Here is a 50958-nt window from a genome sequence, read left to right as displayed (position 1 = left end):
CATTTTAAAAGGTGGGAACTATGGTTGGCCAAATGTAGCGGGTTATAAAGATGATAGTGGTTATGCTTATGCTAACTATTCGGCTGCAACCAATAAATCACAAGTTAAGGATTTTGGACAAAACGGAATAAAAGTAGCTGAAGGGGTTCCGGTGACTAAAGAATCTGAATGGACTGGTAAAAACTTTGTAGCCCCTTTGAAAACGTTGTATACCGTTCAAGATACCTATAACTACAATGATCCAACTTGTGGTGATATGACTTATGTTTGTTGGCCAACAGTTGCGCCGGCATCGGCATATGTATATACGGGAGGCAAAAAAGCAATTTCAGGATGGGAAAATACATTATTGGTACCATCTTTAAAACGTGGGGTAATTTTCCGTATTAAGCTAGACCCGACGTATAGTGTGACTTTAGATGATGCTATCCCGATGTTTAAAAGCAATAACCGTTATCGTGATGTGATTGCAAGTCCGGAGGGTAATGTTCTATATGTACTGACAGATACGGCTGGTAATGTGCAAAAAGATGATGGTTCCGTAACAAATAATTTAGAGAATCCAGGTTCTCTCATTAAATTTACGTATAACGGAAAGTAATCTACGCAAAAAACCCAGCGCTATCGCTGGGTTTTTACACAACTTTAGATGTATTTATTCAGTTACGACCAACACTGGTACATGGATTTCTCCTAAGAGTGCTTGCGTTACACTTCCTAAGAAAAACTTTTTAAAACCTTTTCGCCCATGAGAACCAATTACTAATAAATCAGCTTTTAGTTCAGTTGCTGCTTTAATAATTTCTGTGTGAATTGTTTGACCCTCAACAATCTTTGTTTCAACAGAAATTCCGTGTTGATTAAATTGTTCTTTAGCTTGATCTAAGATGCCCTGAATCGAAGCTCTCGCTTTATTAAAGTAATCTTGCGCAATTTCTGTACTATCGATGATTTCAACTGAAATAAAAGGATCAATAGTAAGCGCATATACTAAAGTGACTTTACTGTTAAACGCTTTAGCAAGGCTTGCAGCATGGTTAACCGCAATAAGTGAAGTAGGAGAACCATCGACTGGAACTAAAATATGGTGATAACTCATATATTGCTCCTTATTGTCTTATGACAATATTTATTGTTGAAGAACCTAAGCTTGTTATCGTTATGGTTATATTATCGCCAATTTTATGATTTCTATTGTGTGTTTTTAGTGTGCAAAGTGAGCGACCTTTTTAAAGGTAGAGATTAACTCATTGAATAATGGCTTTCTAAATAAGCCTGACCTTGTTTGAGAATAGATACAACCTGATTGGCATCGATAGCTTGTTCGAATAAAAAGCCTTGTCCAATGTTATAGCCAAATTGAAGAAGTAATTCTTCTTGTTCTGGTGTTTCAATACCTTCTGCAATTAGACCAAGTGAGAGATTTGGAGCAAGTAAGCCAATGGCTTGAACAATTGCATAAATTGATGGATCATTTTGCATCTTTTGTATAAAACTACAGTCGACTTTTAGACAGTCAATTGGGTAATCTCTTATATGCGTTAGAGAAGAGAATCCTGTTCCGAAATCATCTAAAGCAATGCGTACTCCATGTTGTTTTAGTTTATTGAGTGCGCGAATAACATATTCCGAACCACGGTCCCCAAGCATATGCTCAGTAACTTCTACTTCAATTAAATGTGTAGGAATTGCTAGATGATTAATTTTTTTTAATAGCCGTTCTGCATAATTATCTCTTAAAAACTCAACTGGTGCAGCATTTAGAGATACTGGAAGGGGCTGAAAACCTAATTTTATCCATTTAGCCATATCATGCAAAACTTGATGCTGCATGATTTCACCAATTTTACTTGCTAAATCATAATCTTTGAAAGCTTCAGCAATCTGAGAAGGTAAACCTGTCTGAGCCGAGGTCGTATGCCAACGGAGTAATGCTTCAAAGCCCACGACAGTATGTGTTTTTAAATCAACTTTAGGTTGATAATAAGGTTGGATGGTATGGTGACGAATAAGCTGCCGGGCAATGTTAAGTTGAGACGCGATTGCCTCGGTTAATTGCATCATACTCGGGTTATACATACGTATACCGCCACGACCTCGAGCTTTTAAGTCATGCAGTGCCATGTCTGCACAGCTTAATAAACTTGATTGATCAACAGCATCTTGAGGATAAATGGCACAGCCAATGCTCATCCCGCCGTTGAGTACATTACCGGCATACGTAATAGGTTGATTAAGTTGCTGAAGCAATACTTCAGCAAGCTCGCGCACATCATTTTCATTTTTTAGATGGCTGACAATAACTGCAAATTCATCGCCACCTAATCTAGCCACAGAACATTGTTCATGGTCTACACATTGATTAAAACGTTTGGATAGTATTTTTAATAAGTGATCACCAGCACTATGACCTATGGTGTCATTAATGTGTTTGAAATGATCTAAATCAATTAAAAGTAGCCCTACACTTGTTTGCGTTTCCCTTGAGTAGGCTAGAGTACGTTTTAGTTGAAGCTTAAATGAGCGTCTATTAAATAATCCTGTGAGTTCATCTCTCTCGCTAATATCCCTTAGACGGTTTTCGGTAAGATACTGTTGAGTGACATTTCGCGAAACACACAATATTTGAATAATTTCGCCGTTTGTATGTTGAATTGGGGTAAGCATATTATCCCAATACTCAGGCTCTTGATTTGGTAAACAACTCATGCCGGCGAATCGGGCTACTTTACCTTGTAGGGCTTTTTTTAAAGCAACTCTTCCACGTTTACGAATATGAGAGGGTAAAAGATCTAACCATCTCATGCCAAATTTTTTTTCATCTACAGGTATACCTAATGCAAGGCATCCTGATTTATTCATATGAGATACAGTGCCATCTGTATTTAAAACTTTAATACAATCGACACTGATATCGAGCATTTGATTTTGTATATCGATATCTTTTCGTAAGCTTTGCTGCTCTTGTATATCTTGGTCAATATCTAGAAAACTAACAAACCATTCGTTTTCCTGAGAAGATTCATGGTATTTCGACAATTGAATAGAAAGCTTACACCATCGATAGTGGTGACTCTTATGCAAAAGACGGCATTTAAACTCAACTCTTGATTGGAGCCCTATAGCATCTAACCATTTATTTTTAACTTCTTCTAAATCGGCAGGGTACACGAAATCTAACCATTGCTGAAACAATGGAGGAGAAGTATCGCGCCAGTACTTTGTACACTCCGTATTGCAGTATAAAATTAAGCCCTTTTCATCACTGACCCAAGTCGGTAGAGGAAACTGCTCAACAATAAAGTGCTTTTGGGTAGTGTTCGACATTGAAGTCATAACATGCCTAAAACTGCTGAAGAGTTAAACTATTTATAAACTGTATTGTAATAGTTGTGTCGTCCCCACAAAAGCTATAAAAACTGAATATTTGATGTTTTTTTAGACTTGAATAAATGTTTTTCTAAACTCGAACTGTTATTACTCATGTATGCATATGTTATTTATTAACTTTTAATTTTACGAAAATTATAAAAAATAGAGTTTTAACTTTAAAAAATTATGCTTATTTTTGTAAAAAACTTGTTAAAACAGGTGTTTATATAGCTGTAATAGAAGGCTTAACTGAGAAATTTATATCAAATAAAATATTTAAATAAGAAAAAAATGAATTACTTTGAATATTTTCTTTTAAAAAATTTATATAAAGAATCAGTTTAAGTTATTAAGCATTAATACAATAAGCACTATTAACTTTACAAAAGTAATATAAAATAAGGTCTTATGATATCGTAGAATTCTTTTTGTCAAAAAGGATATATAATTCCTTTTTGTGCATTTTATAGCCTACATTTTCCCCAAGATGTAGGTTTTTTTTATGCCAAAATTTTATTATCTCACTCGTTATTAACTTGTTAAATTATAAATAAAAAAAAGCCATAATGGCTTTTTTATTTATACGGCTTCTGGTTTTTTCAACTGTTGTTGAATATAGAGATTCATATAGTATTGCTCTATATAATCATCAGCATAATTATTAGCTAATGTTTTTGTAGCTACTTGTTCATGCTTAGCATAGCAGTTAGTTTCCAAGTCCTTTTCAAGTACCCACCATTGGCGATTAATACGACGTACCTGAAACTTATCACTTTTATATTTTCTTTTAGCCATTTTTCCTATCATTACAATGTAGAGAATAAAAAAGAGTTTCTACTGGAGTTGAAAGAACAAGTCAACAAGTAGAATGTTTAATTGATTACTTTATGAAATCCATGTTCTTTATCATAATTATCATGTATAAAAAAAGCCCTCATGAGAGAGCTTTAAATCTAATAAATTTTGCAAATTATGAAAAAATAACTAACGCGATAGATTTTTTAAAAGCATTTTTAAGCTTTCCATCATTTTTTCTAACTGTAGGGGGGTAATACCTTCAAATGATTGTTCAAGTACCACACTCGTAAGGTCATTAATTTTACTGATCATTTCAATACCACGTTCAGTAAGATATACACGTGTAATTCGACCATCTGTTTGGCAAGAATATGTTTCAACTAAACCTTCATCTTTTAAGCGATAAACAATTTTAGTTGTCGTGGACATCTTTGAAATAATCATGTCAGATAGCTCAGATACGCTAGCATGAGGTTTGCTACTGAGTGCAAGCATAATACGTCTACGAGAATTATCGAGGCCATATTTTTTAAGCGCATTATCAATATTTTGAACATATTGAGCATGGACCTGAGTAATCCAATAATATGGAAAATCTTCAAGAGTGAAAGATTCTGTTGTAGGTAAAAAACGCGCATACTTCTTTGTCATTGACTTTTCCCCATACCTTGGTGGATCGCATTTTTATGAAACTAATCTTAATAGTTGAAAAATATAGTTTCACTAAGCAAGTTATATCAGGACTTTAAGTCTTGAGCAAAATTTATATTGTTTGAATTAACAAGGACAAACTATAAATTTTCCTATTCTGATAAAACTTTTTTCTTACCGTTTATTTGAACTTGGCTGCTCGCTTGTTCGTAAAATGAACGATACTTGTTTGCATGAGAATCCTAGAAAAAAAAACTTGTTTTGAACGTGACATTTCTATAAAAATTTTTTGTCTATAAAGTCATAACGATAAAAAATCAATCCATTTAATAAAGAAATGTTTAATTTAATCAATAGTTTGATTTGGTTTGAAGTGCTAAAAATTTACCATACATTTAACATGATTGATGAATAATCTATAAATTTTATTAAATATTTGTTTTTATGTTATTGATTTTTAAATATTTACCTTAAATAGAATGATTCTTTTAAATTATAACTTAAATATGTAAATAGAGTTCTCGAAGCTCAAAACTTAAAAGATGAGACTAACCAAAAACCAACTCTTGCAGTGTTATTAGCCCAAGATCTTCCTGAACAAGTTATGGCGCGTGCAGTTCAAATTAATCAATAAAATTATTTAGTAAAAAAAGGGAGAATCAGCATTCTCCCTTTTTTTAAGATTATGTATTTGTTATTAGCTTTTCTTCTTGATTCTTTTTAAGGATGGCATAGCTTACTCCCGTTACGATGCTTCCTGCTGCAATTGCTGCTAGGTATAGCCACGCATGATTGATTGCATTTGGAATCAGGAGTACAAATACGCCGCCGTGTGGAGTAACAAGTTCGCAGTGAAATAAGGCAACTAATGCACCAGTTACTGCACCACCTAGAATACAGGTTGGAATAACACGCATTGGATCTTTTGCCGCGAATGGAATTGCACCTTCTGAAATAAAACATAAACCAAGCACGAAAGCAGCTTTACCAGCATCTTTCTCACCTGTACTAAATTTATTTCTAGCTAGGAAGGTCGCAATTGCCATGCCTATAGCAGGTACCATTCCACCTGCCATCGTTGCAGCCATTGGCATATAGGTATTGGTTGTAAGTAAACCAACTGTAAAAGCATAAGCTGCTTTGTTGATTGGTCCCCCTAAATCAATACACATCATACTTGCCAGAATAATTCCCATTAATACGGCATTTGTCGTGCCCATGTTGTTGAGGAAATCTTTCATTAACTCAAAAATATGCGCTACAGGTTGACCAACCACATAGAACATAATGAGTCCAACAAATAACGTTCCTAATAATGGAATAATTAAAATAGGTTTAAGAGACTCTAAGCTAGTTGGAAGCTTAACTTTTTTAGCAATAAATAACGCGATATAACCTGCAAGGAAACCAGAAACAATACCGCCTAAAAAGCCCGCTTGTAGTTGTGCTGCTAATAAACCCCCGATTAAACCGGGCGCCAGTCCAGGGCGGTCTGCAATGGAATATGCGATATAACCCGATAGCATGGGTACCATCAGTGTAAATGCTGCTGCACCAATCTGTTTTAATATGGCTGGTAGGCTGCCAGCTTGTTCAGCTGCATTCAGGCCAAAACATAAAGAAAGAGCAATTAATAAACCACCTGCAACAACCATAGGCAGCATATAAGAAACACCAGTTAATAGGTGTTTATACACACCAACTTTTTCAGTTTTATCTTTATTTTCCGTTGTAGCTTGTTGTTTACCTTGTTCTAAAACTTGTGCATTCGCAATTGCTTCGGCAAAGGCCTTATCAGTTTGTTTTAAGGCAAAGCCAGTACTGCATCGATAAACACGTTTACCTACAAAACGGTCTGTGTTGACTTCAATGTCAGTGGCAAGAATAACAATATCGGCGTCTGCAATCGATTCAGCAGATAAAATATTCTTTGCACCCACAGAACCCTGAGTTTCTACATCAATTTGGTATCCAAGTCTCTCTGCGCCTTGCTGTAAAGCTTCAGCTGCCATAAATGTATGGGCAACACCAGTTGGGCAAGCAGTAATCGCAACAAAATGAGTTGCTGTATTTGAAGCTTGCTTAGGTTTTTGATCCCACCCATTGGCTGGTTTTGAGTGTTCAAGTGCCGTTAAAAGCGCTTTGTCTGCATCATCTTTAATATCTTCAATAGAAACTAAAGTTAAAGCGTTTTGCCCAAAAATATTTAGATTTTTAGGTTGTTGTCCAATAATAATGACATGATCAAAATGATCGCTTGATTCAAACTCATCGAGTGAAATGACACTGTGTTTATAGCCGTGTTGAGTTGCGACTAAAGCAAGTTTACGAGCCAAGATTAAAGCATTGACTTGCTGTTGCGGACTATTAGTGACAAATAATAAATGTTTAGCAGTTTGCATCAGATTCACTCAATGAATTGATAATAGTTTGTGCTTTTAGTTGGTCTAGAATCTCAGGAGTAGGGATTCGAAAACCAATTTGTGTTACAGCATGGCTTGCAATGGCAGTCGCAGTTTTTAAGGTTTCTTCAGGAGGCAGTTGGTTAACAAGTCCATGGATCATGCCGGCTAAGAGTGAATCACCAGCGCCTACTGTACTTTTTACAATAACTTTTGGTGCTTGAGCATGTAAGGGGTGAGTGGCGTGTAACCAATTTACGCCATCTTCACCCATTGAGATAACCACATGCTCAATATTGGTTAAGCTATCAAAAAGTTCTCTTTGTTCAGCGTAGCTTGTTGCAGGGCGTTGATAACTTTCAACCAACTCATCTGTATTCGGTTTGATCATCCAAGGTTGACATTCAATTGCAGCAACCAGCGCTTTACCACTGGTATCTAGTGCAACTTTCTTATTATTTTTTTTGATCAGTTGAATAAGATGTTGTAACTCATCAATACTAAAACCTTGCGGGAGGCTACCAGCTATTGCAACGACCTCGACTTGTGGTAACAGAACCTCAATCTTATTAAATAGGCTTTGTTTGTCTGTTTCAGAAACAAAGAAACCTTTGCCGTTTAAATCGGTCATCCGCCCAGAATGCTCAGCAATTTTTATATTTTGACGTGTTTCGCCATCAATATAAATAAACTCGGGTTGAAATTGAGCTTGTGCAAAATGTGTATCGAAAATTTGTCGATTATGCTCACCTAAAAAACCACTTACGATTACATCGTGACCTAAGTCTTTCAATACTTGAGCCACATTAAGGCCTTTACCAGCAGCATGAATTTCTACCGACTCTTGTCGGTTCACTTCTCCTACTAGTAACTCATTCAGTTGGATGGTTACATCAATTGCAGGGTTTAAAGTAACTGTCAAAATTTTAGCCATTACTATTCCCAATCTTATAAGTCTTGTTCAGATAGCTGGCGCACAGCAGGGGCGCTATCGCATAGTAAAGCTTGTTGCGCAAGCTTTTGAGCATGGCTATAGCTTAGTGTACGGATTTGAGCTTTTACTAAAGGAATGCTATTTGGAGACATACTCAGTTCATCTACGCCTAATCCCATGAGAATAGGTACAGCTTTCGGGTCTGCTGCAAGCTCACCACAGATTCCTACCCATTTGCCGTGTTTGTGGGCAGCTTTAACAGTTTGATCAATCAAGTTCAGAATACTTGGGTGTAACCCATCTGCTTCAGCTGAGAGTATTGGGTGGCCTCGGTCAATCGCTAAAGTATATTGAGTTAGGTCATTTGTTCCGATACTGAAAAAGTCGACTTCTTGTGCAAGAATTGGCGCAAGTAGAGCAGCAGACGGAACTTCAATCATAATGCCAACTTGTAAATTATCACATGGATGTTGAGCTCTTACTTCATCAAGAATCGCTTTTGCAGCGCGCCATTCTTCAACACGTCCAATCATTGGGAACATAATTCGTAGTGGGCGATTATCTGATGCTTTCAATAAAGCAGTTAATTGCTGCCTTAAAATCTCAGGACGTCTTAAGGTTAAACGAATTCCTCTTAACCCTAGGAATGGATTTTCTTCCTCAGCAATTGGTAGATAAGGTAAGGGTTTGTCACCACCTACGTCTAATGTTCGTACAACAAGTGGGCGGCCAGCAAGTGCATCTAATACCACTCGGTAGTCAGCTTCTTGGACAATTTCATTAGGTGCACTGCTATGAGACATGAAAACAAGTTCGGTTCTAAGCAGACCAATCGCTTCTGCACCACATTCTACAGCTTGTGCGGTTGCTTGAACTTTACCTAAATTGGCTGCAATTTCGATTTGATGTTGATCTAAAGTAATAGCCGGCTCTTGGCTATGACGTTCGGCTTCTTCACGGATTTGACGCTGTTGTTCACGCTCTTGCTTAGCTTGTTCGATTTGAGCTGCATCTGGATTTAAAACGAAAGTACCTGTGTCACCATTAATAAGTAAAGTACTTTTTGGATCAATTTCTAGGACTTGTTCACCAGCACCAACAATAGCTGGAATACCTAAAGCACGTGCCACAATTGCACTATGTGCACTTGCACCACCTATAGCAGTGAGAATACCTGCGACTCGATCTTTGTTGAGACGAGCGACATCACTTGGTCCAACATCGTGCATGATTAGAATATATGGCTCTTTAGGCTCTTCAATAACCACTTCACCACATAACTGTGTTAAGACTCGGTCACCAATGTCACGTAAGTCTGTTGCACGTTCAGCAAGTAAACGGTCCGGTAGAGCTTCCTGTGCTTTAGCTGCAGCTTCAATATGCTCATGCCAAGCAGCAGGCGCTGATAAATTTTGGTTAATTTTTTGATATACACCATTAATCAAATCAGGATCATCAAGCATTTCTAAATGAGCTTGAAAGATTTGTTTAATTTCAGAAGCATCAGCTTTGGCAATAACTTGGTGAATATTATTTTTTACAGCATGTAATGCAATATCTAAATTTTCTTTCTCAGCTTTTACACTTAAACCCATACGTTCATATTGATAAACCTTTGGTTTAATCACATGTACTGGTCCAAAAGCTAAGCCACTTGATGCTGCAATTCCCGTATTGTTGCCCAATGTCGTAGCATTTGATATTGCAGTTTGAGCAGGAAGCTGGTTAGGTGTTTCACTGGTTACAGGTAGCGCTTCAACTTCTTCACCTAAGCCTTGCTGCACTGCCAAAATAACTTGATCTAAGGCTTCTACGGCATCGGTTTCTGGTTCTGCGATAAAACGTAGAGTTTGACCACGTTTACAACCTAAGGCTAAAAGACGAGTTAAACTTTTAGCAGAAACAAAACTACCATCGTCTACAGCAACTTGAATATCACCTTGGAAAGTTTTTGTAAGATTAACAAGGTGTGTAGCTGGTCGGGCATGTAAGCCGTGAGCATTTGCCAGTACAACTGAGCGTTGAGGCCAGTCCGGAACAACTTCAGCCCCAATAATTTTTGCAATTTCATTTGGAGTTTGAGTTTTATCTAGCTCGGCAACTTGCTCAGGGTTAAATAAAATATCAATTAAACGATTAAATCTTTCGTTATCGAGTTGGTCATTGGCTGCTATACAAACGAGGGTGTTCAGCTTTTTACCATTTAGTTCTAAAGCCTGTGATGGTTTAGTAATGCTAATAGCTGGTTGCTGAACAAAATGATTGCTAGAAATGGACCAGATTTGATCTTGCAGTTGAATGGCTTGTTCTGGATCAAGTGAACTTAGAAAACCACATTTTACAAAATTATGTTTTTTTAGTGTTTGAGAGGCGGCCCAAAGTAAATCTTCGATATCTTGTGCATCGATTTCGGTTTGAATAAGATTTTCATGAAGTGCTAAAGATAATGGCTGAGCTTGTAGTAATTCGATAATCTGCTCAGGTTTAGAAGCATTTTTTACTTGTTCGCTGACGTCATGCATTAAGGCACGAGTAAGAATTTGCAAAACTTGCAAATGTTCATCAGATTTTGCTGCAATAACGACAGCTAAATAAATTTTATTTTCTCCATCCCAGATCACACCTTCAGGGAAATGGGCTAAGCGAATACCTGTTTTTAAAATATATTCACGTGATTGAGGAGTACCGTGGGGAATGGCAATGCCTTGGCCTAAGTAAGTCGCGCTTTGTTGTTCACGATTGATGAGTCCTGTTATATATTCAGGCGTAACTAACCCATCTTTTTCTAATATATCTACTAGACACTTTAATGCATGTGTTTTATCAACAGCATGTTGATTCATATGAATATGTTGAGGCTCTAGTGCTAGCATAATTATCCTTGAACAATTTCTTTGGCTTTAGCTAAAACAGAAAAAAAGAAGCTGTTTGCATTAAATAAGTAAATATACCTGTTTTGACAACAGCTTCAGATGAATTACCTTAGCAGAACTTTAAATGTATATCGACGCATTTAAGTAAAAAGCTGCTCGTTTTTAATACAAAAAAACCTCTAAGCCGGATTACTGACTTAGAGGTGAAAATAAAAGCAGGGTTTAATGATTAATTTCTTGTTCTAAAATAGACCAAAGTTTTTGATGTGATTTTTTAAATAGCAGCATATGACCAATTGCTTTATAGCCTAAATCTTTTGGGCTAAGTTCAATCATTTTTTTATTTGCGTTTGGATATAAACTTAATAATTCTTGTACATTACGTTTAGTTGCAATCTCATCATCATCGGCCCAAATAGCCGTAATAGGACATTGAATATCTGAATGAAAATCATGAAAAATCGTCTTGCCTATGGCATTTTTCACATATCCAGGACGGCTACAAAACTCTCGCCATTGTTGAGCAACTTTTTTAGGTAGGTTTTCTCCCATACCAATAAATTGAGTTGCTCCATAACCTTTAACAAGACTAGAGATAGGAAAGATAATATTAAACATAACTGGTGCTAAAACCTTGGTTTTTCCTTTAAGGCCTTTAATATGTCCAGTTGAACCAGCAACCGTTATTACTTTTGCGACTCTATTATAATTAGGTACAACTCCTAGTAGTTGTCCACCAGCACTATGTCCAATAAGGATAACTTGATCTGATTTCGTTTTTATTAATAAAGCATCAATTGCAGCAGGAATATCAAGTGTTCCCCAGTCGGAAATACTTGCGATGCTTTGTTTTAAAGCGCCATGTAGGGACTCGCCAATACCACGAAAGTCAAAACTCAATACATCGTAGCCTTGTTGGCTTAACCATGCGGCGAAAGAGTGATAAAAGTTTTTAGTTATACCTGTTGCTGGACAAATGAGAATAGGATATTCAGTTTTCTTTTCTTGAGCAGGATAAAATTGAGCTGCAAGCTGATAACCATCTTTACAGGTAATCCAAAAAGATTCAAAAGTCTTATCCATAGATTTAAAGTTAATTGGCTAATCATTTATCTTAATGTACATGAGTTCTGAAAAGGCACTTGATTAAATTGTGACTACAAAGTCAAGATTTATGTTATATAACTCATCAAATTTTAATAAAACGAATAAAGGAAATGATGGATTTATCGAAAGCCGTACAGTTGGCTATTGTCTTTAGTGGCGTCTTTTTATGGATAGGAATGTTAACCGGGGTATGGAAATATTGGCAAATTCGCCGTTCCGAATTAAGCCGTGCACATTATTATGTAGATATTGCACATAGAAGCAGTTTGCTTTATGCAGCAGCTACACTCATTCTAGCTGTATTGAGCTATTTCACTGTTTTAAATGAGGATATTGCTGTATGGTGTGTATTGGCAAATATACTGTTTTTTAGTTTCTCAATTTTAGTTTATATCATTCATGGGTTTTTGCAGGATACGACCAATCAATTTAAACAACCGCATAGGTTAGGGCAGGTTAATTTGCCGACATGGCTGATGACATTTATGATGATTGCTTTAATTATTACTGAGCTGCTGGCAACTGCTATTTTGGTAATGGGAACGATTTTTCTATTTTTAAATAAATAAAAAATGGATGATTGCTCATCCATTTTTGAATTCTTATTTCTGTTGACTAAGTCGTCTTTTAGCTAATTTTCGCATTTTGTGGTCGACAAAGGCCCATACACAAAATACAAAAGAAACAACCATGGCATACATAAAGTATTCGGGTTTCAGATTCCCTTTAATCATACCTTGAAACAGTAGAGTCAGCATAAGAGCAAGTGTTGTTACTCCATAAACAACTGAATCTTTACTGTTCAGAGTGTTAATGAAGACTTGTTTGTTGAAATGTAATGATAACATCTCCATCCCTCCTTGTGGTTGCGCTAAAACCGAATGTTTTAGTCAAGAATAAGTTTAATGTTGTACTTGTATTTTTAGCTTAATTCAATAGTCAATTGAAAAATTTTTGAACAGTTTTATGAAAACCTCTATATTTATAAATAGTTAAGGTATAAAAAAGGTAAATATTAAATATTTTTGTATAAAATACTTAATATTTTAGAAAAGAGAAATTTTTAGGTGAAAAGTGTAATAACTTCTCTTTTCTCTCAATTTACTTTAGTTGCTTTGTTTCTTTAAGAAGACATCAATTGCGTGTTGTGCAATTTCAGCATCTTCAAAAGATTGGACACCAGAAACACCAATTGCACCTAAAATCTGGCCTTCATAAATAATCGCTTTTCCGCCTTCTAGCATACCTTTAGCACTTGGTAGACTTAAGAAACCAAGACGGCCATTTTGAAGAAGTTCTTCGTAAAATTTTGACGGACGGCCACTCATTGATGAGCATTTAGCCTTTTCTAGGCATATATGTGTACTGAGAGGAGAGGCACCATCTAGGCGTTTCATAAGTAATAAAGAGCTTGTTTCATCAACAATAGCTATACTGACTTTGAAGTTGTGTTCGATTGCATATTTTTGAGCTTCTTCCATTAAAAACTCTGCATCTGCTAATGTTAGATAATATTTACTTTTCATTTATGCTCTTCTTTCCTGAGTAAGCTAAAAATTATTTTAATGTAATATTACAGCAAAAATTAATTATATCTATAGTTGAATTGTCATTAAATACTAGTGTTGGAAATAAAATGCTGGTTGGGTAAACGCAGCATTTTATTCAATATATAAAATCATGTTTGGGTAAAACTCGATTTCAAAAAAACACCAGGTTAAATGCTTTTATGTTTAACTTTGTCGATAAGGGTAGTTACCGCAAGAACAACTAAAGATGGGATCAACCATGCTAAATTCTGTTCATTTAATGGTAAATGTTGAAGGAACATAGGAAGATTATCTCCAAAACCCGCAACCTTAAGCCCATCGATAATTCCGAAAATTAAAGCAATACTTGTTACTGAACCAACAATAAAAGATGGTTTATGCCAAAATTTCCAGAAGAAACTGAGCATAATAACCACAATAGCTGGTGGATAAATTGCACTTAAAACCGGTACTGATACAGCAATGAGTTTGGTCAATCCAAGATTAGAAATAATGAAAGAGAAACCAACTAAGATAAATACTAAAAGCTTATAAGGTAACTTGGTGAGTTGAGCAAAATATTCACCACACGCACAAGTTAAACCAATTGCAGTTACCATACACGCTAAGAAAATAAGTCCAGTTAGGAATAATGAACCCATATTTCCAAAAGCATGTTGAACATAGGCATGCAGAATTACAGCACCATTTGCGGCATTTGGAGCAACTTCGTGACTACCTAAACCTAATTTAAATAAGCTTAAGTACACTAAAGTAAGACCAACACCTGAAATAAGGCTAGCAATAATTGCATATTTGGTGACTAGCTTTTTATCTGTAACACCACGCGAATAAATTGCTTGAATAATAACGATACCAAATACTAAGGCACCTAAAGTGTCCATAGTAAGATAACCATTTACGAAACCTTCCGAAACAGGAGAGTTAACGTAATGATTAATTGGAGCAGGAACGTAGCCCGCAGGAATCATAACCGCTGCAATACCTAAAATTGCTAAAGCGATAATTTTTAGAGGTGCTAGAACATGTCCAACTGTGTCTAAAAGCTTGTTTGGATATAACGAAACTAAAGTAACAAATGTAAAATAGATTGCGCTATAAATTAAAAGACTACTGCTTGATGTTCCGAAATAAGAGGAAAAACCAATTTCATAAGAAACTGTTGCAGTTCGTGGTGTAGCAAATAAAGGACCAACTGATAAATAACAGACTACTGTTAAAATCAGACTTGCGATACGCCCTAAAGGTGAACTAATGATTTCAATGGAACCCTGCATGCGAGAGAGTGCCATAATCGTAATTACGGGTAAGCCAACAGCAGTAATCAAAAAGCCTATGGCCGCTAACCATACATGATCACCAGCTTGCTGTGCGACAATGGGAGGAAAGATAATATTACCTGCCCCAATAAAGAGGGCAAAGGTCATAAAACCTAAGGCAATAATATCTCCAGTACGAAGTTGTTGCATAAATTAAATTTAACAAAAAAGAAAGAATTTTAGAGTAAAAGAGAGCATGATCAAGCGCTATTTTATGTGAAAAAGAGATTTTTCAAGTTTTCTAAATCAGTCAGAGATATGAAAAATATCAACTGGTTAAGTTATCTATTTGAAAAACCTTTGAAAGAAATAGAGAAAATAGTTTTTAACTCTGATTTTTTAAAAAAATTATGTAAAAATAAAAATATAAAATACTATTATGAATGTTGAATATTTGGGCATTTAAAGCTTTCCGCCTATCATATATCCATTCTAAAATACTATAAATTAACTAACATTTTTGTAGGTGTGATCAAAACAGTGCCTACGAGGATAAAATTGAATGAGAGCTTCTACTGTTACAATTAAAACAGAACAAGATCTGGAAAAATTAAGAATTTCTGGGCGTTTGGCTGCACAAGTTTTAGAAATGATAGGGAAGTACGTTAAGCCAGGCGTAACAACTGAGTATTTAGACAATATTTGCAATGATTACATCGTAAATACTTTAAAGGTCATACCAGCCAATGTTGGTTATCACGGTTTCACAAAAACAATATGTACTTCAGTCAATGAAGTGGTGTGTCATGGTATTCCATCTCCAAATAAAGTTTTAAAAGATGGCGATATTATTAATATTGATGTAGCGATTATTAAAGATGGTTACTTTGGCGATACGAGCCGTATGTACTACGTTGGAAACGTAAATCCACATGCGAAAAAGTTGGTTGAAACAACTTATGAGGCAATGGTTGCTGGTATTCATGCAGTGAAACCTGGCGCTACTTTAGGTGATATTGGTTACGCTATTCAATCGGTTGCTCATCGCGAGGGTTATAGCATTGTTCGAGAGTATTGTGGGCATGGCATTGGTAAAGTTTACCATGAGCAGCCTAATATTCTGCATTATGGTCAACGTGGACAAGGTTTGGTTCTAAAGAAAGGTATGGTCTTTACAATTGAACCTATGGTGAATGCAGGCAAACCTCAAGTTAAAGAATTAAATGATGGTTGGACCGTCATTACTCAAGATCTTTCTTTATCTGCTCAATGGGAACATATGGTTGCAGTTACAGATACAGGTTTTGAGCTACTTACACCTTGGCCAGAAGGGGTGGGAAATTATCCAAAAACTTAATCGTTATAAAATAAAAAGTTCGATATAACATCGAACTTTTTTATGGAGCTTAATTTATTAATGCTCTGAGAGATGTTCCACAAGATAATCAATAAATACACGCACTGCTGGAAGTAGTCCTCTACGAGATGGGTAAACAGCGTGGAATATACCGTGAGCTGCTTTCCAGTCCGGTAAGATTTGTACAAGCTGACCCGATTTTACAAAATCTTCAGCTGCTGTTTCTGGCAATAAGGCAATACCACAATTCTGACTTGCAAGTTGGGCAAGCATATAAAGATTTGTTCCCATTACAGTGGGGCTAACTTTCACTTTTTTCAGTTGGCTATCTGGACCATGTAAAATAAATTGTTGATCTAAATGCTCTTCGGACAAGCTTAAAATACGATGATCGCTTAACTCATCAGGTGACTTAATATTACCAAACTCATTTAAGTAAGCTTGGCTTGCGAATAAACTTTGTTCTATGAGCGCAAACTGTCTAAGTACTAAGCTAGGGTCATCATCTAATTTAGATCTGACACGTAGAGCTACATCAATACCTTCATTAATCACATCAACGCGACGGTTGCTTACAATAAGTTGTAAACGAATTTCGGGATATTTTTTTAAGAATGCCGGTAAAATTTTAGGTAGCTGGTTTTGTGCAATGTCTACAGGAACGCTTACTTTGACTACGCCTCTTGGTTGAATACTTAAGTGATCAACTAAATCATGGGCTGCTTGAGCAGCATTCATCATAACTTGTGCGTGTCTATAGATATCCATCCCGATATCGGTAACAGCAAAATGACGAGAACTGCGCTGAATTAAGCGAACCCCTAAATTTTCCTCTAAATTATAAACACGACGACTTAATTTTGATTTTGGAATGTCCGTAACACGTTCGGCAGCACTAAATCCACCATGCTCAACAACAAGGGCAAAACAATAAAAATCATCAAGATCTGTGAGCATTAAAATATCCTATTTATGCAACACTAAAGATTTTACATTATTAGTTTTGCAACGATAAAGTTTGATTTTAATTTTTTGTAAAAGGCCGATAAATACGAGCGAGTAAAGGGAATTAAATAATTTGAAATTTTAATGTAATTACATTGAAATGCTCTTGTAATTTATTTTATGAAGCTTAAAACAAATATAGCGTTTACATATTATTTTTCATAAAATAGATTTTTCTCGGTTTTTTAAAAGTATGTCTTACCAGTTAGTTGAATTAGAAAATGCATCGGCCAATATCCTTTGTCCAATCTGTAAGCTTTCAGTTATTGATTGGACACAGGAGCAGTACCTCCAACCTTGTGAACATACATTGTTTATTGCAATGGATTTAGGCTTTGAATTTGTAGCTGATCGTTTTGAAGAAGTTATGAATCAAAACGTAGATGAGTTGCATGAAGATCCGAACATGAATATTTTTGATGCGATAACTACCACACCGTATAAAAATTTAACTATTTTAAAAGCAGATCTTGGTGTTGAGGGACTATTTCGTTATATCGGTATAAGTGATTGTTAAATTTATAAGTATAAAAAAGCCAATCTTTCGATTGGCTTTTTTATTATTAAGCTTCTGGAGCTGCGCTGTATTGTTCGATTAATGGTTTTAATTCGCCATTTTGGAACATTTCAAGCATGATATCGCTACCACCAATAAGCTCGCCGTTTACCCATAATTGTGGGAAAGTAGGCCAGTTTGCAATTTTTGGTAAAGTTGCACGAATATCAGGGTTTTCTAAGATGTTCACATATGCAAATGGACGACCAATTTGACTGAGCGCCTCTACTGCACGTGCAGAGAAACCACATTGTGGAAACTGTGGAGTGCCTTTCATGTAAAGTAAAACGGGATGCTTCGCAATTTGATCGCGAATTAACGCTTCAGTATCACGTGCTTGTTCAGTCATAAATAGATCCTCAACTAATCTTGCAGCATTATAGGGGGTGTTCACATCGCTTTGCAAACCGCCTTGTTGCTTAAAGTTGCACAGAATATTCAATATTTTATTGTATAAACCGAAGCGATAGCAAAAAGCAGACGAAATTTTAGATAAATGAAGGATGAGACTTTTCATCAGTGCAAGTTTTTGTTTATATAAACCCTTCTTAAAACCTCATACAGACAGAGTTCGTGATGACTGATATTACCCTAGCTCCAGTACAACCTGATCAACCAACACACTTAATGGCTACTTATGGTCGCCAAGCGATCAGTTTTGTCCGAGGCCGAGGGGCATATCTTTATACACAAGATGGTACAGAATATTTAGATGCACTTACTGGTATTGCTGTATGTGGACTAGGACATGCTCACCCAGCTATTGCCGAGGCAATTGCAGAACAAGCAGCTACTCTCGTGCATACGAGCAATTTATTTGAAATTCCTTGGCAAACTGCTGCGGCGCAAAAGCTTGCTGAGGTTTCAGGTATGGAAGAAATTTTCTTTTCAAACAGTGGTGCCGAGTCAAACGAAGGAGCGATTAAAATTGCTCGTAAATTTGGTACTCAACAAGGTATAAGCTTGCCAAAGATTATTGTGGCTGAACAATCATTTCATGGTCGTACTTTGGCGACACTTTCTGCAACTGGTAACAAGAAAGTACAAGACGGTTTTGCACCTTTGGTGGAAGGCTTTATTCGAGTCCCATTTGGTGACATTGAAGCCATTCAAGAGGCAGCCTTACAGCATCCAGATATCGTTGCTATTTTAATTGAACCAATCCAAGGTGAAGGTGGTATTAATACTGCACCTCAAGGATTTAGCTATTTAGAAGAAGTTCGCCAAATTTGTAATCAGCATAACTGGTTGATGATGCTAGATGAAATCCAAACTGGTAATGGTCGTACCGGTAAATACTTTGCGTATCAACATACAAATATTATTCCGGATGTTTTAACTACAGCAAAAGGATTGGGTAATGGTTTCCCTGTAGGTGCTGTAATGACTCAAGGTAAGGCTGTAGGTTTGTTAGGGCCAGGCAGTCATGGTTCTACTTATGGCGGTACAGTATTGGGTTCTCGTGTGGTTTATACGGTAATTGACACAATCCAGAAGGAAAATGCGGTAGAGAATGCAGCAGTAGTAGGTAATTATATTGTTGATCAATTACGTGCCCAATTGTCGGATAAGAATGTGCAAGTACGTGGTTTCGGTATGATGATCGGTATTCAACTACCTAAAGATTGTGCTGAACTTGTTGCGATTGCTCGTGATGAATACAAACTTATTATTAACGTTACGGCAGGTTCGGTGGTTCGTTTATTACCGCCAATCAACATGACACAAGCTCAAGCTGATATTTTGCTAGAGCGTTTAGTTGCTTTAATTACGAATTATCTTTAATTTTTAAAGACAATAAAAAATGGGCGTTAATCGCCCATTTTTATTTTTGTATTTAGCCTGAAATATATTGCTTTAATTGTTCAATTAAAACTTTCTGATCTTCCATAGCTGCTTTAACTAAGTCACCAATTGAAATAAAACCAACTAATTTTTCATTATCTAATACAGGTAAGTGTCGTAAATGACGATCAGTCATGAGTTGTAAACATTCTTCAACTGTATTGTTTAAACCTACGGTTATTACTTTTGCCGTCATAATTTCAGCAACTGTGGTGCTATAAGAAGAACGCTCCATAAGCGTTACTTTTCGTGTGTAATCTCGTTCAGATAATATTCCAACAACTTTTTCACCTTCTGCTACAACTAAAGCACCAATACCTTTTTCCGCCATAATCGTAATTGCTTCGAGGACAGTCGCTTCGGGTGAAATTGTAAAAATGGCTTGTTCAGATTTGTTCTTAATTACTTGTGCAACGATAGTCATTTCTTCTGTCCTGTTGTTTTATCATTTTGATTTAAATTAGCTCGATTTTTGAAAAAAGCAAAGACTTACGAGTCATTCAAATATTAGTTTTACGCTTAAGCGCTCAAAAAGCACTCTAAATTTGGTAGCTTAAAAACTTTAAGCTACCTGCCATTTTGGATGATTAAAAAAGAAATGATGCATTTGTTGAGTAGATAACTTCAACTTACGATGAGATGAGTTAAATAATGCAGGGGTAACTTTTAACCGTGTTAAAGTAGGTAATAAAGATTCATGAAAGTCTTTTGGGGTAATTTTTCTTGGCTTGTAATTAGGCCAATGAGTTTTGGCATATCGATGTGCTTGCACTCCATTTAACCAAAAAGGAAAAATAAAATCTTCCTGATCTGATTTAATGGCCCAGCCTTCATCAAATAGTCCCCAAAGAACTCCACAATACATCATGGTTCTTAAAATATAAATCTTGATCATCAAGTCTTTAGAAACCGGTTGTAGATTACTTAAACTGTTCATTTTAAATTTAAAGGTTTTCAACTTGTCTTGCTTATTATAAGAAAACCACATGACATTTCAGTTTAAACAGGTGTCAAATCGTAAACAAATATTGATGACTTGAAATATCTATATAAATCAATACTAAAAAATAATGCTGTGTTATGACTAAGAATAGTGAAGTAGGGTTGCAGAAAAAATTAATAACTTTAGTTTTTTCAGATATAAAAAAACGCCACCTGAGCAAGACAAAGCGACTAAAGCTTTGGCGAAGCGCAAGATGAACATAGTTATGGTTAATTTATATTGAACTTTTTACAGGTATAAAAAAACGCCACCTGAGCCACGGCTAAAGTGGCGAAGTAAGGCTTTAGATAAATAGGTAATTTTGGTTTTTGATAGGTATAAAAAAACGCCACCTAAGTGACGTCTCTTTATGCTTGCATGGTGGCTAGTTTCTGCCAATATTGTGCTTTCATGGAATCACGTTCTACACGGAAACCTTGATAATATAGCTCTGCTAAGAATAGGGCAGCTTTGCCGTGACCAGCACGCGCAACTTCTTCTAACTGCGCAACAGCATCTTGGAAATTCATTTGAGAGTGAATTGTGTTAACTGCAGTTGCGTATACATGTTCTAAATCATGATGAGAGATACGTTGAATCATATAAAACTCCTTATTTTAATTATGATTACTTTTTCTAAAGGCCACTGCCTTTGAACTAATGTAACTTAGAATTGTTAAACTAATATTACAAATTAATGGATTTGTCAACTATTGTTCAGCATTAGTTGGTTCACTATTAGGATACATGATTAAACATTATTCACAAATAATTTTGAGTAAAATCAATATGAGAATAAAAGACAAGGAGAATAACTATGACAAATACTATCGATGGCTTTGTTTTTGATACTCCTCCTAAAGAGGAGCAAATCATAGAGCTTGCTCATTACCATCGTAAATTATTAGACGAAGCAATTTTCCATCAAGAAATACATTTAGGTGATTATTGTTTGGCGCAACGTAAACGGGTTTTTGACTATGCTCGCCAATTGGATCCTAATCAAAAAGCTTGGTTCTATCAGGTTTATGATGGTGAACTTAGAAAAATTGCAGATGAAGATGAATTGCATCCAGCTGATGCTGAAGAAGGATTAAGTATTTTTGCCATGTTACTGGTGCTAGTAATTATTGCAGCAATCTTATACTTCTCTGTAATACGTTCTTTAATAAGCTAAAGTTTATCATCCAGTAAGGCTAAAGAATATTAGCCTTACTGGATTTTGACCTTGTGCTGAAGTGCATTGAACCCTACACTACATCAATTAGAGGTAGGTCATGCTCACATTCAAAGAAAATTTTCTTAAATTAAAGTCTGAGTTAAAGGCAGACCAATGTTTTAATCTGGTTGTGATTATTATCATTGGCTGTATTTTTATGCTGTCTTATTTAGCATTGTTTCGTCCTGTGAACTCGGAACAGTATCAACGAATTGTACAACTTTCTCGACAGGCTACATATCCTAGAACTCAAGATATGGCAGAGTTGATAATGACTCAATCAAAAATTCATAGGGCAGAGTATCTAAAGTTAATGTACGCTTATCAGTCTGAACATGATCATATCAAGGAATATCCTGCGTTAGCACAAGAAGATACTCAATAAGCATGGTCTTTATTTTAGAAAGGTTTTGCTCGCTATTGGAGCAGGCAAAAACTTGAATTTATGCTAAACTTTCTATTTTTTAACACGCTGCTTTTCAAGGAATCGGCATGCAACAACAATCGAATATGCAAAATAAATTCTTGATAGATGCTGAGATCGGGGATGACGATGTCACATTGCCTAATTTACCTGCTATCGATGTTCCTATCGTTGAGTCACCTGTTAAGCAAGAAGTAAAAGCACCAGAAGTTGTCGAGACGGCACCTTCAACTGAGCCAGAGCAACCAAAATCTGGTTTCTTTGGGCGAATGAAAGAAGGTTTAAGCAAAACTCGCCGTAATTTCACCGATGGTATGGTAAATATCTTAATTGGTGGTAAAGAAATTGATGATGAGCTGCTTGAAGAAGTTGAAGAGCAATTATTAGTTGCAGATATTGGTGTAGATGCAACGAAAACGATTATTACCAACTTGACTGAACGTACTGCGCGTGGTGATTTGATTTATTCACATTCGCTTTATAAAGCCTTACAAGAAGAGTTGGTTGCTTTACTGGCTCCACGTGTGAAGCCTTTGCATATTGACCCTAATAAATCACCTTATGTGATTTTAATGGTGGGCGTTAATGGTGTTGGAAAAACAACCACTATTGGTAAACTGGCTAAGCGTTTACAAGGCGAAGGCAAGAAAGTCATGTTAGCAGCAGGTGACACATTCCGTGCAGCTGCTACTGAACAATTGCAAATTTGGGGTGAGCGTAACGACATTGCTGTTGTCGCTCAAGGCCATGGTGCAGATAGTGCTTCGGTTATCTTCGATGCTTTTGAAAGTGCGCGTGCTAAAGGTATTGATGTGTTAATTGCAGATACCGCAGGTCGTTTACATAACAAAAGCAACTTAATGGAAGAGCTTAAAAAAGTTAAGCGTGTTATGCAAAAAATTGATGCTACGGCACCTCATGAAATTATGTTAGTAGTAGATGCAGGTACGGGGCAAAATGCAATTAACCAAGTACAAGAATTTGATCAAGCAGTAGGTTTAACTGGTATTACTATTACTAAGTTGGACGGTACTGCAAAAGGTGGTGTACTGTTTAATATTGCTAGTCGTACTCATGTACCAATTCGTTTTATTGGTGTGGGTGAAAAAATTGATGATTTAAGACCGTTCTCGGCAAAATCATTTGTAGCGGCATTATTTGAAACAGAAAAGTAATTTGCAGCTAAACTCTAAAAAAACCTCATGAAATAGTGAGGTTTTTTTATATCCATATCTTTTTTTATTGTTGCGAAAATAAAACGAACTGTCATATTTTTAATGCTGATTATAAGAAATGAGTTTCATAGACTATATTCATTCCCAAACAACGGCCAATGGTCAAACAAATAGGTAGGAAATAAAAATGTCTACTTTCTTAGATAAAATTAAAAACCGTCGTACTATTTATGCAATTGGTAAAAATGTTGCATTAGATCGCACAAAAATTGAAGAAACAATTCGTGAAGCTGTTAAACATAGTCCTTCATCGTTTAATTCACAATCTTCACGTGTAGTTACTCTATATGGTGAATCACATACTAAATTTTGGAATTTGGTTCGTGAGGCATTACGTAAAATTGTTCCTGCAGATGCTTTTGCTGGTACTAATGCAAAAATTGATAGTTTCGTTGCCGGTGTTGGTACAGTACTATTTTATGAAGATCAAGCTGTTATTAAAAACTTGCAAGAGCAATTTGAACTATATGCAGACAACTTTCCAGTTTGGTCTGAACATTCAACCGCAATTGCACAATTTGCAACTTGGACTGCGCTTTCAGAACTTGGTTTAGGTGCTTCTTTACAACACTATAACCCAATTGTTGATGCTGACGCTGCTGAAGCATTTGATATCCCATCAACTTGGAAATTACGTGCTCAATTAGTATTTGGTTCTGTTGAAGCACCAGCTGGTGAGAAAGCATTTATTAACGATGAAGATCGTTTCAAAACATTTAACTAATTTTAGTTAATCAAAAGAGTACCTCAATGGTACTCTTTTTTTTGTGTTCAAAATTAACATGAAAAATAGTTATTTATTATAATTCAATAATATATTTTAAAAGTTTTAAGTGTAGTTATGCTAAAACAGATAGTGTCATAAAATCGTCATAATCATATTGCATATTGCTCATGTTTTTACAAACTATTAAATATTATAGAGACGTGAACAGATGACTTTAAGATTAAGTGTTGCTGCAATTGGTTTATTACTAAGCGGTTCGGTATTTTCAGCAGTTACAATTACGGCACCTGAGGAAATTGTAATCCTTGCGGTGAACGGTCAAGAAGTCAATTCAGGATTATTCCGTTCCTCTAAAAATAACTACAAAATTGATGCGGGTGAAACAAACCTAAGTGTGCGTTATCAAGAATACTTTGAACATCTAAATGGTGAACACGATATTGTTAAGTCTGGTGTTGTTACAATTCAAACTCCAACTTTAAAAGATGGTCAAACTTATAAGCTTGCTATGGTGGGTGTACCAAAAAAATATGAGCAAGCAAAGAAATATGCTGAGCAACCAACAGTCGCTTTATATAACTCAAATAACGAACTGGTTGTTCAGCAAACTGGTGCAAACAACGAAGCAAGACCTTGGTTTGCAACGGGTTTGTTGGGTAAGGTGGCTGACTTTACGACAAAGCCTTCTAAACCACAGCCTGAACCTGTTTATGCTGCTGCCAAGCCATCTACTTCTCAAGTTACAACATCTATTGCCGCAACAGTACCTTCGGCAGGTGTTGCACAAACAAATGATCAGCGTCTAGTCGAGCTTTGGCAAAAATCTTCTAAGGCTGAGCGTCAAAAATTTATGGCTTGGTTAGCTGAACAATCAAATTAAGCAATTGCTATTCAAGATAAAGCCGATTTAATATCGGCTTTATTTTTTAAATATTTAAAATAGCCTAAGCATATTTATGATGAATTTAAATTTCCGTTTAGCTGAACTAAGTGACATTCCATCACTTTTAGACTTGATTAATCATTCTTATAGAACACAACAAGGTAGAAGCTGGACAACTGAAGTTGAATTCGTAAAAGGCCAACGTATTAGTCAAGAACAATTGACACAGCAATTGAAATTGTCTAACTCGGTATTATTAGTTGCAGAAATAGATTCTTCACAAATTGTTGCATGTATTGGTCTTACATTTCAGAACAATACTGTTGAGATAGGAACATTCTGTACAGATCCTAATCTACAGAATATGAAAGTTGGTCGCTGTGTTTTGGAGTATGCTGAACAGTTCGCTTTGCAAAAAACACCAGAATTGGACAGTGCACTCATGTATGTTTTAAATGTACGTTCGGAGCTAATTGCTTATTATGAGAGACGTGGTTATGCAAAAACAGGTCATGTAGAACCATATCCGACTGAAGCAGACGTTGGAATACCACTTATACCAATTAAACTAATTGAAATGAAAAAGGACCTCAAATGAGGTCCTTTTTTTAGGTTAAAAACCAGATGTAATAGCCTAAAAGCATGAGAGGCCAAGCTACCCATGGGCTAAATAACCATTTCCATAACCAGAAGTGTGGTACAAAACCAACCCCGTAAATGAAGCCTCCAGAAATACCCACCATCACCAGCATAAGCTGGCTATGATTGTAGTGTCCGTTTGCATCTAACATGAGGGAAGGATGCACCAGTAAAATTACAGCAAGCGGCAATGCCAACAGAAATGAAATGGCCATTGCGAATGCTTGAGCTTTTCGTTGATTTGGTGCTGTCATTGCGTTTGCCATGATTTATTCCTCATCTAAATTTTGATGATGTTCGATATAAAGTGCACTGAGTACACCCGCAAAACATGCCATCAAAATTCCAAGAATCCATGCGAAATACCACATATGCTTCTCCTTATTAGTACAAGCTGTGCGAGTTTGACTCGATATGTTTGTTGGTAATCACGCCCCACATTTTGTAATACGACCAACTGGTGTAGAGCAAAATGATCGGAACGAATATGCATGCAGCAACAGTCATAACCCCTAAAGTACGATGGCTTGATACCGCATCCCACATTGTTAAGCTAGAGTTTGGATTGACACTTGATGGTAATAAAAATGGGAAGAGTGCAAAACCAGCAGTTAAGATCGCACCTACAATCATTAAGCTTGTGCCAGCAAAGCTTAAGCCTGCTTTTGCTTTTGATGCTGTAAAGAATGCAATAATTGCCCCTAAAATTGCGAGAACTGGAGCGATCTTGGTAATTGGATAATTAGTGTAATTGTTCATCCAACCTGAGTTGTTATTTGTGACTACCTGTTTAGCTAAAGGGTTAAGTGCAGCATTTGTATCAATTGCTGCAGCATAGCTATAACCAGGAACTTGACCGAAGCATAACCAAGCTCCAATAACAAGAAAGCAAACCAAGAATACTGCTGCCATAATTTGAGTGGCCTTAGCAGAACGCTGTTTTAAAGCGCCGTCTGTGCGAAGCATAAGCCAAGCACCGCCGTGCGCACACAACATAGATAAACTGACAATGCCGCAAACTAAAGCAAACGGGTTAAGAAGAGCAAAGAAGCTACCCGAATATTCAGAGCGCAATGTGCTATCTAAACTAAAAGGAATACCTAAGAATAAATTACCGAATGCTACACCGAAAACTAGAGCAGGCACGGCACCACCAATACAAAGGCCCCAGTCCCAAGAGTTGCGCCATTTTTTATTTTCGAGTTTAGAACGATAGTCAAAACCTACAGGGCGTAAGAACAGGGCAAATAGCACAAGTAATAAGGCCCAATACATTCCGGAGAATGCAACCGCGTAAACCATTGGCCACGCAGCAAATAAGGCGCCACCTGCTGTAATAAACCAGACCTGATTACCATCCCAGTGTGGTGCTATGGTATTAATAGCAGCACGTCGTTCGTTATCAGTCTTGCCAACAAAAGGCATGAGTGCCATTGAGCCCATATCGAAGCCATCGGTTAAAGCAAACCCAATAAGCAAGACCCCAACTAACACCCACCATATGATTTTCAGGAGTTCGTATTCAATCATGATAAAGCCTCTCCATTAACAGCTGCTTTTGGCTCTTGTTTTTCAAAATGGTATTTACCAGTGTGAAGTGAGCTTGGTCCTAAGCGAGCAAATTTAATCATTAAGTACATTTCAATAATTAAAAGGACGGTATAGAACGCTGCTAACGCGAGGATGGAACCCCACACATCGCCTGTACTTAAACTTGAAGCTGATAAGTGTGTTGGTAAAATCTCACCAATAGACCACGGCTGACGGCCGCCCTCAGCTACATACCAACCAGTTTGTGCAGCAATCCATGGAAGTGGTAAGGCAAATAATGCATATTTAAGTAGCCAAGGTTTATTCTCAGCATTTCTTTTCGCAACAGCCCAAGTCGCTAAAATGAAAAGAAGCAACATTAAGAAGCCAGATGCAACCATTGCACGGAACGAGAAGAATAATGCTGTAACATTTGGAACAGTGTCTTTCACAGCTGCTTGAATGTTTTGTTCGCTTGCATCTACAACATTTGGTGCATATTTTTTAAGAAGTAGGCCATAACCTAAATCTTTTTGATTTTTTTCAAATGAAGCTAACAACTCAGGTGAGCGATCACCAGCACGTAGTTTTTCAAGTTCAGCATAAGCAAGCATACCGTTACGAATACGCACTTCATGCTGTTGCATTAAGTCTTTTAAACCAGTGACTTCTTTAGTTGTTGAACGAGTTGCAATTAGACCTAATGCATATGGAATTTTAACTGCATAGTCTGTTCGCATTTCTTCATGGTTGGGTACACCAAATAACGTAAATGGAGCAGGAGCAGGGTGAGTATCCCATTCTGCTTCAATTGCAGCGAGTTTAGTTTTTTGCACATCACCTAACTCATAACCAGATTCATCACCAAGCAAAATCACTGAAAGTGTAGAGGCAAGACCAAAAATGGCGGCAATTGCAAATGAACGGCGGGCAAAAGGTAGGTCACGTTTTTTGAGTAGATAGTAGCTTGAAATGGCAAGTACGAAAATCGCACCTGTTACATATCCGGCAGAAACAGTATGTACAAATTTAACCTGTGCAACTGGGTTGAAAATAAGTGCACCGAAATCGACAAGCTCCATACGCATGGTTTCGAAGTTAAATGCTGCACCTACCGGGTTTTGCATCCAGCCATTCGCAACTAAAATCCAGAGCGCTGACATATTAGAGCCAAGAGCAACTAACCAAGTTACACCTAAATGTTGTACTTTGCTCAGGCGATCCCATCCGAAAAAGAATAAACCAATAAATGTTGACTCAAGGAAGAATGCCATTAAGCCTTCAATTGCTAATGGTGCACCGAAAATATCACCTACATAATGTGAGTAATATGCCCAGTTTGTCCCGAATTGGAACTCCATGGTTAAGCCTGTAGTTACACCTAAGGCAAAGTTAATACCAAATAATTTTCCCCAAAACTTAGTCATATCTTTGTAAATTTCTTTACCAGATATCACATAAGTTGTTTCCATAATAGCCAGAATAAATGCAAGGCCTAGGGTCAAAGGTACGAAAAGAAAGTGATACATTGCGGTCATGGCAAATTGGAACCGCGAAAGATCAACCACGCTTTCAGAAATCATCAACGTGTCTCCTTAATGTGGGAAGTGTTATCGCCTGCAATATGCTCGGCGACCTGATTGTCGAAATTTTTGGGGATAGTGGGAGCGTCAAACCAAATATGTTTGATTGTTAAGAGAAGCACGACTTTAATTATTAGAATAATCGTAATTTCTCTAACTAATTTGGCATTAATATCTAGATTTTTAAGGCTCATAGAATAAACCTCGATACATATTAATTTCATTATTAATCAAAATATATTAAAAATAAACAATAAATATATTTTAAATAAAAACTTAATTATCTTTTTTATATAAAACAATATCTTATGTATTTAAATAATTTTAAATAAAATATCTTACTAAAATAGTTTGGATTGATTGTTAAATCCAACTAAAACACTTGTAAATAAATATTTTAAGTTGATTAAAATGGTATGGTTAAATTTAATTCTGATTAAAATGGTTGGGTATAATAAAGTTATTTTTATTTCTAACTAAAAGAGTTGGATTAATTTTAATTAAAAAATAAAAAGATAGAAGGGAATAATAAAGTTATTAAACTGATAAAAGACAAAAATTATGGAAAATTAATCGGGTGCAAAAAGATCGTTTGATAAGGAGATTTTTTTGGCAACATAATGGCTTTTATGCACTTTAATAAGAATGACTTGTGAATATAATTCTAGCTCGCCATATTCTGGTTCAACTTGCACGTAGTGTAGTTGGCCGAACTCATCACGTACACGTGCTTGAGCTGAAAAACCGGGTCTGGCACTGCCACTAGAGATAGTTGCTAGTCGCCCTAAAAGATTGTAATTGGTATGTGTATGCTTTGGTTTAATCACTTGATCAAGACAATGAATCATAAATACGGTAAAAAAGATTGCAATGACCAGTGCAGGGATGATTAAGTAAAATGGAGTGATAAAGTAATGCTGTATAGCAAAGAAAGACAGCTGTAAGAAGTAACCAGCAAAACTGAAATTAATGAGTAAAAAAACAAAAATTAGAGCTTTAGAAAACTTAACATTAAGTATAGGTGAGTTAGTAAGCCAGTCTGGTGCAATTTTTTTTAGGAGTTGACTCGGCCGTAACCCGATATACATACCAATAGTTTCTACCACACTGAGCAATATCAAAGCCACAACACTTAAATGAAATGGCATAAGATAATAATTAAAAAAGAAATCAGCCATGGTAGAAACTCTAATGTTGATGATCTCAGTCTACGATATAAATACCGCCATCTGAATGTACTTTAATCTCAACTTTATTTAAAAAATCACCTAAACAAGGACCTGAAATACATTCGCCAGTTTCCACGTTAAATAAAGCACCGTGAGTAGAGCATTGAATATATTCTTTGTCTTGGTCTAGAAATTGATTTTCTAAATACTCAAGTTCGGTTTGCAAATGCGGGCATAAATTCTGATAGGCATAGAATGAGCCATCACGCTGTGTAATGAAAATAGTCGTTCCTTGTAAAGTGTCAAAAGCTCTAGCTTCACGCTCAGGAACTTCTTCCGTCATACAGATCCTTTCCATTTCAAGCACATTCCTTCTGAAAATTTTCGAGAAGTTTAGCATAGTCATTAATGGCTAAACGAGGACCAAATTGAGACACAACTTCACTAGAAATTAAGATGGCTAACTGCGCCGCAGCAGTTAAATCTTCATGATGATTTAATGCATAGAGGAAGGCACCAGCAAAAGCATCACCAGCGCCATTCGTATCTACAGCTTCTACGTGACGGCCAGGCACATGAAAATGTTGGGTTGAATTTGCAACTAAAGCACCTTTGGCACTTTGTGTAATCACAACAGTATGGTTTTTAAAACGCAACTGAGTGAGTGCATCCTCAATAGTAGAAGTATTGGTATACATTAAAGCTTCTTGTTCATTACAGAACAATAAATCTACACCATCATCCATAAGCTCTTCTAAGCCTTCACGTGCGTATTGAACCATTGCAGGGTCTGATAAAGATAACGCAATTTTAACGCCGTGAGCTTTAGCTATTTCTCGAGCTTGTTTTACCGCTTTACGTGCCGTTTCACTCGTAGAAAGGTAGCCTTCAATATAAAGCCATTTTGCTGTTTTTAATGGCTCAAAATCGATTTGGTCTTGAGAGAGTTCAGCTGTAATACCTAAATAGGTATGCATGGTACGCTCAGAATCTGGACTAATAAGTACCATACAGGTGCCTGTTACACCTTCACTGATGGACTTTGGCGTAGTCTGAATGCCTGCATCATTTAGACCTTGCAGATAAATTGAACCCAAATCATCGTTGCCAACGCGGCAACCATAAAAAGCAGTTCCACCTAATGCACTAAAAGCTACAGTTGTATTTGCAGCAGAACCACCACTTGCTTGGCCTTTGTAGTCTTGAGTTTGCTTTAATTTTTCATAAAGGGCAGATTGTGTTTTACCGTCAGACAACTGCATGGTGCCTTTTTGTAAGCCTTGCTGACTAAGAAAATCATCAGACACTTTAAATTCTTGGTCGATTAATGCATTACCAATTGCAAAAAGATCTACAGTTGCCATATGTGTTGTCACAGAATAAAAAATCAGACTGATAATTTTACACCATTGCTCACATTTGCTGTAGTTTATTGAATAAAATTCAGGTAATTCAGCAGTTAGTAGAGTTTTATTGTTTGCCTAAGCAATCGAAATATTCTTTTTAATAAATATTATCAATTAATAATGATTATTGATAATATTTACAAATGTATAGTATTTCATTGAAACTTCGCCTGAAATTATTCATAGCGAACTTACATGAAACGTTCTATTTTATTTATTTCATCAGTTGGGGTTATAACAGGCCATGTATATGCCGCAGAGACAGACTCACAGGCTGTAACCAACCTTCCAACGATTTCAGTAAAAGCTGAGAAGGAAAACAGTTTAAAACAAGAGGTAGGACAAGCATCAAGTGCCACTAAAGGACTTATGCAATTAAAAGATGTTCCTCAAATTGTAAATGTTGTACCGAAACAAATTCTAAGAGAGCAGACAGTGACTTCTATGCAAGGTGCTTTGCAAAACGTTGCTGGTTTGAGCTTTAGTGTGGGGGATGGGCAACGTGATCAGGTCATGATTCGCGGTTTCTCTGCAATCACAGATAATTATGTAGATGGTATTCGCGATGATGCTTTGTATTTTCGTGATATGTCGAATGTTGAACGAGTTGAGGTACTAAAAGGACCTGCTTCTGTATTATATGGACGCGGTTCGGCGGGCGGTTTAGTTAACAAGATTAATAAAAAACCAATGGATCAATCCTTACGTGAAGTGAGCCTGATTGGCAGTACTACAGGGCAACGTCGTGCAGAAGTCGATGTAAATGAAAAAGTAGCCGAGAATGTTAAAGTTCGTTTAACTGGTGCAGTTGAAGACTCAGATGGTTATCGCGATCAGGCATTTTTAAAACGACAGGCGGTGGCTCCATCTGTACAGTGGGATATTACTGATAAAACCAAACTTTTACTTCAGGCCGACTACTTGCACGATGATCGTCTAGCTGATCAAGGTTTCCCGACAGATCCAATTACAGGTAAACCAGTTAAGACAAATCCTAAAACTTTTTATGGTGCATTAAACGGTAAAGAAGTTGGGGATGTCGATACTGAAATCTCAAGCCAGACTATCAGCTTGGATCATGAGTTTAATGATCAACTCAAATATCATGGTGCAGTTCGCCACTATAACTACTCATTAGATCGTCAATATAGTGTTGATACGCATCCTGCTGATAAGACAAAAATTACTTTGACTCAAAATAAACGCCTGCGTAATGAAGATGGTGTATATGTTCAACAAGAGTTGAGCGCTTTATTTAATACAGGTTTCTTAAAGCACAATACTTTAATTGGTGCTGAATATAGTAAACAGCATAAAGATGAGATACTTTGGCAAGGTGCTAAGACAACTACTGATTTATATAATCCTAAATTAGATTACTGGGCACCTATTAATACCGGAACAACAGTTGCACGCAATAACAATAGTAATACCTTTGAAAACTATGGTGTGTATCTGCAAGATTTAATGACAGTAACAGATCAGCTTAAAGTTTTAGTTGGTTTACGTTATGACAATCTATCTCAAGATCGTGATGATAAAACGAGTACGAATTTAGACTTAAACCGTACTGACAATACTTATTCTCCACGAATTGGGGTGGTCTATCAGCCAGTAAATAATCTTTCACTTTATACTTCTTATAATCGTTCTTTCCAGCCTTTGGCTGATTCATTTGTTTTTTATCAAAACAGTGCTGATTTAAAACCAACAAAAACTGAAAATTATGAGGCGGGTGCAAAGTGGGATGTGAATGATCAATTGAATGTGACATTGGCTTTATTTGAAATGAGCCAAACCAATATTCAAAACCAAGATCCAGCTAATCCAAATCAAGCACTATTGGCAGGCGAGCAAAAAACAAAAGGTGTTGAACTTTCATTAACAGGTCAGTTGACTGATCAGTTGTCAGTGCTAGCTGGCTATTCTTATATGGATGGTAAGATTGAAAAGTCGACTGTTGGATTTACGGGTAATCACTCAGCGCTTACGCCAAACAACACAGCTAACCTGTGGTTAAAATATCAAATTAATGATCATTGGTATGCGGCTGTAGGTGGTCGTGGTGAATCATCGCGCTTTAGTGCACCAGATAACAAAAACGTTTTACCTGGGTATGCGGTTGTAAATGCAGCTTTAGGTTATCAAAGTGAACGTTATGATGTGAACTTAAACCTAAATAACTTGTTTGATCGCGATTATTTTGTTTCCGGCCATAGTGGAGCAAATGATTCAAATATGATGGGTGACCCTTTAAATGCTCAAGTCGCACTTCGCTATCGTTTTTAATTGAAAAAGTCTAAAAAGCTCATCATTTTGGTGAGCTTTTTTATTTGTCGTGTAGCATATAGATAGTATTAAAAGGTTTTGTTCTGGTAGGATACAACTAAGCTAGCTATGTGCTTGATATCAAAGCTATGCCCATGAAAACTAATACTCAACAAAAACATAGTATTTTACTTGGCTTTTGTTCGCCAATCTCAAGCCGACTCAGGCTATAATGAGACTTATTCACTTATCCGATATGTTAGGAGATCACATGACTGTAGATGTCACTGAAACCATTTCTCAAACTGTTCACCCTGCGTTTCAGTTGCTACGTCAGCACCATGTTGAAGCATTAGATATTTTAGTGTCTGAATATAAGCATAAAGTCACAGGTGCGGTGCATTATCACTTGGCAACTGATTATGATGAAAATGTATTTCTTGTTGCGTTCAGAACACAACCTATGGACTCTAAAGGAACTGCACATATTTTAGAGCATACCGCTTTATGTGGCTCTGAAAAGTTTCCTGTTCGTGACCCATTCTTTTTAATGATTCGCCGTTCATTAAATACATTTATGAACGCGTTTACAGCAGCAGATTGGACAGCCTATCCATTTGCAACTCAAAATAAGAAAGATTTCCAAAACTTACTCTCTGTTTATCTTGATGCAGCTTTCTCGGCAAATTTGAATCCTCTTGATTTTGCTCAAGAAGGAATCCGTATTGAACTTGAAAACGGTCAGCCTGTATATAAAGGCGTAGTGTTCAATGAAATGAAAGGTGCGATGAGTGCGCCGTCTGACCAGCTTTATCATCAGTTGGCTCATCATCTATTCCCTGAAACTACATATCACTACAACTCAGGTGGTGATCCAAAAGATATTCCTGATTTAACCTATGAACAGTTAGTCGAATTTTATAAAACTCATTACCATCCAAGTAATGCGGTATTTATGACTTTCGGTAACCAAACGGCGTATGAGTTACAAGAGCAATTCGAAAAACTAGCTCTACATAAATTTACTGCGGGTACAACTTTATATTCAAAACCAGAAAAACGTTTAACAGCTCCTGTTGAAGTCACTGAAACCTATGCTGTTGATGGTGATGAGTTAAAAGACAAAACTTACCATGTGTTGTCTTGGTTGTTACCACAAGCGAGTGATATCAAACTGCGTCTAGGTATGCGCTTGGTCGAAGGTGTTTTACTAGAAAACTCTGCTTCACCACTACGTCATTATTTAGAAACTTGTGGTTATGCTCAGTCGACTGGTCCTTTAATGGGAGTAGACGACAGTAATTTTGAAATGACCTTCTATTGCGGCGTTCAAGGTTCAAATCCAGAGCATGCACAAAGCTTTAGAGATGGTGTTTTAAATGTTTTACGTGAAGTGGCTGCAAAACCAATTGACTCATCGTTAGTTGATGCAATTTTGCATCAAATCGAATTGCATCAACGTGAAATTAATGGTGATGGCACACCATATGGCTTAAGCCTGATCTTAAATGGTTTAAGTGGTGCTATTCACCATAACGACCCGATTCAAATTTGGGATGTTGACAGTGCTATTGCTCAGGTCAAAGAAGAACTTCAAGACCCAATGTGGTTATCTAATTTAATTCAAACACATTTGTTAGATAATCCGCACCGCGTACAAATGACTTTAGTACCTGATGCAACTAAGTCAGTAAAAGAGCAAGAAGCTGAAAAAGCACGTTTAGCTGCGATTGGTGAAAAGCTCACTGAAGAAGACAAAGCAGAGATCGTTGCTAAAACCAAAGCGTTACAAGAACGTCAAGATACGCCAGATAATCTTGAGCTATTACCAAAAGTAGGCCTAGAAGACGTTCCAGCTGACTTGCATATTGTACAAGGTCAATTGCGCGAAATTATCTGTAATCGAATGGATACGCCGTTGAATTTGTATCATGCAGGAACGAATGGTATTTACTATCAACAAGTTCTCATTCAGATTCCTGATGATGTTGTTAAATCGCCATACTTTAATTTGCTCTCTATCTTAATGGGTGAAGTTGGTGCAGGTGAGTATGACTATCTTGAATTACAAAACTTACAAACAGCTGTAAGTGGTGGTTTAGGAATGGGCGCTTCATTACGCAGTAAAGTTGATGATAAAGACAAAATTAGCGCTTGGTTAACGTTAACGACTAAATCTCTAACGCAGAAGTTTGATGCAATTCATTTATTGAAATTAGCATTTGAACAACTTCGCTTTGATGAAAAAGAGCGAATTATTGAGTTGTTGCAACAACGGAAGACACGCTGGCAGTCTCGTTTATCTGGTGCTGGTCATAGCTACGCGATGCAGATCGCTTCTCGTAACATGAGTGCATTGGCTCAACGTGACTATCAAAACACAGGTTTAGGTGCGTTGAACTGGTTAGGCGAGCTTGTTACTAACATTACTCAAGACGATGCTGCTTATGATGCCCTGATTGCTGAATTGAAGCATATCCATACCAAACTATTGCAAGCGCCTAAACAGTTCTTGCTTGTATGTGAAGAGCATCAGTCAGAGCGTTTAGTTGAAGAAATTCAAAACGTTTGGGATAAATTAAACGTTGATACAGCAGCGGCTGAGTTAACCCAAGTCGAGCAAGAAAATGATAATGAACATGAAGCTTGGTTAATTCAAGCCAATGTTCAGTTCTGTGCCTCTGCATATCAAGCAGTTGAAGTGTCTCATCCGGATGCGGCACCTTTAATGGTGTTGGCAGCATACTTGCGTAATGGTTTCTTGCACAGCGCTATCCGTGAAAAAGGTGGTGCTTATGGTGGTGGTGCTAGCTATGATGGAAATGCATGTTCATTCCGTTTCTTTAGTTACCGTGATCCTCGTTTAGCTGACACGTTTAAAGACTTTGAAGCGAGTGTGCAATGGTTGTTAAATACAGAGCAACAACCTCATCAGCTTGAAGAGGCAATTCTTGGTTTGGTGGCGAGTATGGATAAACCTGGTTCACCAGCAGGTGAGGCAATTACAGCGTGTTATGCACTGTTACATGCAAGAACTCCAACTTTCCGTCGTACCTTACGTGAAAGATTATTGCATGTAACTTTAGATGATTTACAACGTGTTGCACGTCAATATTTAATTGAACAAACACCTGTAAAAGCTGTGGTTGCACCTTTTGCAAAACGTGATGAATTGCAACAACTGGGCTTTACGATTAAACAAGTTAATTAAAATAAAAATTGGAGATGAACATGGCGTTCAGACAATTTGAACGCACATCTTTACAGCTAAGTATGGGGACCCTGCTTAGCTGTTTATGTGCGTCGGTGGCATATGCTGACACCTTAGCCCCTGTAAAACCTGCGACCGTAGATGCATGTGTTGCCCTCGCTTCAAATGCTGATCGCCTAGCTTGTTATGACTCTGTATTTAAGCCCTCAGCTTTACCCGCTGTTCAAGCTGCCGCAGTACCAGAGCCTGTTAAAAAAATTGATAAACCTGCTGTTCAGCCTGAAACTTTTAAAGAGAAGGTTGTAGATACGGTTAGTAATATTAAAGTAATAGGGAAAGCTCCGAAAATTGAACCTACTACTTCTTTATTAGATCAACGTTGGGAGTTATCTGAAAAAAGTAAACTTGGTGTTTGGAACATTCGTGCTTATCAGCCTGTCTATTTACTACCTGTATTTTGGACCAGCGATAAAAATGAATTTCCAACTAGCCCAAATCCCAATAACACAGTTAAAGAAGCTCAAGATTTGAAATCTACCGAAACTAAATTTCAAATTTCTTTGAAAACTAAAGCTTGGGAAAATATTTTTGGTAACAATGGTGATTTGTGGGTAGGTTATACTCAATCTTCACGTTGGCAGACCTTTAACTCTAAAGAATCTCGTCCTTTCCGTGAAACAAATTATGAGCCTGAAGCTAGCTTAATGTTTAGAACAAACTATGAGTTACTCGGTTTAGATGGTCGCTTGCTTGGTGTCACTTTAAATCACCAATCGAATGGTCGTTCAGATCCGTTATCTCGTAGTTGGAACCGTGTTATCTTTAATGTCGGCTTAGAACGTGGCAATTTTGCTGTAATGCTTCGTCCTTGGATACGTATTAATGAAGCTGCCAAAGATGATAACAACCCCGATATTGAGGATTATATTGGACGAGGCGATTTGACCGCTTTTTATAAGTGGAAAGATAACGACTTCTCCCTAATGTTACGTCACTCTTTAAAAGGTGGAGATGACTCTCATGGAGCTGTTCAGTTTGACTGGGCATTCCCAATTAGTGGTAAGTTACGTGGTCACTTCCAGCTATTTAATGGATATGGTGAAAGCTTAATTGACTATAACCACCGTGCAACTTATGCAGGTTTGGGTGTTTCACTCATGAACTGGTACTAAGTTCGAACCCATAAAAATGCCGCTTTAACAGCGGCTTTTTTATTAACCAATTTGAATGTTGGCCTGAGGATGCTTGAGACGGCTCTTTTTAGGAGTAGCAATTAAATACGCCAGTGTTAAAGGTCCAAGTCTCCCAGCAAACATAAGTAAACTTAATATAAACAGGCTACCGTTATGTAAATCTGGCGTGATACCGCGGGAAAGGCCTACCGTACAGGCGGCTGAAACGACTTCAAATAGTAAGTTCATAAAGTCGGCTTTTGGTTCTAAAAGCAAAAGTATAAAGAACCCACTAAATATGAGTATGCTGGTAATCGCAGTAACAGCTAAGGCCTTATAAGTAGTTTCGTGAGAAACAGAATGATTAAAAACCCTGATTTCATCAGTACGTCTTAAAAAGGACAGAACACTTAAAACTAATATAACAAAAGTACCCACTTTTATACCGCCAGCAGTACTTAATGAACCACCGCCAATAAACATAAGTAGCATCATAAGCAAAGAACTACTATTAGTCATTGCACCTGTGTCAATGGTGTTAAACCCTGAAGATCGTGGAACAGTCGCTTGGAACCAAGCATGTAAAGCTTGATCACCTACGCTTAGCATTCCTAGCGTATGAGGGTTTTGTGCTTCCATTGCCCAAATTAAAATAAAGGCCACTAAATTAATAATGGCAATAGTCGTTAAGATCAGTTTGCTATTTGGGCTAAGTTTTTTCCATTTTTTATTTTGTTTAATATCCATGAGAACTAAAAAGCCAAGTCCACCTATTGTATAAAGCAAACTTACCGTAAGGCAGATCACATAGTTGTTTTGAAAACCCATTAAACTATTATTAAATAATGAAAAACCGGCATTATTAAACGAAGAGATACTATAAAAAATTGCATAATACAAACCACGAGCGAAGCCAAAAGCGGGTGTAAATGCACAGGTGAGAATGACTATGCCGATCAGTTCAAATAAGAGAGTATAAGTCACTACTCCTTTAGCTACGAAGGTCACTTTTGATAGGCTCGTTTGACCCAGGCTGTCCTGAGCCATCATTTGCTGTTTAAGACCAATTTTAGGCGAAAGGCTTAGTGCTGCCAAAATGGCAAAAGTCATGAAGCCCAAACCACCTGATTGAATCAACAATAAAATAATGACTTGCCCAAAAAGTGTAAAAGATTCATGAATATTTAGAACGGATAAACCTGTAATCGTAACTGCTGACGTTGCTGTAAATAATGCATCCATCCAGCTGACATGACCGTTATTGGCAATGGGAAGTTTAAGTAATAATGTGCCAAAGACAATAAAGCCTAGAAAACCCAGCGCTAAAAGAGAAGGTGGGCTTAGGTTTAATGTTTTATGTGGTTTAGGCTTAAGAGACATATTTTTGGGTTCGTTTTTATAGGAAACAATTAGAGAGCTTTTTAAGTTGCTGTAAATGACCTTCTAAAATAAGAATATCATGCGTTTGTAGGGTAAAAGTCTCTTCAGTTTCAAATAAAATTTGCTGCTGTCGTTTTACAAGTAAAGTTTTAACTTGCGGTGCTTGTTGCATAATCCCATACAAATTAATGCCATTTAATTTCTCGGGAATATCGATTTTCACAATATAGTGATCATCATCTAAAGACATGTAACGACTTACCATTGGATAATTAAGTGCTTGCGCAACACGTACACCCATGTCTTCTTCGGGATGAATGATTTTATTGATATTGAGGTGAGACAAAATTGTGTGATGGGCCTTTGTCTTTGCTTTTACCCAAATTTTATCAATACCAAGATTTTTTAAATTCAGCACACATAAAATACTGGCCTCAATATCTTCACCAATTGCAACAACAACCGCATCACAATTTTGAATGTTTAATTCATCCAGTACATGTTCATCAGTAGCATCAGCAATGACAGCATGAGTTAAAACATCGGCAAGATTTTCAACATTCTTTTTGACTGTATCAATGCCAATAACATCATGATTTAATTTTGTGAGTTCTTGAGCAACTGTTGCTCCAAAACTTCCCAAGCCGATGACCGCGAACTGTGCCATAAATAACCTTTTATACTTAATTAGGGCTTTATTTTTAATGATATTTTCTTTGAGATAAAGAGAAGCAATGTAAATATAGAAAATATTGGGCTCAAATAATAAAAAAGCCGACAAATTTGTCAGCTTTTTTATAAAACAAAGATTATTTCAAGAAACGTTTATAGCCCACATTGTCAGTAATTTCTGCGTATGGATAGCTAATTTGTTCTAGGGTTTCAATTAAACCATCTGGATTTTGTTTGGCATCTGTTGCTTGTAAGCCAACCAATACACGGCCTTCTGCAGCACCATGGTTACGGTAATGGAACAGCGTAATATTGTGAGTTGGACCTAAACGAGTTAAGAAGGTGAGTAATGCACCCGGACGTTCAGGGAATTCAACGCGGAACAATCTTTCATCATCTAGATTAGCATGACCGCCAATTAAATAACGAATATGCAATTTAGCAACTTCATCATCAGATAAATCATCTACAACATAATTTTGCTGTTTAAGTTGTTCTAAAATTTCATGACGTTCAGCGTCACCACCTTTTAAGCTAATACCCACAAAAACTTGTGCTTCTTCTGTGTTATTTGCACGGTAGTTAAACTCGGTAATATTACGGCCCTGTAGAGCACGGCAGAAACCTAAAAATGCGCCTTTTTCTTCAGAAAGTGTCACCGCGTAAATTGCTTCACGTTGTTCACCGAGCTCAGTACGCTCTGCAATGTAACGTAAGCGGTCAAAGTTCATGTTGGCACCGCAAACAATCGATACCATGTTTTTACCGCTAATTTTATGCTCCGCTACATATTTTTTGATACCGGCTAGGGCCATTGCACCTGATGGTTCAACAATGCTACGGTTTTCATCAAAAGTATCTTTAATTGCGGCACAGATTTCATCTGTATTAACAGTGACAATGTCAGGATCAACAATTGGGCCAGAGTTATCTGACTTGCGTAGACGAACAATATCAAACGGTAAAGCACCAATTTGTGCAACAGCAGTACCATCTGCAAATAAACCTACATGTGGCAAGATTACACGTTCATTGGCTTCAAGCGCTGCTTTTAAACACGCAGACTCTTCATATTCAACACCAATGACTTTTACATGTGGTGCAACTTCACCTAAGTAAGCTGCTACACCCGCAATTAAACCGCCACCACCTACAGCAACGAAGACGTATTCCACATCGCGCCATTGACGCAATATTTCATTTGCAATGGTACCTTGACCAGCAATAACCAATTCATCGTCATAAGGAGGAATAAAAACTAATCCTTCTGCTTCGGCACGCTGCTGAGCGTATTTATTTGCAATATCAAAGCTATCACCATGTAATACAACTTGCCCACCTAAACGCTTAACTGCCTGAACCTTAATATCAGGAGTAGTGCTTGGCATAACAATAATTGCAGGAATACCCAAACGTTGACCAGACAATGCTACGCCTTGTGCATGGTTGCCGGCAGATGCGCAAATCACGCCACGTTCAAGTTGTTCTTTGGGTAATTGGCTAATACGGTTATAAGCACCGCGTAATTTAAAAGAAAAAACCGGTTGTAAATCTTCACGCTTAAAACGAATTGTATTATTTAATTTTTGACTAATTCGTGGAGCTGCTTCGAGAGGTGTTTCAATTGCAACATCATAAACCGTTGCTTGTAAAATTTGTCGTACCACACGAGACAGCATGTTCATCTTCCCTATAACAGTTTAAAATAGGAAATTATTGTAGCAAACCCTTGTGCATTTGCGCCGTTTATTGGCGCATAAATGTCAAAAAATAGTTGAGTGATGTAATGAGCCTATATGCAACCCAAGATGAAAAGAAACAAGCTGCTGCGAAAGCTGCTTTAAAACACTTACCCAAAGGTGGCATTTTGGGAGTAGGAACCGGTAGTACTGTAAATTTTCTAATTGACTTATTGCCTGAACTACAATTAGAAGCAGCAGTAGCAAGTTCTCAAGCAACAGCAGACCGTCTTAAAAAATTAGGTATCGAAGTGGTTGATATGAACCATGTAGGTAGCCTTGATGCTTATGTTGATGGTGCAGATGAGATTGATCGTCACATGCATATGATCAAAGGCGGCGGCGCAGCATTAACTCGTGAAAAAATTGTAGCTTCAATTGCTAAAAAGTTTGTATGTATCGTTGATGATTCAAAATGGGTTGATCAACTTGGTCGTGATTTCCCATTACCAGTAGAAGTTATCCCAATGGCGCGCTCTGCTGTAGCTCGTAAATTGGTTAGCTTAGGTGGTGATCCGGTTTATCGTGAAGGTGTGGTAACTGATAACGGAAACGTTATTTTAGATGTATTTAATTTGAACATCTTAAATGCAATTGATTTGGAAAAGACAATCAACAATATTCCGGGTGTTGTGACTAACGGTATTTTTGCGTTAAATCCAGCAACGATTGCAATTGTTGCAACAAATAATGGTATTGAAGAGCGTACTGCACAGTAATGTCTGTGGAAATGCCAGAAATTAAAATTGTTCGTCACGTAAGGGCAAGAAAATTGCGCTTACGTGTTGAGCCTGCGTCTATACGTCTCACTGTCCCGCTATTTTGTAGTAAGAAACAAATTCAGCAGTTTTTGGCTCAGTCTGAACAATGGTTGATCGAGACATGGAATAAACAGCACCACGCTCAATCTACCTCGTTTGCGATTCCTTCAGAAATTTCTTTTTTTAATAGAGAGCAGCCTTTTCAAATTGTTGTACAGAAGCAACATCGCATTTTTCAATTTGATTGGGAAAATAATCGTTTATTTATTAAAGACCAGCAAACCTATCAAGCTTTACAAAGCGCCGTTATTGCTTATGCCAAACAAGAGTTACCAGCACTTTTGTCAGAGCTTAGCCAAAAAACTCGGTTGAGTTATGCAGAGTGTGCTATCCGACGTCCTAAAACTCGTTGGGGCAGTTGCAGTAGTCAACATAATATTATGCTGCATGCAGGTCTGGTTCTTATGCCTGCTCAAATTACTCGTTATGTTTGCATTCATGAATTAGCTCACACCAAACACTTCGACCATAGTCCTGCATTTTGGGCCGAAGTTGCAAAGTTCGACCCAAACTATATGCAGCATCGCAGACAATTAAAAGGTAACCCATTGCCTGCGTGGTGGTATGTGACAGCTTAGCTAAAGCTACATTCTAATTGTGTTGTTTGTAAGACATCTGGTGCCTTACGGCTATCAAGACCAGCTTGAGCACTGACAATCTTATTCGCTTTAATATGTAGCTGTATAAAATTATATTGCTGTGTTGAATTGTTAGGTTCTGATGAACTTGAGTTAAGTAAGTAGCTATAACTTGCAGCGTCGGTTTGCAGTAAATTATCTGTACTATCTGCGCTTAAGGCTGAGCGATAACTTAGTGAACCTTGAATTAACTCAATTTGGCCATTAGCACGGAAATTAAGTTGGCAACCCGATGCGCTGTTTTCATAGTGACCAACTAAATAGTCCGTAGCAGGCAGTTTAGGGTCAGATATATTGATGCTAGTTAAGCCTTGTTTACATGGATAAGCCGAACCATTACAACTTGTGGTAATACCACTAAATCCTACGGCACGTCGGTAGTCACCAGCACCATCTATACGGAAAAAGTCAGTTGTATTTCCAGAAGGCACAACTCCAGAATAGAGTTTTTTCTGCAAAAGAACATATCCTGTTTGATCTAAACTGGACTGACTTTGTGCATCTGCTAGTTGCAATGTGGCAGCTTTTAAATTGGTAGCAAAATAATCGCGAGTCGCTTTTTGATTGGCTGCTATGTCCAAAAGCGTATTTTTTACAGGGTCAATATTATCTGGCGATGGACTAAAAATAGGTGTCATGGTTGTATTGTCACCATTAAGCTTTTTGCCGTCTAAATATCCATCTTTTAAATCGGTGGCAAGACTATTTGTAAGTTCTTGATATGCATTGGTACTACCATGAATCGTATTCCAGTATTGTAAATATCCGAAACTCAGATAGCTATCTACATAAGTACTAGGTTGTTTTGTTGAATACTGTAATAAATTTAGTACAGTCAGCGGGCTAGCTGGGCTTAAGCTTGGTATGGCGGCATCTTTAAACGCACTAATAAGAGCGGTGTAAACATCTTGAGAAGCCAAATCAACATGTGATTGTTCAATACGGGTCGGGTCTATCGTTTCTTGTGGAAGTTGGCCTGAACGAATTACGGCACGCTGATAAATCGCTTCTGAACTTGGACTAATCGGCTGCGTTTTATTGCTTATTGAACTTGGAGTAATAAAAGCGTGATAGACGCCAGAAATGTTCTCATATTTAGAATTAATTGGATCAAATACCTGAGATGAGGCTTGAGTTGTGACTTCTACTCGATAAAGCCGATTCAACTTGGTACTTGGAAGTTTAATATTATAACTTGTTAAACTGGCAACTTGGGTATCAATCAAAATACTATTGTCGGTATTGTCATAGACTTTGAGTTGCACATTGCGCATTTCGACAGGGGTTTTAAGTGTAAAATCTGTCGTGACTTCAGGAGTTGGCACAGTCGGTGTCGGAGTGCTAGATGAACCTCCGCTACTACTGCCACCACCACATCCAACAAGGGCTGCGCTTAAAATTAAAGTACTAAGGCCGAGATAAGTGCACAACTTTGTTTGTTTTGATTGATCAAGCATCCTAGCTCTCCAAAAATGAATCTGGTATTTATTTACTGATATTTGTTTGGTTCTGACAGACCAGCAAGTGCTATGTAATTAACGCTAAAAAATAAAAAAATTAAAATTACCAAGCATGAAATGGTTTTGTAAGTCTGGACATCCTGTCATACTACCGCAAGTATAGATTCAATATTTGAGGTAATGCACGTGATTTCTGTCGGAATTGTTGGTGGAACTGGTTATACAGGCGTTGAACTATTACGTATTTTATTACGACACCCAAAAGCGCAGGTTCGAGTTCTTACTTCACGTACAGAAGCAGGCAAACCAGTTGCTGATATGTTCCCAAACTTACGTGGACATACAGATCTTCAATTTTCAGATTTAAATATTGATGCATTAAAAGAATGTGATGTTGTATTTTTTGCAACTCCACATGGTGTTGCAATGCAGCACGCAAAAGATTTGATCGAAGCTGGAACTAAAGTTATTGATTTGGCAGCAGACTTTCGTTTACAAAATCTTGAACAGTTTGAAAAATGGTATGGTATGGAACATGCTTGCCCAGACGTACTAAAAGATTCTGTTTATGGTTTAACTGAGTTAAATCGTGAAAAAATCAAGCAAGCTCAAGTCATTGGTAACCCAGGTTGTTACCCAACAACTGTCCAACTGGGCTTGGCTCCACTTTTAAAATCAGCACAAGCACTCATTGAAACCAAAAATATTATTATTGATGCAAAATCAGGCGTTTCAGGTGCTGGCCGTAAAGCAAGTTTAGGTATGATTTATAGCGAAAATGCCGATAACTTTAAAGCTTATGGTGTTGCGGGACATCGCCATCATCCTGAGATTGTAGAAGCTTTGGAAAATATTGCAGGCGAGAAAGATGTTTTTGAAGGTCTTTTATTTGTTCCACACTTAGTACCGATGATTCGAGGTATGTTGAGTACAATTTACGTGGACTTGACAGAGGCGGGGAAACAAACAGATATACAAGCTTTGTATGAAAACTTCTATGCAAATGAAAAATTTGTAGATGTCATGCCTGCCAATAGTTCACCTGAAACACGTAGTGTACGTGGGGCAAATGAATTACGCATTGCTTTGTATAAACCACAACCAAATAAACTCATTATTTTGGCCGCTCAAGATAACCTTGTAAAAGGAGCATCTGGACAAGCTGTACAAAATATGAACCTTATGTTTGGCTTTAATGAAGATGAAGGCTTACAAGGGATTGGTTTATTACCATAAAAAACTCTTTTTTGCTTCACACACATTTAAATTTCGATTTAAATGTGTGTCTTGACTCTGATCTTAAACACTGAGATGACGATGCAAAACTCGGAACAGACGACTTCTGTAGAAAGTTCGTTGCAAAAGAAAAAATTTTTAAACACCAATAAGCCTTTGTTTATTGGTGCTGCTATTTTAATGAGTGGTTGTTTTGCGCTCGGCTATACAATTGGGCACCGTCAAGGTTTAACTGTTGTAGGTTACGATGCAGATGCAGAGCAATTGGTTGAAGTAGTGCAAAAACAAAAAACAGCGTTAGATGCAGTTAACAAAAGCCTGAATGCTGCTGTACAAGAGCGTGATGTTGCTGTTACAAATGCAAATGACTTGTTTACAGCACTTAATCAAGCCAATGCTGATAAAACGCAACAAGAAGGTATGAGTAATATCTACCGTGAAATTTTAAGACAACGTGGTGGATTAAGCTTAACCATTCAGGATTTGGCAATTAAACCGTTACCAGAAAACGCTTATGAATATCAGCTTGATTTGGTGCAGGTGAGTCCAAATAAACGCCGTGCTTCAGGTTCAGTTGAAATAAGACTGATTAAAGATACTGAAGTCTTGGTTGTGCCACTTGAAGATAAGAACTTTAACTTCACTGATTTTGAGCGTTTGACTGGCCGATGGACAATGCCTAAGGGCTTCACACCTCAGTATATTGAAGTACGTTTAACAGGTGGTTCTGAGACACCAGTGATTAAACGTTTTAGTTGGCAGCGCGGTAAACCTGTCGAAACACCTTCTGCTTTTGTTGCAGAAATTCCTCAAGCTGAAGCAAATTCACAATAGTAACATCATATGCGAACAAATAAGCGTCAAACAAATTTAAAAGATATTAAGGCTTCTTTTCAGCAGTCTGGCTATGTCGATTGGCACTTCAATCCACGCTTAAGTGATTCGCAAAACGAAGATCATGACGGAGAGGTTGTTGTTCAAACAGCACCTCCCGAACTCAAGCGTCCTCCTTTATATGCGGTAGTATTATTGAACGACGATTACACGCCAATGGACTTTGTAATTGAAATTTTACAACAATACTTTGCAATGAATCTTGACCAAGCAACTCAAGTAATGCTAACAGTACACTATGAAGGTAAAGGTACTGCCGGGGTATATCCAAGAGACATCGCGGAAACCAAGGCAAACCTTGTTAATAATTACGCTCGATCGCAAGGTCATCCATTACTTTGCCAGATTGAGCCTAAAGCATAAGGGGGTCACATGCTCAGTCGTCAATTAGAAGTATCATTACGTTTGGCTGTTAGCATGGCTCGTCAAAAGAGACATGAGTTTCTTACAGTTGAACACTTACTATTAGCCTTACTCGATAACGATTCGGCTGTGAATGCATTAAAAGCATGCGGCGCTGATATTGTTTCTTTACGTAAAGAATTAGAAGAATATGTAGAACAACATACTCCTAAGCTTGGCGAAAATAGCGAGCAAGCTCCACATCCAACAGAAAGTTTTGACCGCATTTTGCAACGTGCAATTTTCCATGTGCAATCAAGTGGTGGTGATCGTACTGTTGAAGGTGCGGATGTTTTGGTCGCAATGTACTCAGAGCGTGATTCTTTTGCTGTTTATTTACTTAAACGTCATCAAATTAATCGACTTACTTTGACTCAATATTTGTCTCATGGGACACGTAAAGACGAAGTGCAGGTTGAAGAAGAAGTTGAAGACATTGAGGGTGAAAGCAACTCAGGCAATGCTGGGCCATTAGAACTTTATACGCTTAATTTAAATGTTGAAGCGCAAAAGGGTAAAACTGACCCACTCATTGGTCGTGAAAAAGAAATTGAGCGTACAGCACAAATTCTTTGCCGCCGACGCAAAAACAACCCATTACTAGTTGGTGATCCAGGGGTAGGTAAAACTTCAATTGCAGAAGGCCTTGCATGGCTCATCGTAAATGGTAAAGCACCAAAACCACTTAGCACCGCAGAGATTTATAGCCTTGATATAGGTGCATTGGTTGCTGGTACAAAATACCGTGGTGACTTTGAAAAACGTTTAAAACAACTGTTAAATGCTTTGAAGAAAAATCCAAATGCGATTTTATTCATTGATGAAATTCATATGATCATTGGTGCAGGCTCTAGTATGGGCAGCACAATGGATGCATCGAATCTTATTAAACCAGCATTGGCAAATGGTACTTTACGTTGTATCGGTTCAACGACTTTCCAAGAATATCGTCAGGTATTTGAAAAGGATCATGCGTTATCTCGTCGTTTCCAAAAAATTGACGTAAATGAACCAAGCATTTCTGAAACTATTGATATTTTACGTGGCTTGAAAACGAAGTTTGAAGATTTCCACCACGTACAGTATGACGACAAAGCTTTAGTTTCTGCGGTTGAGCTTTCTGCGAAATTTATTAATGATCGTTTCTTGCCGGATAAAGCGATTGATGTCATTGATGAAGCAGGTGCACAGCGCCGCTTAAAAGCTGAAAGTGAAGACAGTTTAATTACTGTAGAAAACATCGAAGACATCGTTTCTAAAATTGCGCGTATTCCGCCTAAAACAGTGTCTAAAGATGATAAATCAGTACTTGAAAATCTTGAGCGTGACCTAAAACGTGTTGTATTTGGTCAAGATGAGGCAATTACTGCATTGGCTTCTGCAATCAAGTTGTCACGTGCTGGTTTGAAATCACCAGACAAGCCTGTTGGTAGCTTCGTCTTTGCTGGTCCAACGGGTGTTGGTAAAACGGAAGTCACTAAGCAATTAGCAAAACTTTTAGGTGTAGAGCTTGTCCGTTTCGATATGTCTGAATATATGGAACGTCATGCTGTTTCTCGCTTAATTGGTGCTCCTCCAGGTTATGTTGGTTATGACCAAGGTGGTTTGCTCACAGATGCGATTCATAAAAATCCGCATTGTGTTTTATTGCTCGATGAAATTGAGAAAGCACATCCAGATGTGTTTAACCTGTTGTTGCAAATCATGGACCATGGTGCGTTAACTGACAATAATGGTCGTAAGTCAGACTTCAGAAATGTCATTATTGTATTGACGACAAACATTGGTGCAGAAAGCATTTCTCGTGCAAGCATTGGATTTACTGAGCAAGACCATAGCTCGGATAACCAAGAAGCTATGAAGCGTGCATTCTCTCCAGAGTTCCGTAACCGTCTAGACAGTGTTATTCAGTTTAAAGCTTTACCAACCACAGTGATTGAATCTGTAGTTGATAAATTCTTAACAGAATTACAAGCACAGTTAGATGAAAAACGTGTAGTTCTAGATGTAGATCAAAGTGCGCGTGACTGGTTAGCAACCAATGGTTATGATCGTTTAATGGGTGCTCGCCCAATGCAACGTCTCATTCAAGAACACTTGAAGAAACCATTAGCTGAAATGATTCTGTTTGGTGAACTTGCAGATCATGGTGGTAATGTGGCGGTATCAGTGAAGAAAGAAGATGGCAAGGCAGTTGGTCTAAAACTTGAAGTTTTTGAAGATCACCATACGGCAGAACCAGCTTAATTTATGTTAATTGATAGTCTTTCTATAACCCGAATACTTAGTGTGTTCGGGTTATTTATTATTACTGCGATCGCTGAGATTTTAGGCTGTTACTTTCCTTATCTTATTTTAAAAGAAGGGAAGTCTGCTTGGTTGTGGATCCCTACAGCCTTAAGCTTAGCGATCTTTGTTTGGTTACTTACATTACATCCAGCTGCTTCTGGGCGCATTTATGCGGCCTATGGCGGTATTTATATTTTTACTGCACTCATGTGGCTTCGTTTTGTCGATCAGGTCGCTTTAACGAGATGGGATGTTTTAGGTGGCTTTATAGTACTTTGTGGTGCAAGTTTGATTATTTTGCAGCCGCAAGGATTAATTCGCTAATGATGAAGTGACCAATTAAATTTTAAGTAAAAAATAAGAAACTTTTTCGAAAAAAATACTTGTCAAATTCATCAACAATGCGTATTTTAGATTTAAGGAACATTTTTTAATATTTGAGATAAAGATGTTAAATCAATCTGTGAATTCTAACGCTTACTTTTATTTCTGGCAATTTAGATAGTTGCCTGAGCGTATTCGGGCATGAAAGTTGCCCATCACAGTTAATACCTGATCGGCAACCCCGATCAGGTTTTTTTATGCTTTATCTTTTTTAAATCGAGGAACTCAAAATGAACAACATGACTTATTCATACTTTAGCAACTTTTATTGGTTTTACTTTTGCTTACCTTTGCCAACGAATAGATCCAAAACGCTCAAATAAATGATCGGACTGATTCGGTTTCAGTCCAAAGGAAAAGACCAATGAATGCTTTAAATACTTTACTAACTCAAAGTAATACAAAAGAAACACCAGTTAGTTTACCTCTTCAGTTAAAAGCTAAATATCCGCTTGTGCAGACCTTCGCACGTCAAATTGCAGAACACCGTCAAATTATTCAAAATATTCTTGCTGGTAAAGATCAGCGTTTAATGGTTATTACAGGACCATGTTCAATTCATGACCCAGTTGCGGTTCTTGAATACGCAGAAAAACTCCAAAAATTACAAGAAAAAGTTAAAGATCAAATATTCATTGTGATGCGTGCTTATATTGAAAAGCCGCGTACAACTGTAGGTTGGAAGGGGTACATGTATGACCCAAACCTTGATGGTTCATCTAATCTACAATTAGGTTTAGAAAAATCACGCGAGCTTTATTTGCAAATTATTGAAAAGGGTTTGCCGATTGCGAGCGAAATTCTAAGCCCAATGGCAACTGGTTATTTTGATGATTTGTTGGCTTGGGGCGCAATTGGTGCACGTACCAGCGAGTCTCAAATTCAT

The 50958-nt window shown here is 37.3% G+C and carries 50 protein-coding genes (1 of these 50 cut by a window edge); 22 read left to right on the top strand and 28 right to left on the bottom strand.

All coding sequences use genetic code 11. The annotated features are described in order from the left end of the window. On the top strand, positions 1–601 hold a 601-nt coding region (locus J582_RS08920), incomplete at its 5' end, for a PQQ-dependent sugar dehydrogenase (protein ID WP_032047773.1). A 54-nt stretch (positions 602–655) separates the two neighbouring features. On the opposite strand, the gene J582_RS08915 is transcribed toward J582_RS08920, so the two are convergent. The 8 genes from J582_RS08915 to J582_RS08880 form a co-directional block, all read right to left on the bottom strand. Continuing rightward, positions 656–1099, bottom strand: a complete 444-nt coding sequence (locus J582_RS08915; RefSeq protein ID WP_004708443.1) for a universal stress protein — start codon at positions 1097–1099, stop codon at positions 656–658. 143 nt (positions 1100–1242) lie between these two features. Beyond that, a complete protein-coding gene (locus J582_RS08910) occupies positions 1243–3336 on the bottom strand; it encodes a GGDEF domain-containing protein (RefSeq protein ID WP_031983695.1) in 2094 nt (697 codons plus the stop codon). Positions 3337–3951: 615 nt separating this feature from the next. Then, a complete protein-coding gene (locus tag J582_RS08905) occupies positions 3952–4167 on the bottom strand; it encodes a hypothetical protein (RefSeq protein WP_006580896.1) in 216 nt (71 codons plus the stop codon). A 189-nt stretch (positions 4168–4356) separates the two neighbouring features. Beyond that, a complete protein-coding gene (locus J582_RS08900; protein WP_004708449.1) occupies positions 4357–4821 on the bottom strand; it encodes a MarR family winged helix-turn-helix transcriptional regulator in 465 nt (154 codons plus the stop codon). A gap of 683 nt (positions 4822–5504) precedes the next feature. Then, a complete protein-coding gene (locus tag J582_RS08895; RefSeq protein ID WP_032047771.1) occupies positions 5505–7223 on the bottom strand; it encodes a fructose-specific PTS transporter subunit EIIC in 1719 nt (572 codons plus the stop codon). Further along, a complete protein-coding gene (gene pfkB / locus J582_RS08890; RefSeq protein WP_031982741.1) occupies positions 7210–8157 on the bottom strand; it encodes a 1-phosphofructokinase in 948 nt (315 codons plus the stop codon). The genes J582_RS08895 and pfkB overlap by 14 nt, the downstream gene beginning before the upstream one ends. A 14-nt stretch (positions 8158–8171) precedes the next feature. After that, entirely contained in the window at positions 8172–11030 is a 2859-nt protein-coding gene (gene ptsP, locus J582_RS08885; protein WP_031982740.1) for a phosphoenolpyruvate--protein phosphotransferase, read from the bottom strand. Between the two features lie 222 nt (positions 11031–11252). Beyond that, positions 11253–12113, bottom strand: a complete 861-nt coding sequence (locus J582_RS08880) for an alpha/beta fold hydrolase (RefSeq protein WP_031982739.1) — start codon at positions 12111–12113, stop codon at positions 11253–11255. Positions 12114–12250: 137 nt separating this feature from the next. Between J582_RS08880 and J582_RS08875 the strand changes: the two genes are divergently transcribed. Further along, complete coding sequence (locus tag J582_RS08875) at positions 12251–12706, top strand: hypothetical protein (protein WP_004708460.1); 456 nt, start codon at positions 12251–12253, stop codon at positions 12704–12706. A gap of 33 nt (positions 12707–12739) precedes the next feature. Here J582_RS08875 and J582_RS0104480 read toward each other — a convergent pair whose 3' ends face one another. The 3 genes from J582_RS0104480 to brnQ form a co-directional block, all read right to left on the bottom strand. Further along, a complete protein-coding gene (locus tag J582_RS0104480; protein ID WP_000949688.1) occupies positions 12740–12985 on the bottom strand; it encodes a hypothetical protein in 246 nt (81 codons plus the stop codon). Between the two features lie 258 nt (positions 12986–13243). Next, entirely contained in the window at positions 13244–13663 is a 420-nt protein-coding gene (locus J582_RS08870) for a GlcG/HbpS family heme-binding protein (protein ID WP_002050687.1), read from the bottom strand. 191 nt (positions 13664–13854) lie between these two features. Next, positions 13855–15156 carry a branched-chain amino acid transport system II carrier protein gene (gene brnQ, locus J582_RS08865; protein ID WP_031982738.1) on the bottom strand — a complete coding sequence of 434 codons (1302 nt, stop codon included), beginning with the start codon at positions 15154–15156 and terminating at the stop codon, positions 13855–13857. 352 nt (positions 15157–15508) lie between these two features. On the opposite strand from brnQ, the gene map reads away from it, so the two are divergent. After that, positions 15509–16303: a type I methionyl aminopeptidase gene (map, locus tag J582_RS08860; protein ID WP_031982737.1), complete on the top strand. Its 795-nt coding sequence runs from the start codon at positions 15509–15511 to the stop codon at positions 16301–16303. A 57-nt stretch (positions 16304–16360) separates the two neighbouring features. Here map and J582_RS08855 read toward each other — a convergent pair whose 3' ends face one another. Next, complete coding sequence (locus J582_RS08855) at positions 16361–17260, bottom strand: LysR family transcriptional regulator (RefSeq protein ID WP_002050716.1); 900 nt, start codon at positions 17258–17260, stop codon at positions 16361–16363. Positions 17261–17501: 241 nt separating this feature from the next. Here J582_RS08855 and J582_RS08850 point away from each other — a divergent pair, with 241 nt between their 5' ends. Next, positions 17502–17825 carry a hypothetical protein gene (locus J582_RS08850; RefSeq protein ID WP_031982735.1) on the top strand — a complete coding sequence of 108 codons (324 nt, stop codon included), beginning with the start codon at positions 17502–17504 and terminating at the stop codon, positions 17823–17825. A gap of 46 nt (positions 17826–17871) precedes the next feature. On the opposite strand, the gene grxD is transcribed toward J582_RS08850, so the two are convergent. Next, a complete protein-coding gene (gene grxD / locus J582_RS08845; protein ID WP_000138830.1) occupies positions 17872–18213 on the bottom strand; it encodes a Grx4 family monothiol glutaredoxin in 342 nt (113 codons plus the stop codon). 227 nt (positions 18214–18440) lie between these two features. Here grxD and J582_RS08840 point away from each other — a divergent pair, with 227 nt between their 5' ends. Next, positions 18441–19649 carry an aspartate aminotransferase family protein gene (locus J582_RS08840; protein ID WP_000129946.1) on the top strand — a complete coding sequence of 403 codons (1209 nt, stop codon included), beginning with the start codon at positions 18441–18443 and terminating at the stop codon, positions 19647–19649. A 52-nt stretch (positions 19650–19701) separates the two neighbouring features. Here the strand turns inward: J582_RS08840 and J582_RS08835 are convergent, their stop codons facing one another. The 3 genes from J582_RS08835 to J582_RS08825 form a co-directional block, all read right to left on the bottom strand. Then, on the bottom strand, positions 19702–20133 hold the full coding sequence (locus J582_RS08835; protein ID WP_002050640.1) for a CBS domain-containing protein: 432 nt from the start codon (positions 20131–20133) through the stop codon (positions 19702–19704). A 138-nt stretch (positions 20134–20271) separates the two neighbouring features. Next, positions 20272–20646: a DUF2750 domain-containing protein gene (locus J582_RS08830; RefSeq protein WP_001087274.1), complete on the bottom strand. Its 375-nt coding sequence runs from the start codon at positions 20644–20646 to the stop codon at positions 20272–20274. Positions 20647–21059: 413 nt separating this feature from the next. After that, positions 21060–21293: a hypothetical protein gene (locus J582_RS08825; protein WP_002050673.1), complete on the bottom strand. Its 234-nt coding sequence runs from the start codon at positions 21291–21293 to the stop codon at positions 21060–21062. A 215-nt stretch (positions 21294–21508) separates the two neighbouring features. Here J582_RS08825 and J582_RS08820 point away from each other — a divergent pair, with 215 nt between their 5' ends. The 6 genes from J582_RS08820 to J582_RS08800 all read left to right on the top strand — a co-directional run bounded on the left by J582_RS08820 (position 21509) and on the right by J582_RS08800 (position 25777). Continuing rightward, complete coding sequence (locus J582_RS08820; protein ID WP_002050680.1) at positions 21509–21868, top strand: hypothetical protein; 360 nt, start codon at positions 21509–21511, stop codon at positions 21866–21868. Between the two features lie 100 nt (positions 21869–21968). Continuing rightward, on the top strand, positions 21969–22295 hold the full coding sequence (locus tag J582_RS0104475; protein WP_032047770.1) for a hypothetical protein: 327 nt from the start codon (positions 21969–21971) through the stop codon (positions 22293–22295). A gap of 107 nt (positions 22296–22402) precedes the next feature. Continuing rightward, a complete protein-coding gene (ftsY, locus tag J582_RS08815; protein WP_002050665.1) occupies positions 22403–23509 on the top strand; it encodes a signal recognition particle-docking protein FtsY in 1107 nt (368 codons plus the stop codon). A gap of 187 nt (positions 23510–23696) precedes the next feature. After that, the gene (locus J582_RS08810) at positions 23697–24293 is read left to right on the top strand and encodes a nitroreductase family protein (protein ID WP_002050635.1); all 597 of its coding nucleotides are present in this window, start codon (positions 23697–23699) and stop codon (positions 24291–24293) included. Positions 24294–24504: 211 nt separating this feature from the next. Beyond that, positions 24505–25176 (top strand): DUF2057 domain-containing protein, encoded by a 672-nt coding sequence (locus tag J582_RS08805; RefSeq protein ID WP_031982730.1) that lies wholly within the window; start codon positions 24505–24507, stop codon positions 25174–25176. A 76-nt stretch (positions 25177–25252) separates the two neighbouring features. Then, entirely contained in the window at positions 25253–25777 is a 525-nt protein-coding gene (locus J582_RS08800; RefSeq protein WP_031982729.1) for a GNAT family N-acetyltransferase, read from the top strand. A gap of 10 nt (positions 25778–25787) precedes the next feature. Here J582_RS08800 and J582_RS08795 read toward each other — a convergent pair whose 3' ends face one another. The 8 genes from J582_RS08795 to J582_RS08770 form a co-directional block, all read right to left on the bottom strand. Next, a complete protein-coding gene (locus tag J582_RS08795; protein WP_079377014.1) occupies positions 25788–26087 on the bottom strand; it encodes a cyd operon YbgE family protein in 300 nt (99 codons plus the stop codon). Further along, a complete protein-coding gene (gene cydX / locus J582_RS0104470; RefSeq protein WP_000270276.1) occupies positions 26088–26189 on the bottom strand; it encodes a cytochrome bd-I oxidase subunit CydX in 102 nt (33 codons plus the stop codon). 13 nt (positions 26190–26202) lie between these two features. Then, positions 26203–27348 (bottom strand): cytochrome d ubiquinol oxidase subunit II, encoded by a 1146-nt coding sequence (gene cydB, locus J582_RS08790; protein WP_031982727.1) that lies wholly within the window; start codon positions 27346–27348, stop codon positions 26203–26205. Continuing rightward, complete coding sequence (locus tag J582_RS08785; RefSeq protein ID WP_004708483.1) at positions 27345–28931, bottom strand: cytochrome ubiquinol oxidase subunit I; 1587 nt, start codon at positions 28929–28931, stop codon at positions 27345–27347. The genes cydB and J582_RS08785 overlap by 4 nt, the downstream gene beginning before the upstream one ends. Further along, positions 28931–29125 carry a cytochrome oxidase putative small subunit CydP gene (gene cydP, locus J582_RS0104465; RefSeq protein WP_004701293.1) on the bottom strand — a complete coding sequence of 65 codons (195 nt, stop codon included), beginning with the start codon at positions 29123–29125 and terminating at the stop codon, positions 28931–28933. The genes J582_RS08785 and cydP overlap by 1 nt, the downstream gene beginning before the upstream one ends. A 375-nt stretch (positions 29126–29500) precedes the next feature. After that, positions 29501–30109, bottom strand: a complete 609-nt coding sequence (locus J582_RS08780; RefSeq protein WP_002050666.1) for an OB-fold-containig protein — start codon at positions 30107–30109, stop codon at positions 29501–29503. A gap of 25 nt (positions 30110–30134) precedes the next feature. Continuing rightward, positions 30135–30443 carry a Rieske (2Fe-2S) protein gene (locus J582_RS08775; protein ID WP_002050689.1) on the bottom strand — a complete coding sequence of 103 codons (309 nt, stop codon included), beginning with the start codon at positions 30441–30443 and terminating at the stop codon, positions 30135–30137. Between the two features lie 16 nt (positions 30444–30459). After that, positions 30460–31464: an adenosine kinase gene (locus J582_RS08770; RefSeq protein ID WP_031982726.1), complete on the bottom strand. Its 1005-nt coding sequence runs from the start codon at positions 31462–31464 to the stop codon at positions 30460–30462. A 237-nt stretch (positions 31465–31701) separates the two neighbouring features. Here J582_RS08770 and J582_RS08765 point away from each other — a divergent pair, with 237 nt between their 5' ends. From J582_RS08765 to J582_RS08755, 3 genes are all read left to right on the top strand, one after another. Next, a complete protein-coding gene (locus J582_RS08765) occupies positions 31702–33795 on the top strand; it encodes a TonB-dependent receptor (protein WP_032047769.1) in 2094 nt (697 codons plus the stop codon). Between the two features lie 250 nt (positions 33796–34045). Next, entirely contained in the window at positions 34046–36985 is a 2940-nt protein-coding gene (locus tag J582_RS08760; protein WP_032047767.1) for an insulinase family protein, read from the top strand. 20 nt (positions 36986–37005) lie between these two features. After that, on the top strand, positions 37006–38157 hold the full coding sequence (locus tag J582_RS08755) for a phospholipase A (RefSeq protein WP_002050661.1): 1152 nt from the start codon (positions 37006–37008) through the stop codon (positions 38155–38157). A gap of 42 nt (positions 38158–38199) precedes the next feature. Here J582_RS08755 and J582_RS08750 read toward each other — a convergent pair whose 3' ends face one another. The 3 genes from J582_RS08750 to ilvA form a co-directional block, all read right to left on the bottom strand. After that, positions 38200–39537: a TrkH family potassium uptake protein gene (locus J582_RS08750; protein ID WP_032047766.1), complete on the bottom strand. Its 1338-nt coding sequence runs from the start codon at positions 39535–39537 to the stop codon at positions 38200–38202. Positions 39538–39553: 16 nt separating this feature from the next. After that, positions 39554–40204: a potassium channel family protein gene (locus tag J582_RS08745; protein WP_002050624.1), complete on the bottom strand. Its 651-nt coding sequence runs from the start codon at positions 40202–40204 to the stop codon at positions 39554–39556. A 142-nt stretch (positions 40205–40346) separates the two neighbouring features. Next, the gene (gene ilvA, locus J582_RS08740) at positions 40347–41894 is read right to left on the bottom strand and encodes a threonine ammonia-lyase, biosynthetic (RefSeq protein ID WP_170318178.1); all 1548 of its coding nucleotides are present in this window, start codon (positions 41892–41894) and stop codon (positions 40347–40349) included. Positions 41895–41995: 101 nt separating this feature from the next. Between ilvA and rpiA the strand changes: the two genes are divergently transcribed. Continuing rightward, the gene (rpiA, locus tag J582_RS08735; RefSeq protein ID WP_000061060.1) at positions 41996–42667 is read left to right on the top strand and encodes a ribose-5-phosphate isomerase RpiA; all 672 of its coding nucleotides are present in this window, start codon (positions 41996–41998) and stop codon (positions 42665–42667) included. Further along, positions 42667–43347: a SprT family zinc-dependent metalloprotease gene (locus J582_RS08730; protein ID WP_002050669.1), complete on the top strand. Its 681-nt coding sequence runs from the start codon at positions 42667–42669 to the stop codon at positions 43345–43347. The genes rpiA and J582_RS08730 overlap by 1 nt, the downstream gene beginning before the upstream one ends. On the opposite strand, the gene J582_RS08725 is transcribed toward J582_RS08730, so the two are convergent. After that, positions 43344–44864: a hypothetical protein gene (locus tag J582_RS08725; RefSeq protein ID WP_031982722.1), complete on the bottom strand. Its 1521-nt coding sequence runs from the start codon at positions 44862–44864 to the stop codon at positions 43344–43346. The two genes, J582_RS08730 and J582_RS08725, sit on opposite strands and share 4 nt — an antisense overlap. Before the next feature lie 183 nt (positions 44865–45047). Between J582_RS08725 and argC the strand changes: the two genes are divergently transcribed. The 6 genes from argC to J582_RS08695 form a co-directional block, all read left to right on the top strand. Further along, positions 45048–46103, top strand: coding sequence for an N-acetyl-gamma-glutamyl-phosphate reductase (argC, locus tag J582_RS08720; protein ID WP_016805333.1), 1056 nt, complete (start codon positions 45048–45050; stop codon positions 46101–46103). Positions 46104–46178: 75 nt separating this feature from the next. Further along, complete coding sequence (locus J582_RS08715) at positions 46179–46937, top strand: DUF6776 family protein (protein ID WP_080660889.1); 759 nt, start codon at positions 46179–46181, stop codon at positions 46935–46937. A gap of 9 nt (positions 46938–46946) precedes the next feature. Continuing rightward, positions 46947–47360 (top strand): ATP-dependent Clp protease adapter ClpS, encoded by a 414-nt coding sequence (clpS, locus tag J582_RS08710; RefSeq protein WP_001260033.1) that lies wholly within the window; start codon positions 46947–46949, stop codon positions 47358–47360. 9 nt (positions 47361–47369) lie between these two features. Then, positions 47370–49646, top strand: a complete 2277-nt coding sequence (gene clpA, locus J582_RS08705) for an ATP-dependent Clp protease ATP-binding subunit ClpA (RefSeq protein WP_022575633.1) — start codon at positions 47370–47372, stop codon at positions 49644–49646. 3 nt (positions 49647–49649) lie between these two features. Beyond that, positions 49650–50012, top strand: a complete 363-nt coding sequence (locus J582_RS08700) for a YnfA family protein (protein WP_004708502.1) — start codon at positions 49650–49652, stop codon at positions 50010–50012. Between the two features lie 424 nt (positions 50013–50436). Continuing rightward, on the top strand, positions 50437–50958 hold the 5' end (the start) of the coding sequence (locus tag J582_RS08695; protein ID WP_032047765.1) for a 3-deoxy-7-phosphoheptulonate synthase. 534 nt of this gene lie beyond the right edge of the window; 522 of the gene's 1056 nt are visible here — the first part of the coding sequence; its start codon is at positions 50437–50439; its stop codon lies off the right edge, out of view.

Source organism: Acinetobacter sp. 1566109 (genome assembly GCF_000582255.1).
Lineage (GTDB): Bacteria > Pseudomonadota > Gammaproteobacteria > Pseudomonadales > Moraxellaceae > Acinetobacter > Acinetobacter nosocomialis.
Note: the sequence above shows the minus strand (reverse complement) of the source record. Positions and strands in the feature narration are given on the sequence as shown.

Bases quoted from the DNA above. Each gene is read 5' to 3' on its own strand.
- J582_RS08760 (WP_032047767.1), top strand. From the start codon at position 34,046: ATGACTGTAGATGTCACTGAAACCATTTCTCAAACTGTTCACCCTGCG.
- J582_RS08830 (WP_001087274.1), bottom strand. From the start codon at position 20,646: ATGAACAGTTTAAGTAATCTACAACCGGTTTCTAAAGACTTGATGATC.
- rpiA (WP_000061060.1), top strand. From the start codon at position 41,996: ATGAGCCTATATGCAACCCAAGATGAAAAGAAACAAGCTGCTGCGAAA.
- J582_RS08725 (WP_031982722.1), bottom strand. From the start codon at position 44,864: ATGCTTGATCAATCAAAACAAACAAAGTTGTGCACTTATCTCGGCCTT.
- J582_RS08915 (WP_004708443.1), bottom strand. From the start codon at position 1,099: ATGAGTTATCACCATATTTTAGTTCCAGTCGATGGTTCTCCTACTTCA.
- J582_RS08820 (WP_002050680.1), top strand. From the start codon at position 21,509: ATGACAAATACTATCGATGGCTTTGTTTTTGATACTCCTCCTAAAGAG.
- J582_RS0104475 (WP_032047770.1), top strand. From the start codon at position 21,969: ATGCTCACATTCAAAGAAAATTTTCTTAAATTAAAGTCTGAGTTAAAG.
- J582_RS08880 (WP_031982739.1), bottom strand. From the start codon at position 12,113: ATGGATAAGACTTTTGAATCTTTTTGGATTACCTGTAAAGATGGTTAT.
- map (WP_031982737.1), top strand. From the start codon at position 15,509: ATGAGAGCTTCTACTGTTACAATTAAAACAGAACAAGATCTGGAAAAA.
- ptsP (WP_031982740.1), bottom strand. From the start codon at position 11,030: ATGCTAGCACTAGAGCCTCAACATATTCATATGAATCAACATGCTGTT.
- cydP (WP_004701293.1), bottom strand. From the start codon at position 29,125: ATGAGCCTTAAAAATCTAGATATTAATGCCAAATTAGTTAGAGAAATT.
- J582_RS08895 (WP_032047771.1), bottom strand. From the start codon at position 7,223: ATGCAAACTGCTAAACATTTATTATTTGTCACTAATAGTCCGCAACAG.
- J582_RS08730 (WP_002050669.1), top strand. From the start codon at position 42,667: ATGTCTGTGGAAATGCCAGAAATTAAAATTGTTCGTCACGTAAGGGCA.
- J582_RS08835 (WP_002050640.1), bottom strand. From the start codon at position 20,133: ATGACTATCGTTGCACAAGTAATTAAGAACAAATCTGAACAAGCCATT.
- J582_RS08810 (WP_002050635.1), top strand. From the start codon at position 23,697: ATGTCTACTTTCTTAGATAAAATTAAAAACCGTCGTACTATTTATGCA.
- J582_RS08800 (WP_031982729.1), top strand. From the start codon at position 25,253: ATGATGAATTTAAATTTCCGTTTAGCTGAACTAAGTGACATTCCATCA.
- J582_RS08840 (WP_000129946.1), top strand. From the start codon at position 18,441: ATGACTGATATTACCCTAGCTCCAGTACAACCTGATCAACCAACACAC.
- J582_RS08905 (WP_006580896.1), bottom strand. From the start codon at position 4,167: ATGGCTAAAAGAAAATATAAAAGTGATAAGTTTCAGGTACGTCGTATT.
- J582_RS08755 (WP_002050661.1), top strand. From the start codon at position 37,006: ATGGCGTTCAGACAATTTGAACGCACATCTTTACAGCTAAGTATGGGG.
- J582_RS0104480 (WP_000949688.1), bottom strand. From the start codon at position 12,985: ATGTTATCATTACATTTCAACAAACAAGTCTTCATTAACACTCTGAAC.
- J582_RS08780 (WP_002050666.1), bottom strand. From the start codon at position 30,109: ATGGCTGATTTCTTTTTTAATTATTATCTTATGCCATTTCATTTAAGT.
- J582_RS08910 (WP_031983695.1), bottom strand. From the start codon at position 3,336: ATGACTTCAATGTCGAACACTACCCAAAAGCACTTTATTGTTGAGCAG.
- clpS (WP_001260033.1), top strand. From the start codon at position 46,947: ATGCGAACAAATAAGCGTCAAACAAATTTAAAAGATATTAAGGCTTCT.
- J582_RS08750 (WP_032047766.1), bottom strand. From the start codon at position 39,537: ATGTCTCTTAAGCCTAAACCACATAAAACATTAAACCTAAGCCCACCT.
- J582_RS08805 (WP_031982730.1), top strand. From the start codon at position 24,505: ATGACTTTAAGATTAAGTGTTGCTGCAATTGGTTTATTACTAAGCGGT.
- J582_RS08770 (WP_031982726.1), bottom strand. From the start codon at position 31,464: ATGGCAACTGTAGATCTTTTTGCAATTGGTAATGCATTAATCGACCAA.
- argC (WP_016805333.1), top strand. From the start codon at position 45,048: ATGCACGTGATTTCTGTCGGAATTGTTGGTGGAACTGGTTATACAGGC.
- ilvA (WP_170318178.1), bottom strand. From the start codon at position 41,894: ATGAACATGCTGTCTCGTGTGGTACGACAAATTTTACAAGCAACGGTT.
- J582_RS08850 (WP_031982735.1), top strand. From the start codon at position 17,502: ATGTCTTACCAGTTAGTTGAATTAGAAAATGCATCGGCCAATATCCTT.
- J582_RS08875 (WP_004708460.1), top strand. From the start codon at position 12,251: ATGGATTTATCGAAAGCCGTACAGTTGGCTATTGTCTTTAGTGGCGTC.
- ftsY (WP_002050665.1), top strand. From the start codon at position 22,403: ATGCAACAACAATCGAATATGCAAAATAAATTCTTGATAGATGCTGAG.
- grxD (WP_000138830.1), bottom strand. From the start codon at position 18,213: ATGACTGAACAAGCACGTGATACTGAAGCGTTAATTCGCGATCAAATT.
- J582_RS08855 (WP_002050716.1), bottom strand. From the start codon at position 17,260: ATGCTCACAGATCTTGATGATTTTTATTGTTTTGCCCTTGTTGTTGAG.
- J582_RS08745 (WP_002050624.1), bottom strand. From the start codon at position 40,204: ATGGCACAGTTCGCGGTCATCGGCTTGGGAAGTTTTGGAGCAACAGTT.
- J582_RS08870 (WP_002050687.1), bottom strand. From the start codon at position 13,663: ATGAAAAGTAAATATTATCTAACATTAGCAGATGCAGAGTTTTTAATG.
- J582_RS08700 (WP_004708502.1), top strand. From the start codon at position 49,650: ATGTTAATTGATAGTCTTTCTATAACCCGAATACTTAGTGTGTTCGGG.
- pfkB (WP_031982741.1), bottom strand. From the start codon at position 8,157: ATGGCTAAAATTTTGACAGTTACTTTAAACCCTGCAATTGATGTAACC.
- brnQ (WP_031982738.1), bottom strand. From the start codon at position 15,156: ATGCAACAACTTCGTACTGGAGATATTATTGCCTTAGGTTTTATGACC.
- J582_RS08715 (WP_080660889.1), top strand. From the start codon at position 46,179: ATGACGATGCAAAACTCGGAACAGACGACTTCTGTAGAAAGTTCGTTG.
- J582_RS08785 (WP_004708483.1), bottom strand. From the start codon at position 28,931: ATGATTTCTGAAAGCGTGGTTGATCTTTCGCGGTTCCAATTTGCCATG.
- J582_RS08765 (WP_032047769.1), top strand. From the start codon at position 31,702: ATGAAACGTTCTATTTTATTTATTTCATCAGTTGGGGTTATAACAGGC.
- J582_RS08825 (WP_002050673.1), bottom strand. From the start codon at position 21,293: ATGATTCAACGTATCTCTCATCATGATTTAGAACATGTATACGCAACT.
- clpA (WP_022575633.1), top strand. From the start codon at position 47,370: ATGCTCAGTCGTCAATTAGAAGTATCATTACGTTTGGCTGTTAGCATG.
- J582_RS08900 (WP_004708449.1), bottom strand. From the start codon at position 4,821: ATGACAAAGAAGTATGCGCGTTTTTTACCTACAACAGAATCTTTCACT.
- J582_RS08775 (WP_002050689.1), bottom strand. From the start codon at position 30,443: ATGACGGAAGAAGTTCCTGAGCGTGAAGCTAGAGCTTTTGACACTTTA.
- cydB (WP_031982727.1), bottom strand. From the start codon at position 27,348: ATGATTGAATACGAACTCCTGAAAATCATATGGTGGGTGTTAGTTGGG.
- cydX (WP_000270276.1), bottom strand. From the start codon at position 26,189: ATGTGGTATTTCGCATGGATTCTTGGAATTTTGATGGCATGTTTTGCG.